This is a genomic window from Xanthobacter sediminis (assembly GCF_043195015.1).
Lineage (GTDB): Bacteria > Pseudomonadota > Alphaproteobacteria > Rhizobiales > Xanthobacteraceae > Xanthobacter.
This window is the reverse complement of sequence record NZ_JBAFWH010000011.1, coordinates 1-56222: the sequence shown is the minus strand read 5'-3', so window position 1 is coordinate 56222 and position 56222 is coordinate 1. Positions and strand designations below refer to the sequence as shown.

The 56222-nt window shown below is 68.5% G+C and carries 52 protein-coding genes and 1 tRNA gene; 15 read left to right on the top strand and 38 right to left on the bottom strand.

Annotated features, from left to right (window positions below):
• Positions 1 to 6 precede the first annotated feature (6 nt).
• Entirely contained in the window at positions 7 to 441 is a 435-nt protein-coding gene (locus tag V5F61_RS15205) for a response regulator (protein WP_393990039.1), read from the bottom strand.
• A gap of 230 nt (positions 442 to 671) precedes the next feature.
• On the bottom strand, positions 672 to 1241 hold the full coding sequence (gene efp / locus V5F61_RS15200; RefSeq protein ID WP_393990038.1) for an elongation factor P: 570 nt from the start codon (positions 1239 to 1241) through the stop codon (positions 672 to 674).
• Between the two features lie 104 nt (positions 1242 to 1345).
• On the opposite strand from efp, the gene epmA reads away from it, so the two are divergent.
• A complete protein-coding gene (gene epmA, locus V5F61_RS15195) occupies positions 1346 to 2443 on the top strand; it encodes an EF-P lysine aminoacylase EpmA (RefSeq protein WP_393990037.1) in 1098 nt (365 codons plus the stop codon).
• Between the two features lie 116 nt (positions 2444 to 2559).
• On the opposite strand, the gene V5F61_RS15190 is transcribed toward epmA, so the two are convergent.
• The 7 genes from V5F61_RS15190 to V5F61_RS15160 form a co-directional block, all read right to left on the bottom strand.
• Entirely contained in the window at positions 2560 to 2862 is a 303-nt protein-coding gene (locus V5F61_RS15190) for an STAS domain-containing protein (protein WP_393990036.1), read from the bottom strand.
• A complete protein-coding gene (locus tag V5F61_RS15185; RefSeq protein ID WP_393990035.1) occupies positions 2852 to 4480 on the bottom strand; it encodes a Na/Pi symporter in 1629 nt (542 codons plus the stop codon). The genes V5F61_RS15190 and V5F61_RS15185 overlap by 11 nt, the downstream gene beginning before the upstream one ends.
• Before the next feature lie 299 nt (positions 4481 to 4779).
• Entirely contained in the window at positions 4780 to 5229 is a 450-nt protein-coding gene (locus tag V5F61_RS15180) for an ATP-binding protein (RefSeq protein WP_393990034.1), read from the bottom strand.
• A 291-nt stretch (positions 5230 to 5520) separates the two neighbouring features.
• Positions 5521 to 6198, bottom strand: a complete 678-nt coding sequence (locus V5F61_RS15175; RefSeq protein ID WP_393990033.1) for a GNAT family protein — start codon at positions 6196 to 6198, stop codon at positions 5521 to 5523.
• A 2-nt stretch (positions 6199 to 6200) separates the two neighbouring features.
• Complete coding sequence (locus V5F61_RS15170; RefSeq protein ID WP_393990032.1) at positions 6201 to 7214, bottom strand: ABC transporter substrate-binding protein; 1014 nt, start codon at positions 7212 to 7214, stop codon at positions 6201 to 6203.
• Positions 7211 to 9193 (bottom strand): MFS transporter, encoded by a 1983-nt coding sequence (locus V5F61_RS15165; RefSeq protein WP_393990031.1) that lies wholly within the window; start codon positions 9191 to 9193, stop codon positions 7211 to 7213. The genes V5F61_RS15170 and V5F61_RS15165 overlap by 4 nt, the downstream gene beginning before the upstream one ends.
• Complete coding sequence (locus V5F61_RS15160) at positions 9190 to 9867, bottom strand: hypothetical protein (RefSeq protein ID WP_393990030.1); 678 nt, start codon at positions 9865 to 9867, stop codon at positions 9190 to 9192. The genes V5F61_RS15165 and V5F61_RS15160 overlap by 4 nt, the downstream gene beginning before the upstream one ends.
• 164 nt (positions 9868 to 10031) lie before the next feature.
• On the opposite strand from V5F61_RS15160, the gene V5F61_RS15155 reads away from it, so the two are divergent.
• Genes V5F61_RS15155 through V5F61_RS15145 form a run of 3 tightly spaced genes read left to right on the top strand, consistent with a single transcriptional unit; the run spans position 10032 to position 13706 of the window.
• Positions 10032 to 10778: a hypothetical protein gene (locus V5F61_RS15155; protein WP_393990029.1), complete on the top strand. Its 747-nt coding sequence runs from the start codon at positions 10032 to 10034 to the stop codon at positions 10776 to 10778.
• A complete protein-coding gene (locus tag V5F61_RS15150) occupies positions 10768 to 11652 on the top strand; it encodes a hypothetical protein (protein WP_393990028.1) in 885 nt (294 codons plus the stop codon). Before V5F61_RS15155 ends, V5F61_RS15150 begins: the two co-directional genes overlap by 11 nt.
• Positions 11652 to 13706, top strand: a complete 2055-nt coding sequence (locus V5F61_RS15145; RefSeq protein ID WP_393990027.1) for a SpoIIE family protein phosphatase — start codon at positions 11652 to 11654, stop codon at positions 13704 to 13706. Before V5F61_RS15150 ends, V5F61_RS15145 begins: the two co-directional genes overlap by 1 nt.
• 454 nt (positions 13707 to 14160) lie before the next feature.
• On the opposite strand, the gene V5F61_RS15140 is transcribed toward V5F61_RS15145, so the two are convergent.
• Positions 14161 to 15612, bottom strand: coding sequence for an FAD-binding oxidoreductase (locus tag V5F61_RS15140; protein ID WP_393990026.1), 1452 nt, complete (start codon positions 15610 to 15612; stop codon positions 14161 to 14163).
• 129 nt (positions 15613 to 15741) lie between these two features.
• Here V5F61_RS15140 and rimM point away from each other — a divergent pair, with 129 nt between their 5' ends.
• The gene (rimM, locus tag V5F61_RS15135) at positions 15742 to 16293 is read left to right on the top strand and encodes a ribosome maturation factor RimM (protein WP_393990025.1); all 552 of its coding nucleotides are present in this window, start codon (positions 15742 to 15744) and stop codon (positions 16291 to 16293) included.
• Between the two features lie 92 nt (positions 16294 to 16385).
• On the opposite strand, the gene ahcY is transcribed toward rimM, so the two are convergent.
• Positions 16386 to 17783 (bottom strand): adenosylhomocysteinase, encoded by a 1398-nt coding sequence (gene ahcY, locus V5F61_RS15130; RefSeq protein ID WP_393990024.1) that lies wholly within the window; start codon positions 17781 to 17783, stop codon positions 16386 to 16388.
• 572 nt (positions 17784 to 18355) lie between these two features.
• On the opposite strand from ahcY, the gene V5F61_RS15125 reads away from it, so the two are divergent.
• Both V5F61_RS15125 and V5F61_RS15120 read left to right on the top strand, forming a co-directional pair.
• A complete protein-coding gene (locus V5F61_RS15125; RefSeq protein ID WP_393990023.1) occupies positions 18356 to 18943 on the top strand; it encodes a CarD family transcriptional regulator in 588 nt (195 codons plus the stop codon).
• 245 nt (positions 18944 to 19188) lie between these two features.
• Positions 19189 to 19404 (top strand): hypothetical protein, encoded by a 216-nt coding sequence (locus tag V5F61_RS15120; RefSeq protein WP_393990022.1) that lies wholly within the window; start codon positions 19189 to 19191, stop codon positions 19402 to 19404.
• 83 nt (positions 19405 to 19487) lie between these two features.
• Here the strand turns inward: V5F61_RS15120 and V5F61_RS15115 are convergent, their stop codons facing one another.
• Positions 19488 to 21095, bottom strand: coding sequence for a gamma-glutamyltransferase family protein (locus tag V5F61_RS15115; RefSeq protein WP_393990021.1), 1608 nt, complete (start codon positions 21093 to 21095; stop codon positions 19488 to 19490).
• A 121-nt stretch (positions 21096 to 21216) separates the two neighbouring features.
• Between V5F61_RS15115 and V5F61_RS15110 the strand changes: the two genes are divergently transcribed.
• Positions 21217 to 21462, top strand: a complete 246-nt coding sequence (locus tag V5F61_RS15110) for a hypothetical protein (RefSeq protein WP_393990020.1) — start codon at positions 21217 to 21219, stop codon at positions 21460 to 21462.
• A gap of 9 nt (positions 21463 to 21471) precedes the next feature.
• On the opposite strand, the gene V5F61_RS15105 is transcribed toward V5F61_RS15110, so the two are convergent.
• The gene (locus V5F61_RS15105) at positions 21472 to 22116 is read right to left on the bottom strand and encodes a nitroreductase family protein (RefSeq protein WP_393990019.1); all 645 of its coding nucleotides are present in this window, start codon (positions 22114 to 22116) and stop codon (positions 21472 to 21474) included.
• A gap of 715 nt (positions 22117 to 22831) precedes the next feature.
• Here V5F61_RS15105 and V5F61_RS15100 point away from each other — a divergent pair.
• Positions 22832 to 23503 carry a cold-shock protein gene (locus tag V5F61_RS15100; protein WP_393990018.1) on the top strand — a complete coding sequence of 224 codons (672 nt, stop codon included), beginning with the start codon at positions 22832 to 22834 and terminating at the stop codon, positions 23501 to 23503.
• A gap of 436 nt (positions 23504 to 23939) precedes the next feature.
• Positions 23940 to 24131, top strand: coding sequence for a hypothetical protein (locus tag V5F61_RS15095; RefSeq protein WP_393990017.1), 192 nt, complete (start codon positions 23940 to 23942; stop codon positions 24129 to 24131).
• Between the two features lie 201 nt (positions 24132 to 24332).
• Here the strand turns inward: V5F61_RS15095 and V5F61_RS15090 are convergent, their stop codons facing one another.
• Positions 24333 to 26120, bottom strand: a complete 1788-nt coding sequence (locus V5F61_RS15090) for an ABC transporter ATP-binding protein (RefSeq protein ID WP_393990016.1) — start codon at positions 26118 to 26120, stop codon at positions 24333 to 24335.
• Between the two features lie 511 nt (positions 26121 to 26631).
• On the opposite strand from V5F61_RS15090, the gene V5F61_RS15085 reads away from it, so the two are divergent.
• Complete coding sequence (locus V5F61_RS15085; protein ID WP_393990015.1) at positions 26632 to 26892, top strand: zinc-finger domain-containing protein; 261 nt, start codon at positions 26632 to 26634, stop codon at positions 26890 to 26892.
• A 36-nt stretch (positions 26893 to 26928) separates the two neighbouring features.
• Positions 26929 to 28116 carry an FAD-dependent monooxygenase gene (locus tag V5F61_RS15080; protein ID WP_393990014.1) on the top strand — a complete coding sequence of 396 codons (1188 nt, stop codon included), beginning with the start codon at positions 26929 to 26931 and terminating at the stop codon, positions 28114 to 28116.
• A 138-nt stretch (positions 28117 to 28254) separates the two neighbouring features.
• On the opposite strand, the gene V5F61_RS15075 is transcribed toward V5F61_RS15080, so the two are convergent.
• Both V5F61_RS15075 and V5F61_RS15070 read right to left on the bottom strand, forming a co-directional pair.
• Positions 28255 to 28953, bottom strand: a complete 699-nt coding sequence (locus tag V5F61_RS15075) for a VIT1/CCC1 transporter family protein (protein WP_393990013.1) — start codon at positions 28951 to 28953, stop codon at positions 28255 to 28257.
• A gap of 181 nt (positions 28954 to 29134) precedes the next feature.
• A complete protein-coding gene (locus V5F61_RS15070) occupies positions 29135 to 30106 on the bottom strand; it encodes a glutathione S-transferase family protein (protein ID WP_393990012.1) in 972 nt (323 codons plus the stop codon).
• Between the two features lie 373 nt (positions 30107 to 30479).
• Between V5F61_RS15070 and V5F61_RS15065 the strand changes: the two genes are divergently transcribed.
• On the top strand, positions 30480 to 30974 hold the full coding sequence (locus tag V5F61_RS15065) for a GNAT family N-acetyltransferase (protein WP_393990011.1): 495 nt from the start codon (positions 30480 to 30482) through the stop codon (positions 30972 to 30974).
• 21 nt (positions 30975 to 30995) lie between these two features.
• Here the strand turns inward: V5F61_RS15065 and V5F61_RS15060 are convergent, their stop codons facing one another.
• From V5F61_RS15060 to V5F61_RS15045, 4 genes are all read right to left on the bottom strand, one after another.
• Positions 30996 to 31448: a hypothetical protein gene (locus V5F61_RS15060; protein ID WP_393990010.1), complete on the bottom strand. Its 453-nt coding sequence runs from the start codon at positions 31446 to 31448 to the stop codon at positions 30996 to 30998.
• A gap of 89 nt (positions 31449 to 31537) precedes the next feature.
• Positions 31538 to 32005, bottom strand: a complete 468-nt coding sequence (locus V5F61_RS15055) for an SRPBCC family protein (RefSeq protein WP_393990009.1) — start codon at positions 32003 to 32005, stop codon at positions 31538 to 31540.
• The gene (locus tag V5F61_RS15050; protein WP_393990008.1) at positions 32002 to 32493 is read right to left on the bottom strand and encodes a thioredoxin family protein; all 492 of its coding nucleotides are present in this window, start codon (positions 32491 to 32493) and stop codon (positions 32002 to 32004) included. The genes V5F61_RS15055 and V5F61_RS15050 overlap by 4 nt, the downstream gene beginning before the upstream one ends.
• The gene (locus V5F61_RS15045) at positions 32481 to 32960 is read right to left on the bottom strand and encodes a hypothetical protein (RefSeq protein ID WP_393990007.1); all 480 of its coding nucleotides are present in this window, start codon (positions 32958 to 32960) and stop codon (positions 32481 to 32483) included. Before V5F61_RS15045 ends, V5F61_RS15050 begins: the two co-directional genes overlap by 13 nt.
• 160 nt (positions 32961 to 33120) lie before the next feature.
• Here V5F61_RS15045 and V5F61_RS15040 point away from each other — a divergent pair, with 160 nt between their 5' ends.
• The gene (locus V5F61_RS15040) at positions 33121 to 33465 is read left to right on the top strand and encodes a hypothetical protein (protein ID WP_393990006.1); all 345 of its coding nucleotides are present in this window, start codon (positions 33121 to 33123) and stop codon (positions 33463 to 33465) included.
• A gap of 7 nt (positions 33466 to 33472) precedes the next feature.
• Here V5F61_RS15040 and V5F61_RS15035 read toward each other — a convergent pair whose 3' ends face one another.
• Complete coding sequence (locus V5F61_RS15035; protein ID WP_393990005.1) at positions 33473 to 33685, bottom strand: type II toxin-antitoxin system HicB family antitoxin; 213 nt, start codon at positions 33683 to 33685, stop codon at positions 33473 to 33475.
• Positions 33682 to 33924, bottom strand: coding sequence for a hypothetical protein (locus V5F61_RS15030; RefSeq protein WP_393990004.1), 243 nt, complete (start codon positions 33922 to 33924; stop codon positions 33682 to 33684). The genes V5F61_RS15035 and V5F61_RS15030 overlap by 4 nt, the downstream gene beginning before the upstream one ends.
• 276 nt (positions 33925 to 34200) lie before the next feature.
• Here V5F61_RS15030 and V5F61_RS15025 point away from each other — a divergent pair, with 276 nt between their 5' ends.
• Positions 34201 to 35631, top strand: coding sequence for an exopolysaccharide biosynthesis polyprenyl glycosylphosphotransferase (locus tag V5F61_RS15025; RefSeq protein WP_393990003.1), 1431 nt, complete (start codon positions 34201 to 34203; stop codon positions 35629 to 35631).
• 109 nt (positions 35632 to 35740) lie between these two features.
• Here the strand turns inward: V5F61_RS15025 and V5F61_RS15020 are convergent, their stop codons facing one another.
• The 16 genes from V5F61_RS15020 to V5F61_RS14945 form a co-directional block, all read right to left on the bottom strand.
• Positions 35741 to 36901, bottom strand: coding sequence for an AGE family epimerase/isomerase (locus V5F61_RS15020; protein WP_393990002.1), 1161 nt, complete (start codon positions 36899 to 36901; stop codon positions 35741 to 35743).
• Between the two features lie 10 nt (positions 36902 to 36911).
• Positions 36912 to 38141, bottom strand: coding sequence for an HAD-IIIA family hydrolase (locus V5F61_RS15015; RefSeq protein ID WP_393990001.1), 1230 nt, complete (start codon positions 38139 to 38141; stop codon positions 36912 to 36914).
• A 120-nt stretch (positions 38142 to 38261) separates the two neighbouring features.
• Complete coding sequence (locus V5F61_RS15010) at positions 38262 to 39311, bottom strand: GHMP family kinase ATP-binding protein (protein WP_393990000.1); 1050 nt, start codon at positions 39309 to 39311, stop codon at positions 38262 to 38264.
• 155 nt (positions 39312 to 39466) lie between these two features.
• Complete coding sequence (locus V5F61_RS15005; RefSeq protein WP_393989999.1) at positions 39467 to 40375, bottom strand: alpha/beta fold hydrolase; 909 nt, start codon at positions 40373 to 40375, stop codon at positions 39467 to 39469.
• Positions 40376 to 40393: 18 nt separating this feature from the next.
• Positions 40394 to 41296, bottom strand: coding sequence for a penicillin-insensitive murein endopeptidase (gene mepA, locus V5F61_RS15000; protein ID WP_393989998.1), 903 nt, complete (start codon positions 41294 to 41296; stop codon positions 40394 to 40396).
• Positions 41296 to 42333, bottom strand: a complete 1038-nt coding sequence (locus tag V5F61_RS14995) for a L,D-transpeptidase (protein WP_393989997.1) — start codon at positions 42331 to 42333, stop codon at positions 41296 to 41298. Before V5F61_RS14995 ends, mepA begins: the two co-directional genes overlap by 1 nt.
• 154 nt (positions 42334 to 42487) lie before the next feature.
• Positions 42488 to 46684, bottom strand: coding sequence for a DNA-directed RNA polymerase subunit beta' (gene rpoC, locus V5F61_RS14990; RefSeq protein WP_393989996.1), 4197 nt, complete (start codon positions 46682 to 46684; stop codon positions 42488 to 42490).
• A gap of 99 nt (positions 46685 to 46783) precedes the next feature.
• Positions 46784 to 50860 carry a DNA-directed RNA polymerase subunit beta gene (rpoB, locus tag V5F61_RS14985; RefSeq protein ID WP_393989995.1) on the bottom strand — a complete coding sequence of 1359 codons (4077 nt, stop codon included), beginning with the start codon at positions 50858 to 50860 and terminating at the stop codon, positions 46784 to 46786.
• A gap of 261 nt (positions 50861 to 51121) precedes the next feature.
• A complete protein-coding gene (gene rplL, locus V5F61_RS14980; protein WP_393989994.1) occupies positions 51122 to 51499 on the bottom strand; it encodes a 50S ribosomal protein L7/L12 in 378 nt (125 codons plus the stop codon).
• Between the two features lie 72 nt (positions 51500 to 51571).
• On the bottom strand, positions 51572 to 52090 hold the full coding sequence (gene rplJ, locus V5F61_RS14975) for a 50S ribosomal protein L10 (RefSeq protein WP_393989993.1): 519 nt from the start codon (positions 52088 to 52090) through the stop codon (positions 51572 to 51574).
• A 611-nt stretch (positions 52091 to 52701) separates the two neighbouring features.
• On the bottom strand, positions 52702 to 53400 hold the full coding sequence (gene rplA / locus V5F61_RS14970) for a 50S ribosomal protein L1 (protein WP_393989992.1): 699 nt from the start codon (positions 53398 to 53400) through the stop codon (positions 52702 to 52704).
• Between the two features lie 5 nt (positions 53401 to 53405).
• Positions 53406 to 53855, bottom strand: a complete 450-nt coding sequence (gene rplK, locus V5F61_RS14965) for a 50S ribosomal protein L11 (protein WP_393989991.1) — start codon at positions 53853 to 53855, stop codon at positions 53406 to 53408.
• A gap of 281 nt (positions 53856 to 54136) precedes the next feature.
• A complete protein-coding gene (locus tag V5F61_RS14960; RefSeq protein ID WP_393989990.1) occupies positions 54137 to 54355 on the bottom strand; it encodes a cysteine rich repeat-containing protein in 219 nt (72 codons plus the stop codon).
• A gap of 195 nt (positions 54356 to 54550) precedes the next feature.
• Positions 54551 to 55081, bottom strand: coding sequence for a transcription termination/antitermination protein NusG (gene nusG, locus V5F61_RS14955; protein ID WP_393989989.1), 531 nt, complete (start codon positions 55079 to 55081; stop codon positions 54551 to 54553).
• 18 nt (positions 55082 to 55099) lie between these two features.
• Positions 55100 to 55297 carry a preprotein translocase subunit SecE gene (secE, locus tag V5F61_RS14950; protein WP_237346505.1) on the bottom strand — a complete coding sequence of 66 codons (198 nt, stop codon included), beginning with the start codon at positions 55295 to 55297 and terminating at the stop codon, positions 55100 to 55102.
• Positions 55298 to 55566: 269 nt separating this feature from the next.
• Positions 55567 to 55643: transfer RNA gene (locus V5F61_RS14945), tRNA-Trp, on the bottom strand.
• Positions 55644 to 56222 lie beyond the last annotated feature (579 nt).

Sequence of the window (56222 nt, the reverse complement as noted above, 5' to 3'; positions counted from 1 at the left end):
TGCGCTTCAGGTGCGCTCCCGGAGCAGGGCGGGATGGCGCGCCACTCCGTCGCCGGAAGCGAGGCCGTCCCCGCCCGCACGACCGTTCACGATGGTGACGAGGGCGTCCGCAATCATGCGGCCGGTAAAGGGCTTGGCCACGCGCGGACGGTCTGCCAGGGCGCGCGGCACGGGCTCCCGTCCGGTGAAGGCGGAGCAGAACACGAAAGGCACGCCCCGGTCCGCCAGCATAGCCGCCGCGGGAAAGACGCTCTCGCTGCCGAGGCTCACATCCAGAAGGGCTGCATCAAGGCTTTCGCTGCCGGCTGCCGCCATGGCCGCCGAGAGGCTCGCCACGGGCCCCACCACATCGCACCCGAGGGTACGCAGCTCACCTTCCAGGCCCAGGGCGACCAGGAACTCGTCTTCCACGACGAGCACCCGCAATCCCGCGAGGTCCATGGTGTCACGCCTTTCGCCCGTGGGCCACGGCGCGTGAACGCCGCGGCGCCTTTCCCGGCCCTCCCCTCCGGCCGCCCCGGCACGAGGACGGGGCTGGACCGGCAGGCTTCGGCCGTTTTCCGCTCAACGGGCGGCGGGGGCGAAAGTTCCCTGGGTCTTTAGGCGTAAGGCTCCGACACGAAAGGCTTCGCCATCACGCAGCGGGCCGCGCGATGGCGAAAGCGGAACGATCAGTCCTTGGCGCGTTCCACGTAGGAGCCGTCAGCGGTCATCACGACCACGCGGGTGCCGGAGGAAACGTGCGGGGGGACCATGGTGCGCACGCCGTTGGAAAGCACGGCCGGCTTGTAGGAGGAAGAGGCGGTCTGGCCCTTCACGGTGGGCTCGGTGTCCACGATCTCCAGGGTGACGCGCGCCGGCAGCTCGATGGCGATGGGGTTGCCATTGTGGGTGGAAAGCATGCACTCCATGCCTTCCTGCAGATACACGGCAAGGTCGCCCATCACTTCCTTGGAGACCGTCACCTGATCGAAGGTCTCGGGATTCATGAAGGTATAGCCTTCCGAATCCTCGTAAAGGAAGGTGTGCGGGCGGTCTTCCACGAAGGCGCGCTCCACCTGCTCGGTGGTACGGTAACGCTCGGAGATCTTCACGCCATCGGAGATGCGGCGCATGTCGAGCTGCGTGACCGGCGTGCCCTTGCCGGGATGGATGTTCTCGGCGGTGAGCACCACATAGAGCTTGTCGTCGATATCGACCACATTGCCTTTGCGCAGGGAGCTGGCGATGACCTTGACCACGTCGCGTCTTCCTCGAACTTCTCGCGGCGGCACGCCGCTTATCTTCGTCGGCGCGCACCATACCCATCTTGACGCCGAGCGCCACCCTCGCGGAGGCGTTTCGGATGCCCAATCCGGCTTGTGAAGGACGTTTCCCCGTGAAACTGGTATCTGGCTCCGGCCAAAGCCCCTGGTGGGACCGGGAGGTCCACGCCGACCGCCGCCCCTTTCTCCTGGCCCGGGGCCGCATCACGGCGGCGGTGCGGGCCTGGTTCCTGGCGCGGGATTTCATGGAGGTGGAAACGCCCGTCCTCCAGGTCTCGCCCGGCAATGAGGCGCACCTGCACGCCTTCGCGACCGAGATCATCGCGCCGGACGGCGACCGCCGCACGCTCCACCTGCGCACCTCGCCCGAATTCGCCGCGAAGAAGCTGCTGGCGGCGGGCGAGCCGCGCATCTTCGAGCTGGCGCGCGTGTTTCGGAACCGGGAGCGGGGCATGGCCCACCATCCCGAGTTCACCATGCTGGAATGGTACCGGGCAGGCGCCTCCTACGCGGAGCTGATGGAGGATTGCACCGCGCTGCTGCAACTCGCCGCCCGTACGGGCGGCGTTGGCGCTTTCGCCTATCGCGGCGCGGCGTGCGATCCGTTCGCGGAGCCCGAGCGCCTCACCCTCACTGAGGCGTTCGCGCGCCATGCGGGCATCGACCTGCCCGCCACCCTGCCCGCCCCCGGGCTGCCCACGGACCCGGCGCCGCTCGCGGCGGCCGCCCGCTCCGCCGGCATCCGCGTGGCGGCGGACGACGGCTGGGCGGATATCTTCTCGAAAGTGCTGGTGGAGCGGGTGGAGCCCCACCTTGGCATGGGGCGCCCCACCTTCCTGTGCGACTACCCGCTGACCGAGGCCGCCCTGGCGCGCCCCAAGGCCGAAGACCCGCGCTTCGCCGAGCGGTTCGAGTTCTATGCCTGCGGGCTGGAGCTGGCCAACGCCTTCGGCGAACTCACCGACCCCGCCGAGCAGCGCCGGCGCTTCGCCCACGAGATGGAGCTCAAGAGCCGCCTCTACGGCGAGCGCTATCCCCTCGACGAGGACTTCCTGGCCGCGCTGGCGCAGATGCCCGATGCCGCCGGCTGCGCCCTGGGCTTCGACCGGCTGGCGATGCTGGCGACGGGCGCCCGGCGCATTGAGGACGTGCTGTGGGCGCCGGTGGCGGCGCCCTGAGGCCCGAGCGTTTTCGAGCGAAGCGGAAGCCGACTCGCGCACGAGGAAAACGCATCAATCCATGAGACCGGAGGGCTTCCCCGATCCATGAAACGGGAACCCCCTTCAGGGCGCGCTCAGGAAATCTCGAACAGGGTCGAGAAGCCGGAGATGTCGAACACCTCACGGATCTGCGGCTGAAGCGAGGTGAGCGCCAGCCGGCGCTTGGCATTGCGCATGGCCTTGCCCGCCACCAGCAGGGCGCGCAGGCCGGAGGAGGAGACATAGTCCACCCCGGCGAGATTGACGACGATGGCGCCGTCGCTCATGGAGACCACGTCCATCAGGCTGGTCTCGAATGGCTTGGCGTTCGGCGTGTCGAGCCGCCCCGCCACCTTCAGCAGGATTCCGCCGTCCACCTGCTCACGCTCAATGTGCATGGATGCCGTCCTGCTCCGCTGACATCGTCTCGTCACTGGCCTTATCGTCATTCGCGACCGGGCGCAACGCCACCGCAGTTCTGCGGATCAGCCAGATCGCGCGTTCGAACAGGCTGGTGGCCAGCAGCAGGCGGCGCGCATCCTCGCCCGTGCCGATGCTGGCCCCCACCAGGCTGCGGCGAATGCGCGTCAGCAGTTCGCTGCGGTCGGCGGTCAGCGTCGCGATGACCTCGTAATCGTCGGCGCCCTCTGCGTCCGCCAGGGACAGGACGATCACGCGCAGCGACTCGGAAAGGTTGAAGGCGAGCTGGGGCGGGGTGTCGTAGCTCTCCACCACCTCGGCAAAATCGTGCAGCGTGTCCTGCAGCACGCGGATCATTTCCATCAGCGCCTGCTGCTGGAGCGCGATGTCGAGGGTTTCGCGCTCCGGCGCCCGGCCGATGAGATCGGTCAGGAAGCCCTCGGTGGTGCGCGCGATGGAGGCCGCGCCGCGCCACAGGGCCAGCCGCTCGCCCGCGCCCGGCGCCTCCGCCACGTCGAGGTCCGGCAGCAGGGTGGGCAGAAGCTGGATCAGCCGCCGGATCTCCTTCTCCGAAAGGTCGAGCGCGGTGGCTGGCGCCTCCAGGGCGCGATCGTGGACATAGCGCGGGCGCGAGGCGCCGTCTTCCAGCGTGGGCGGACTGAAGCGAATGGCGATCGCCTCGGCGGCGGCGCGCCCGAAGGCCACCGGCACTGCGCCCGCGAGCTGAAGGGCGAGGAACAGCAGCGAAAGCGACAGCGCCGCCTTGCCCCCGCCAAGGGCGGCAAGGGTCGCCGCGGGATCTCCTCCCGCCAGGCCGGCGCCTAGCCACACCGCAAGCACCGCCACGCAGCCGATGAGCTTCACCAGGATGTGGGCATAGCAGAGCTGCCGCCCGGTGCCTTCCAGCCCCCCGGCGGCCACCAGGGTCGCGAGGCCGGAGCCCAGATTGGCGCCAAGCACCACGTAGAAGGCGGAATCGAGCCCCAGCACCGCCGACTGCAGCAGCGCCAGAACCAGAATGGTGGGCGTGGAGGAGGACTGGCTGAGGGCGGCCGCCGCCAGGCCGAGCGCGAAGCCCACCCAGGGCGTGAGGCCGCCATCGATGAAAGCGGCAAGAGCGGCGGGATCGATGGCGCGGGGCCCCTGCTTGATGAAGTCGAGCCCCAGCAGCGCCAGCGCCAGGCCCAGCGCCACGCCCATCCACTCGCGCCAGGCCGGGCGGCGATCAAGCCGGAGCTGGAAGCCGAACCCCACCAGCGCCAGGAGGTAAAATATAACCAAACGGAAATCGATGGCGGCAACGAACACCAGCGCCGCAGTGCCCACATTGGCGCCGGCCACCACCGGAATGGCATCCCGCGTGGTGAGCACGCCGCCGCGCACGAGATTGCCGCAGATGATGGCAACCGCGTTGCTGGACTGGGTGGCCGCGCCGGCAAGGCTGCCGGAGACGAGCCCGGTCAAGGGCGAGCGGGTGGCACGGCGCAGCAGATGCCGCACGCCGCGACCCGTGGCCTGCTGGAGATGGGACGAAAGCGACTTGAGGCCGACGAACAGCAGCCCGAGGCCGGCGAGGATTTCCGCCAAGATCAACATGAGCGCGTCATGGGCATGCCGGCCCGTGTCCCCCGTGCCCGTGCGGTGAGCCCACGCGCCAGCACGGCTTTCGGCGCGGGCGACCGCGGCCAATGGCGGCACGCGGCGCAGCGTTTCAGATGCAGAGGCGCTGTCATACCGGCGTCTCATGACATCTTTGCGACGCCACTCAAAACCACCCGGCACCAGTTTCCATAAGGGTTTAGGTGTGAGGCCACCTCACGCAAGGGGAAGCGCCCGCGCCACCCGACACGCTCATCCCCACCTCCTCGAAGGCAGCCCCCGCCGCGCGCAAGCGCCTATTGGACGGCCGGGGCCGCCACCATGGTCAGGCGGTTCTCGTTCCCCTCCCGGCGATAGACCAGGCTCTCGAGGAAATGGCGCATGAGCTGCACCCCATGGCCGCCGATCCTGGCATCCTCGATGGCGGCGACCGCCTCCGGCTCGGCGATGGTGGTGGGGTCGAAGGCGATGCCGTTGTCGATGAGCTCGACAGCCACCCGCCCGCCCGGCATCCGGTGGACCTCGACGCGGATGTCCGGATCGTGCGCCACTTGGTGGAAGCCGTAGGAGATGACGTTGGTCAGCGCCTCCTCTAGCGAAAGCTCAAGGCCGAAACGCATGGCCTGCGGCCAATCTTCCTTCTCGGCCATGGCGCCGAGCCAGGAGGTGACATCCGAAATGGAGGCGATGTCCGCGCCGACCCGCAGCGCAGAGATCAGGGTGTCGGTGGCGGGGGGCGTCATCATCACCGCAGCTCAGGTCGGGGCCGCGCTGGCGGCGCCCGCCGCAAAGCCCCCTCGCACGGCGGCGCCCCTGCGCGCAAAAGTGCGGAGGCCGATCGAGACGATGAGGGCGGTTTCCGGCGCCCGCGATGAGTTTTCCGTCTTCATTCCCGCGGAACTTTCGAACTGGGGCCACCGCGCGCCGGCCTAAACGGCGGCTCGCCTCTCGCTTCACCCGCGAAATGCAGTCTAAAGCATTTCCGCGTCCCGTTGAATTGCAAAAATGCTTCGGGGTTGCTGAGGCGTGTGCGGTCTTCAGGCGCCCGCGGGCAGCGGCCGCGCGAACATCACGCCCACGGTACCGCTGGGCAGGCGCGTGCGCGCATAGCCGCGCCAACCTTCGGCGAAAAGCGCCCTCTGCCGGTCGAAATCGAGCGGATCAGCGACCACCACCACCTCGGGGTCGTGGCGGGAGCCGTCGCGCAGCATCACGTAGCGGGCGTAGCCGCCGAAGAAGAGCTCGATGCCGACAATGGGAAAGCCGCCGGAGAGCAGGTTCGACCAGCTGCCCGGATTGACCGGCGCCGCCGTGGAGAACAGCACCATGTCACGTGGGGCGATGGCCACCCGCTCGGCGATGGTCATACGCTGCAGCCCATGGCCCCGGTAATCCGGATGCACGGAGGCCCCCGCGAGCCGCCCCACGGGGGTTCCGGCCGGCAGGTTCAGCAGCCGGTGCGGGCCGTCCTCGGGGGTGTGGTCGTGCTGGAGGATGCCGTAGGCGACGAGATCGGCCCCTTCGAACAGGCCGATGGTGCGCCCGCGCCCGGCGAGGATGCCCTCGAAATAGGCGCGACTTTCGGGCTTTACGATCTCCGGCCGGGCGACGGGACCGATGGAGAGGCGGTGCAGGGCCTCCATCGCGTCGAGGTCGTCGGGCCCGAGCTCGCGAGAGCGGACGGAGTGCATCGGTTGGGCAGCGCTGAGAGCCATGATCAGGTGATCACTTCCGCGTAGTTGAGCATCGCGATGGGCGGGTAGACGCCAAGCTGCCTGGCCACGGACATGTTGATGATGAGGGCAAAGCGCTTCAGCGTCTCGATGGGGATCTTCTGGGGCGGCACATGCTCCACCAGGATCTCGGCGGCCTTGGAGCCGGCGAGCTGGCCCACGGAATAATAGCGGCTGACGAGCCCCACCAGCCCCTGCCCCTCGCGCAGGAAGAACTCGGTGGCGCCGAAAGTGGGCAGCCGCGCGCTGACGGCGGCCGGCCCCACCCGGCGGAAGATGGAGGCGAGGAAGGTATCGGCCGGCAGGTAGAGCCAGTCCGCGCCCTTCTCCTTCAGCCCGCGCACGAAATCCTCGACCCCGTCGCCGGTGGCGCGGGTGCCCTGCATGGCGAGCGGCTGCTCCAGCACCTCGGCGCCGATGCCCTTGCAGAAGGCGCGCATCTCCTCGACGATGGCGAGCGAATTGCTCTCGTTGGGCGAATAGATCACGCCCACCTTCTGGAATGCGCGATAGCTCTGCATGGCGCGCATCTGCACGTCGGTGGGCACCACGTGCACGGCGCCGGTGACGTTCCGGCCGGAAGAGGAGAGCGAGGGCGCGATCTTCACCTGCACCGGCGCCGCCACCAGGGCGAACACCACCGGAATGTCGCGCACATAGGGGGCGTCCGCCGGCGCGTCGTAGGGTCCCACCACAGCCAGGGTGTTGGGCGTGCCGTAGGTATAGATGAGGTCCGGCTTGAAGCTGGGCAGCACCTCGTCGAGGATGGGCCGCACCCGCGCCGGATCGCGCTCCACGTCACGGGTGAGGAACTCCACCGCGATCTCGTTGGCCGCGAAATAATCGCGGAAGCCGCGCTCCACGTCGGTCTCGCCGCGGAAGGTCAGCATCAGGATGCGAAAGGCGCGCTCCTGCCGCTCGGCGCGCGCGGGGTGCCCGAGGAGCCCGGCGGCGCCCGCCCCGAGCCCGAGGGAGAGAAGGGTACGACGGTCCATCATACGGGACTCCCTTCCGAGGAGGCCGCGCGGGTGGCGCGGCGTGCGCCTGACGGGGCGAGGCGCTGCCCGGATAGCGCAAATACCAGCGCCCCCGCCACAACCACGGCGCCCATCAGCGCGGTTGTAAAGGAAAATCCGATCGCCGCCATCAGAATGCCGGCGCCCGCCGGCCCGGCCGCGTTGCCCGAGCGCTCCACCAGCCTGAACAGGCCCAGAACGCCGGCCGGGCTGAACCCGCCGCTGGCCGCCGTGTCCGCCACCAGCGCAGACTGGGAGGCGATGGAGAGCGCCTGCCCGAGCCCGAGCATCGCCAGCGCGAACACGATGAGCCCCACGGAGGGATGGAGCGGCATCACCAACGCCCCGAGCCCGGCGACCAGCCCGCCCGCCACCACGAAGGCGGCGCGCGCCTGCAGCCGGTCCGCCAGCGCCGCGAATACCGGCACCGCCACCACCATGAGCAGCGGATAGATCATCTGGAAGCGGCCGATGGCCGCCGCCGAATAGCCCTGCCGCTGCAGCTCCAGCGGCACCAGCAGCAGGCACAGGGCCGCGAACAGCAGCTTCGCCGGAAACGCGCAGCCCAGGAGCAGCGCCATCAGCCGCGGGGCGCGGGCGGCCTGCGCCAGGTCCGCGAGCCCCACCTTCACGTGCGCGGCACGGCGCGGCGCGCGCGGCACCACCAGCAACGCCACCGCGAGCGCCACCAGCGCCAGGACAGCGGAAGCGCCGAGCGCGGCCGAAGGCCCGAGCCGGTCGGCGATGACGCCGCCGATGGGCGGCCCGCACAGGCAGGCCACCATGATCGCGCGCACGAACACCGCCAGCGCCGCGCTGCGCCCGGCACCCTGGGAGTGGTCCACCACGTGTCCCTGGGCCGAGACAAACACCAGCGCATAGCCCACTCCGGAGACGATGCGCGCGGCGAGGAAGAGGACATAGTCCGTGCTCAGGGCTGAAAGAGCATAGCCCACAGCCGCCACAGCCGCGCCGAGCACGAAGCCGGAGCGGCGCCCGAGGCGCTCGGAGAGGCCCGCGAACGGAATCTGGCACAGGGCCACCACCGCCATGAAGGCGACGATGGGCAGGCTCGCGGCCGTATCGGGGCCGAGCCCGCCGCCGGCCGGCGCCAGCGACTGCGCCAGCCGCGGCAGGAAGGGACGGGTCAATTCCTCGGTGAGCATGAACAGGAACAAGGCGGGGCGGATGGCCCCGGCGAGCCCGTTCTCGCCGGCCTCCACATCGCCGATGCCGGTGCGGGCGGCAAGGGCGTCGAGGCGGGATGCCAGCGCCGCGTCGCCCCGGGCGCGGGCGCTCTCGCGGGCCGCCTCATGGGAGGCGCCGAGCCGGGCGACCTGCGCGTCCACCGGCGCCACCAGCCCCTCCGCCTCGGTTCCGGCGCCGCTGCGATAGAGCGCGAGCCGCCCTCGCGCGAGAGAGCGCACCCGCTGCTCCACCGCCGCCATGGCCTCGATGCCGCGGGTGCCCACCACCAGCGCCACCAACTCCAGCGCCACCAGCAGCGCCACCACGCCGATAAAGGCGACATCCACCAGTACAGCGGCCACCTGCGCCCACACCACCGAGGGATCGATGGTGATGGCGATCTCGCCCACGGCGGCCCCGTCGCGCATTACTGGAACGCGCACCACCGTCGGCGCGTCGAGCCCCGCGACTGCACCGGAGCGGGCGCCCCCGCCGCCAGCGAGCGACAGCTCAATCTCAGCGAACTCGGCGTTGGCGGCCCGGAGCTCGTCGAAATAGGGGCCGACCCCCACCAGGCGGTCGAGGGGGATGCCAGCGGCGTCCGCCCGCTCCACCAGGGCCGCGGCGGAGCGCCCCACGCTCTCAGCTTTCACCAGGATGGCGGGAACGATGGTGTGCTCGGCCGCCTTGTGTGCGCCCCAGGCGATGAGCCCCAGCGCCGCGCACAGGATGAGCGCGATGGCGACGGTGATCCCCGCGCGAAGCCCGATCATCGACCATCCTTTCCGAAACCGGCGCCCGCAGCCGGCGCGCCGTGCGCGGCCAGCGCATGCACCGCCTCGGCCTCGGCGAGGGCGGCGCGCGCCGCCGGCGGCCAGCAGGCTGGATCGCGGGCGCGGCGGGCGGCGCGCCGCAGGGCCGCCGCCAGCAGCAGCCCCACCGCGATGGTGGCGAGGCAGGCGCCGGCCAGCGCCGGCCAGGCGATTCGCCACAGGTCGCGCCGCAGCGCGTCCTCCCCCTGCGCGAGCACCTGGGGATCGTAACGCATGACCACCCGGCCGATGGATTCGTCAAGATCGTTGCGCACGGCGCGGCGCACCGCATGGGGCTGCGCCCCATCCGCGCGCGTACCCACGCGCGCCGCATCGCTGGAGAACACCACCGCCCCATGCTCGTCCACGAAATCGATGGAGGTGAGCGCCGGCTCGATGCGCGCCTCCCGCTCCAGCAGGGACGGCAGGGTCGCCTGCGCTGCTGGCGCGATGCCAAGGGACGCCGCCCGCTCCACCACCGCGGCCAACCGCTCCGCAGTGACGACGAATCGGGCCTCCACGGCGGAGCGGTATGCCTTCACCAGCGTGATAGACGAGAAGTAGGCGCCGAAGGCGATGCAGGAGGCTGCAATCAGGGCAAACACGCCAATGAGCCACAGCGCAGTGCGCGTCATGCGCGGATTCCTCCAAATGGAGTACAGGGTACCATGCCGGACTCCCAAGGAGATGGGAAGCATCCTGAGATTGCAGGTTTTTTTAGACCTTGGCCGGATTTTCTCTGGTTTGGTGACGCTCGTGCGTTTAACGTCCGGGCCATCGGTTCAGCAAAGTATATTCCATGACGTTCGTGAGCCGGCTGGCATTGGTCATGATATCGGCGGTGGTCGCTACGGTGGTGGCGGTCGCCGTCATTTGTTTTGCCGCGAGCGAGCGCGTCAATACCGAGATCGAGCGCGCGCGCGTGGCAAATTTGTTGACGAACCTGCGCACGGCGACCGAGGCCAACCTCTCCATCGGCCTCGCGCTCGACCAGATCTCTCCGCTCCAGGAGCGGATCGAGCGCGAGAAGGCAGGCGACGCCGCCGTCCTGGCCGTCGATATCTTCAACGCCGCCGGCCGCACCTTCTATTCCACGGATCGCAGCATGATCGGCGAGAACGTGCCCGCCGGCTGGGTGAGCCGCCTCCCGGAGAGCGGCATCTGGAGCACCGTCGAGCGCGGCGACACCGTGTTCGGAACCCATTTCGAGAATGATCTCGGCCTCGCCGGCGGCATATCCATCACCACCTCGGACCGCACGCGGATCGCGCGCAGCGAATCGCTGGGCCTGTCCCTGTCGGGCCTCGCCATCGGTTTCGCGGTGGCGGCCGGCGCGGCGGCCGGCGTTGCCGCACTCGCCATCGGTCATGTCATGTCACGTCCGTTCGAGCGCGCCGCGGGCATTCTTTCCGGCGACATCGCCGGCGCCACTGGCGCCACCGGCCTGCCCCGGCTCGCCCTGGACGCTCAGCAGAGCTGGAGTGATGCCGCCGCGCGCGTGGACCGGGGCCTCAGCCAGCTCGGAGCCCTCGACGATGCGACCTGATCCGGCGCGGGCGCGCCTCATCGCCAGCGTCGTCGCGTTCGTGGCGACCCTCGTCGTGGGCGGCATCGCCGCCGGCCTCCTCACCTCGGCCTTCAGGGCGCGGGTGGAGGACGGGGCGCGCCGCGATGCGCTGGTCATCGGCACGTCCGTCGCCCGCGCGCTCGCGCAGCAGTTCGAGAAGGCCGAGCGATTCGGCATCCCCCTGAAGCTGCTGCCGGGGGTCGAGGCGCATCTGACGGAGACGCTCGCCGGCACGCCCGGCATCACCCAGATCATCCTGCGCGGGCCCGACGGGCGGGAGATCCGCAGCGCCACCGGCGACGAGCCGGGCGTCGATTCCACGCACGCGCCGGTGATCGTGAACGGCACCCCGGTCGCCACCGTGGAGGTGGCCACCAATCCTGCGGCCCTCTCCAACGGCTTCACAGGCATCGGCATGCAGGCGGCGGTGGCGGCCTTCATCTTCGCCGCGCTCGCCGCGCTTGCGGCGGGAGTCACCGCCGGCCTCGCCCTCGACCGGGCCGAGGCACGCCTCGGCGCCGCCCTGCGCCGCGCCGCCGCCGGCGATTTCGAGCCCGAGCCCGGCGCCGGCCGCCAGCGCGGCGCCGTGGGCAGGGCCTTCCGCGCGCTGGCCCTCGGCAACCGGCAGACGCGCGACCGCCGCGCCGTGTTCGAGGCCTATGCGGAGGAGCTCCTGGCCGTGGATTTCGACGGCTCCCTGCGGCCGGACGTGGAGCGCCTGCGGCGCGAGGTGATCGGCGTGCCACCCGCACCGGGCGAACAGCCGGACCCGGGCCGCGGCAAGAGCAAGGAGCACACCGTCAAGGGCGGCCGAAGCGGGCTCGCCGCGCGCGGCGAGCAATGGGGCGACTGATGCTGCTACGCACCCGCATCACCCTCATCGTCGCCCTCGCCTTCATCGCGCTGATGGTCGGCCTCTGGGGCGCCACCCTGTTGCGCGACCGCGTGGCGGAGAACCGGGAGAACCAGGTCGCCATCGCCGGCCAGACCGTGCTGTGGCGGGAAATCGTCGCCTTCCAGACCTCCAACCTCTCGCGCATCCTGGAGCGGGTGGATTCGTCGGCGGCCTTCCGCATCGCGCTCGGCTTCGCGGACCATCCCGGTATCGCCGCCGCCCTCAAGGAGACGGGGGTGGACATCGCCGACCCGGAAACCGCCTTCGAGGTGGTGGGCGCGGACCACGAGCTTATCTTCAGCAGCGGCGGCTCCAAGCGCAACCGCAGCATCCTCGACGCCGGCAGCCTCGACCAGGCGCTGAAGAGCAAGGCCATCACCGGCCTGCGACAGGTGGGCGCGAGCCGCATCGTCGTGCTGTCCACCCGCACCGTGCTGCTGCCGAACAAGGGTCCCGCCGTGCTCGTGCTCGGTCGCGACGCCAGCATCGGCATGGATCGGTTCGCCCGCGGCATCGGCGCCTCCACCACCCTCGTCACCGTACGCGGGCGGGTGGTGGCGAGCACCGACATCCGCCTGTGGGAGCGAGCCAAGCTCGACATCGCCCCGCGCCAGGCCATGGCCGACCGCGCGGAGATCCAGGGCCACAGTTACAATGTCATCTCCATCCCGATGGAGGATGTGGGCGGCGGCACCATCGGCGCCCTGGTGAGCCTCATCGACACCACCGAAACCCTGAAGGAGACGGGCTTCATCCGCCACGCCGCCATTGCCGGTGCGGTCGCGGTGCTCCTGCTCGGCGTCATCGGGCTCAACCTCTTCCTGTGGTATAGCTTCCGCCCTCTGGAAGAGGCCATCGACGTACTGCAGGCGCTGGCGCGCGGCGACACCTCGGTAACGGTGGAGCACACCGGCTCCGACGAGATCGGCCGCATCGCCTCCGCCGTGCTGGCCCTGCGCGCCAACGTGCAGGCATTGGCGGAAGCGCGGCGCCAGCGCGAGCGGGTGCGCCGCCGCCAGGGCGCGGTGATCTCCAGCGAGCTGAAATCCCTGGCCGATTCCATCGACCCCACCGACCGCGAGGAGGTGCTCTCCCTGCTCGCCGACAACTCTCGGCAGGAGAAGGACGACGAGCTGAAGCGCGTGGCGCGGGTGCTGCACGATCTCTCCCGCCGCATCGTCGAGCAGCACACCCGCTTGTCCTCCATGGTGGTGGAACTACGCGAGGCCCTCATCACCAAGACCAAGCTCGCCGGCCTGCAGCAGGAGCTGGAGATCGCGCGGCAGGTGCAGCTCGCCATCCTGCCCAAGGAGTTCCCGGCCGACGCCCGCGTCGCCGTGCACGGGCAGATGACCCCCGCGCGCGAGGTGGGCGGCGACTTCTACGACTACTTCATGATCGACGATCGCACCCTCGGCTTCGTGGTGGCGGACGTTTCCGGCAAGGGCGTGCCGGCGGCCCTGTTCATGGCCATCTCCCGCACGCTGCTGCGCTCCACCGCCTTGTTCGAGCGCTCGCCGGCGGGCTGCATCCGCCGCCTGAACGACCTCCTGGCCGTGGAGAACGACCAGGTGCTGTTCGTTACCGTGCTCTACGGCGTGCTCGACCTCAACACCGGGCGCGTGACCTACGTGAACGCCGGGCACAACCTGCCCTATCAGGTCCATGGTAACGGCGCGGTGGCCAGCGTGCCCTCAACCGGGGGCATGGCGGTGGCGGTGCTGGAGGGCTTCGTCTACACCGAGCGCACCTTCCAGCTTGAGCCGGGAGACACCCTTTTCCTCTACACCGACGGGGTCACGGAAGCCTTCGACGTGGATGAGAACCCCTATGGGGAAAAGCGCCTGGAGACGCTGCTGGCGAGCGGCGCCAGCGAATGGTCCGTGCACGAGCTCTCCGAGCGAGTGCTGGCCTCCGTCCACGTGTTCGAGCGCGGGGCGCCGCAGGCCGACGACATCACCTGCCTGACACTGCGTTATTTCGGCGGCAAGGGCGCGTCGCACGGCGCCTGACCACCAGCCGGCTCACACGGGCATCCGCCGGAAGGCGGGCGCCGCCGCAGCAAGGACAGGAACGGGACAACGGCGATATCGCCAGCGGAGCGCGCCGCGCGCAGGCGCCCCTCCCGGTCACAGGCTCCTGTCGCGGATTAAGGCAGCAGCGCGTGAGCCGGCCGCCCGCGGCGCGAGGTTGGCGCGGTTTCGCGCGAAGCGGCAGGCGGTTCGCGGCAAGAAAAGGCGAGAGCTCAACGCTCTGGAGTATTTCCCCGGGGAGCCAGCGCGGACGGAAGACGCCCCAGACCGCGTGGCGCTTGAGCCAACCGCGGTCCAGGACCGGGCCGATGGCATCAGAAGCCCGCCGCCCTGCAGCGCAGCCATGTTCCGACATTCCAGGATGAGCGCCAGAGCTGGCCCCGCGCAGGCAGGGCCCGGCCATCGGCGCTCACCGCGGAAGAAACGCCCGCCCTCAGAGGCCGGGCACCACCTTGCCCGGATTCATGATGCCGAGCGGGTCCAGCGCCTTCTTCAGCGATGCCATCACCTCGATGGCCACCGGGTCCTTGTAGAGGGGCAGCTCGTCCCGCTTCAGGATGCCGATGCCGTGCTCGGCGGAGATGGAGCCGCCCATGCCCGCCACGAGATCATGGACGAGGCGGTTGAACGCCTCCCAGGTGTCGAGAAAGGCCTGCTTGTCCATGCCCGCGGGCTGGCTGATGTTGAAGTGGATGTTGCCGTCGCCCATGTGGCCGAACGGACAGGGGCGCAGGCCCGGCATGTGCTCCACGCACAGGCGGCTCGCCTCCTCGATGAAGCGCGGCACTAGCGACACCGGCACGGAAACGTCGTGCTTGATGGAGCCGCCCTCGAACTTCTGCGCCTCGGAGAGGGATTCACGCAGCTTCCACAGAGCCTGGGACTGCGCCTCACTGGAGGCGATCACCGCATCCTCGATCTCCCCGGCCTCGAACGCCTCTCCCAGAACGCCCTCGGCGAGGGCGGGAAGGTCGTCGTCGCGGCGGGTGGAGGTGAGTTCCGCCAGCACATAGAAAGCATGCGCCTCGGAGAACGGCCGCGCCGTGCCGGGCACGTGCTTCAGCACCGTCTCCAGCCCGAACTCGGAGAGGAACTCGAAGCCGGTGAGAGCATCTCCAGCCACGCTGCGCAGGCGGTTGAGCAAAGCGAGCGCGGCATGGGGATCGGCGAGGCCGACAAAGGTGGTGGTGCGCTGGCGCGGCGCCGGGAACAGCCGCAGCGAAGCCGCCGTGATGATCCCGAGCGTGCCTTCGGCGCCGATGAAGAGGTCCTTCAGGTCGTAGCCGGTATTGTCCTTGCGCAGGCGCGAGAGGCCGTTCCAGATGCGCCCGTCCGGCAGCACCACCTCCAGGCCGAACGCCAGCTCTCGCATGTTGCCGTAGCGCAGCACGGCCGTGCCGCCGGCATTGGTGGAAAGATTGCCGCCGATCTGGCAGGTGCCCTCGGACGCGATGGAGAGGGGGAACAGGCACCCCTTCTCCGCCGCCGCCTGCTGCACCTGGAACAGCGTGCAGCCCGCCTCCGCCACAACGGTAAGGTCGGTGGCGTCGAGGCTGCGGATGCGGTTCATACGCGAGAAGCCGATGAGGAGCGCGCCGAACGGCACCTGCCCGCCCACGAGGCCGGTGTTGCCGCCCTGGGGTACCAGCGCCACCCCGGCGGCCGCGCATTCCGTCACGATGAACGCCACCTCGGCGGTGTCCGCCGGCTTCAGCAGCGCAGGCGTCGCGCCATGGTAGAGGCCCCGACCCTCCACCAGCAGGGGCGCGAGCTCCGCGGGATCGGTGACGACGTTGCGCGCGCCGATGCGCGCGGCGATGCGCTCGAGCAGGGCCTGCAGGCGGCCGGCATCGAACAGGAGGGGGGCGGGAGCAGCGGTAGACATGGCGCGCAAGGTGCCCCACCCCTCGCCCCGCCGCAAGGGCGGATGACGCCGCGCCCGGCACTGGCGGGCTTTCATTTTGCCGCGTCTTGGGGAAGAAGAAGCGCCCGTGCCATCGCTCCGGAGACTGACGTGACAGAACGCATCCTCATCGCCCGCATTGGCGCTCCCCATGGGGTGAAGGGCGAGGTGCGCCTGTTCATCTTCGCCGAGGACCCGGAGGCGGTTCTCGACTACGCCCCCCTCACCGATGCCGAGGGGCGCCGCGCCTTCACCCTCACGGCCCTGCGTCCGGCGAAGGAGCACTTCGTGGCGCGCATCAAGGGCGTGGACGACCGCACCGCGGCCGAGGCCCTCACCAACGTGGACCTCTATGTGCCGCGCGACGTGCTGCCGGAGACCGAGGACGATGACACCTTCTACCACGCGGACCTTCTGGGTCTGCGCGTGGAGAACGAGGCCGGCGAGGCCATCGGCACCGTGGTGGCCCTGCACGACTTCGGCGCCGGCGACGTGCTGGAATATACCCCCGCGGCAGCCGCGCGCGGCCGCACGCTCATGGTGCCCTTCACCCGCCTCGCGGTGCCGGTGGTGGACGTGGCCGCCGGGCGCGTGGTGCTGGCCGCCGATTTCATCGACGCCGGCACCGAGCGGCCGGAGCCCGGCGAGGATACGCAGGGCTGAGCCCGCGCCCGCCCCGCCTGCCCGCGCCACCCTGAACCCAAACGAAAACGCCGGCCCGAGGGCCGGCGTTCGCATTCAGGACGACGTACCGCTCAGTAGCGGTACTGCTCGGGCTTGAAGGGGCCGGTCTGCGGCACGCCGATGTAGGCGGACTGCTGATCGGACAGCTTGGTGAGCTTGGCGCCGACCTTGTCGAGATGCAGCGAGGCCACCTTCTCGTCGAGGTGCTTGGGCAGGGTGAACACCTTCTTCTCATACTGCCCGGGCTTGGTGAACAGCTCGATCTGCGCCAGCGTCTGGTTGGTGAAGGAGGCGCTCATCACGAAGCTCGGGTGGCCGGTGGCGTTGCCGAGGTTCACCAGGCGGCCCTCGGAGAGCAGGATGATGCGCTTGCCGTCGGTGAACTCAACCTCGTCCACCTGCGGCTTCACATTGTGCCACTTGAAGTTCTTCAGGCCGGCGACCTGGATCTCGCTGTCGAAGTGGCCGATGTTGCAGACGATGGCGCGGTCCTTCATGGCGCGCATGTGGTCCACGGTGATGACGTCCACGTTGCCGGTCGCGGTCACGAAGATGTCGGCGCGGGGCGCGGCGTCTTCCATGGTCACCACTTCGTAGCCCTCCATCGCGGCCTGGAGCGCGCAGATGGGGTCGATCTCGGAGACCAGCACGCGGCAGCCCGCATTGCGCAGCGAGGCGGCCGAGCCCTTGCCCACGTCGCCGAAGCCGGCGACCATGGCGACCTTGCCGGCCATCATCACGTCGGTGCCGCGGCGGATGCCGTCCACCAGCGACTCACGGCAGCCATAAAGGTTGTCGAACTTCGACTTGGTGACGCTGTCGTTCACGTTGATGGCGGGCCACAGCAGGGTGCCCTTCTTCTGCATCTCGTAGAGACGGTGCACGCCGGTGGTGGTCTCTTCCGTCACGCCGCGGATGTTGGTGGCGAGCTGGGTGTACCAGCCGGGCTTGTGCTTCAGACGGCGCTTGATGGCCGCGAACAGCACTTCCTCTTCCTCGTTGGACGGAGTGTCGAGGAAAGCGGTGTCGCCGCTCTCCGCGCGCTTGCCGAGGTGGACGAGCACGGTGGCGTCGCCGCCGTCGTCCAGGATCATGTTGGGGGTGCCGCCGTCGGCCCACTCGAAGATGCGGTGGGTGTATTCCCAGTAGTCTTCCAGGCTCTCGCCCTTCACGGCGAACACCGGGGTGCCGGCCGCGGCGATGGCGGCGGCGGCGTGGTCCTGAGTGGAGTAGATGTTGCAGGAGGCCCAGCGGACATCGGCGCCGAGCGCCTTCAGCGTCTCGATGAGAACGCCGGTCTGGATGGTCATGTGCAGCGAACCGGCGATACGCGCGCCCTTCAGCGGCTGCGCGGGGCCGTATTCGGCGCGGGTGGCCATGAGGCCGGGCATCTCGATTTCGGCGATGTCCAGTTCCTTGCGGCCCCAGTCGGCAAGGTTGATGTCTTTCACGACGTAATCGTTGCTCATGGCTCACTCCGCGAGAAATCGCCTGCTCCGAACCGGGCGCGCAGCAAAAAGGGGCGCGGCATCGGGCTCGGCAGGCGGGCAATTAGCACGGCGCGCCGAAAGCGGCAATCAAGACATAAAGAAATGTTTATATCACCCGCGCAACGCGGCGGGGAATGACCTGCCCCACAGCCCTGTGCAAACGCGGGCTGGTCGCATTGACGACAGGCGCGCTTTGATTCTTACAAAAATTGTGATATATGGCACTTTACAGTCGATTGCTTCCATCAATGCTGCAAGCGCGCATACCATCGCGCAATCTCGGATTACCCCCAAACGGGCACCCAGGCTTTCGAGATCACAGGAGCTTCTGGAGCACTGAAGCGAGATCTGCGTGTCAACCGCCGGGCCACGAGCCCAGGGGGCGTGACGCGGCAGCTTGTTATGGCCTTCGACTGGCAAAACGGGTCGTCGGGCGTCCGGCCGCGACCCATGTCCACAGCGCAAGGCGCACCGCGCCCCGGTGACCGGACCGGGACGTCACGCGCGCCATCAGATCCGGCCTCCGGGGCGGATCGGGAGTGGTCAAGAGCATGTCGACCAAGAAGAACGCGCAGACCCGTCTCGGCTTCAAGACGGGTGAGCACATTGTCTACCCGTCGCATGGCGTCGGCCGAATCATGGCCATTGAGGAACAGGAAGTCGCCGGTTTCAAGCTCGAACTGTTCGTTATCTCCTTCGAAAAAGACAAGATGACGCTGCGGGTGCCTGTACCCAAGATTGCCAGCGTCGGCATGCGCAAGCTTTCCGAGACCAACATCGTCGAAAAATCGCTCGAAACCCTCCAGGGCCGCGCTCGCATCAAGCGCACCATGTGGAGCCGCCGGGCCCAGGAGTATGAGGCCAAGATCAATTCCGGCGATCTCGTCGCCATCTCCGAGGTGGTGCGCGACCTCTACCGCTCCGACACCCAGCCCGAGCAGTCCTACTCCGAGCGCCAGCTCTATGAGGCCGCGCTCGACCGCATGGCCCGTGAGCTCTCGGCAGTGCAGAACATCACCGAGACCGAGGCGGTGAAGCTCATCGAGCAGAACCTGCTGAAGGGCCCGCGCCGCGGCGCCGCCAAGGCCGCCGACGAGGCGGAAATGGACTCCGAGATGGACGCGGAAGAGGCGGCCTGAGCCCCTCTCCCTACGCCTTCGATCATGCTCAAGGCCCGGCTCTGCCGGGCCTTTTGCTTTTGCGGCGACATCGGCGGGTGCCGGCTGCCCTGCGCGCGCCGGGCCTGTTCGCGGGCGAGCCATTGCAGGCACCCGACCGCCACGCCGAAAGCCCGGCGGCACCGGGTTCCGGCCCCTCGCCCGGATGGGAACCGCGGCAACGGCGCGGCGTTCATCTTCACGGGGCTCAATTTGGAGGACCGCACATGGCAACGCGCGACCAGGACCAGCGCCCGCCGCAGCCCAACCCCGGCCAGAAGCCGCAGACCCCCGACGCCCAGCGCGGCAGCGAGCGCCAGCAGCAGCAGGCCCAGATGCCCGGCCAGAAGGGTGGCCAGCAGGGCGAGAACAAGGGCGGCCAGCAGCAGGGTGGCCAGCACAACCCGCAACGCAAGGACGACGAGCGGCACGGCCAGCGCTGACCTCTCGTCGGAGATGATGCGCAAGCGCATCCGGTGCCACTCCCGGCTTCGGCCGGGGGTGGCGGAAGCTAAAGACGCGCCGCTCAGGCGCCCGCCGCGCCGCCATCCGCCCGTGGATCATGGGCACCTTCGAGCCCGCCTCGCCCATGCAGAATCACCGCGCCCGCATGACCCATGGTGTTTGAGTAGGCCTCCGGCAGCACCACCAGATCGTGGCCCGCCGCCGTGAGACGTTCCACCAGCCCCTCCTCGAAACGGGATTCCAGCCTCAGCCGCGTTTCCGGCGCGCCCCAGGTGCGGCCCAGCAGCCACCGCGGCCGGGCGATCGCCTCCCCCAGCGGCACGCTGAACAGCACATGGCGCGTGAACACCGCCGACTGGGTCTGCGGCTGGCCCTCCCCGCCCATGGTGCCGAAGCCCATCACCCGCCCGTCGCGCAGCACCGCCAGCGCCGGATTGAGCGTGTGGAACGGCCGCCGGCCGGGCGCCAGCGCGTTGAGCGCCTTGGGATCGAGGGCGAAGCTCGCGCCCCGGTTCTGCATCAGCACCCCAGTGGACGGCAGCACGCAGCCCGAGCCGAATTCGAAATAGATGGACTGGATATAGGACACCACCAGCCCGGAGGCATCCGCCGCCCCGAGCCAGATGGTGTCGCCCGCCTGGGCCGGGCGCGGCCACGCCAGCGCGCGGCGCGGATCGATCCGGGCCGCGCGGGCATCGAGGTCATCAGACGAGAGCAGGCGACCGAGATCGGCGGTGACGCGCTCGGGGTCGCACACCACCTTGTCGCGCACCAGGAAGGCCTGCTTGGTGGCCTCCACCAGACCGTGGATGTGGCTGAAGGTTTCGGCGCCCTCGCACTTCAGGCGAGCAAACAGGCCGAGAATCAGGAGCGATGCGAGCCCCTGGGTGGGTGGCGGCGCATTGAAGACATCGCCCTGCGGCAAGCTCACCTTCAGCGGCTCCCGCGCCTGCGCCGCAAAGGCGGAAAGATCCTCCCGCCGCACCGGACTGCCGATGCGCTCCAGGTCCGCCGCCATCTCGCGGCCCACGTCGCCGCGATAGAAATCGTCGAGCCCGGCACGTGCAAGGTGCTCCAGCGTGTCGGCCAGCCGCTCCTGGCGCAGCAGAGCGCCTTCCGCCGGCGGCGCGCCCTGCGGCAGGAACACCGGCGTGAAGCCCGGCAGATCCCTCAGCTCGGCGGCCTTCTCGGCTGTGAGCCGGGCCTGCGAGGCCGTGACGGGGTTGCCCTCGCGGGCATGCCGGATGGCCGCCTCCAACAGGCGCGGCAGGTCCATGCGCCCGCCGTGGGCGCGCGCGGCATCCAGCGCCAGCCGCCAGCCGCCCACCGCGCCCGGCACCGTGAGCGCCGCCAGCGGGCCGCGCGCGGGCACGCTCTCGTGACCGAGATCCCGGTAATGGGCGATGGTGGCCTCGCGCCCCGCAGGGCCGCATGCTTCCAGATAGCGCACCCGGCCGGAGGGCTCGCGCACCAGCCAGAAGCCGTCGCCGCCCAGGTGGTTCATGTGCGGATAGACCACCGCGATGGCGGCGGCCGCGGCCACCGCAGCCTCGATGGCGTTGCCTCCCTCCGCCAGCACCTGCCGCCCGGCCTCCACCGCCAGCGCGTGGGGCGCCGCCACGATGCCGCGGCGGGCGTGGACACTTTCATATGCGCTGGCGGGCAGCATCGCGAACTCCGGGGCGGGACGTGGGCTGTGGGGCCGGGAGCCTTGACCGCGCCCTGCGGGCAGGTCAAGTTCCCGGCCAAAGGAAGGCTCCGGCATGCGCCGGGCCGTCGAGGAGAGATGAATGACGCGGCCCGCGGTCCCCGGATCGGTGAACTGGAGCAACATGCTGACGGTGGGCAGCGCGGCGATTCTCATCGCCACCCAGGCCATCGCCACCGCCGTCGCCGCCGGCTGGGCCCTCGCCGGCCTCTTCAACATGGGCGACCTCGGCGAATATGCGCTGATGGCGATCTTCGGCCTCGCCGGCGTCTATGCCTCGATCGCCTATTTCCGCAAGGCGACACGCAGCGAGCCCCTGCGCCACTGACCCGCGGCCTCACGGCGCAAGGCGCGTCACCACCTGCACGAGGGGCGGGCGCGGGCGGTCCGCCACCCGTTCGGCCGGACGGCCGATGTGGAAGAAGCCGGCCACCGTCTCCCCCTCCCCGACTCCGAGCAGCGCCGCCGCTTCCCGGTCGCGGCCCGGCCACTTCAGCAGCCACAGCGCGGAAAAACCCAGCGCCTCCGCCGCATGCATCAGGTTCATGCCCACGGCGCCCGCAGAAAGCACTTGGTTGAACACCGGAATCTTCGCTGCGGAATCGGGCCGGCTCACCAGCACAACGGTCAACGGAGCCCGCAGGAGGTAGTCGCGCCACATGTGCGCCTTCTCCGCCGGCAGGTCCGGCACCTGACGGGCATAGAGCGCGTCGAGCCGCGCGCCGGCCGCCGCACGGGCCTCCCCCTCCACAACTATGAAGCGCCAGGGCACGAGCCGTCCGTGGTCCGGCACGCGGGCGGCAATGGCGAGCATGCGATCCAGCGTCGCAGCATCGGGCCCCGGCCCCACCAGAGAGCGCAGCGGCAGAGAGCGCCTGTGCTCCAGCAGCCACAACGCTTCCGGTACCGACACGGTGGCAAGCGGCGTCCGGTCGTGGCTTGGCGACGGCTGGTGGTCATGGGGCTGTTGCTCTTTGTTCATAACGAACATCCTCCGATCCCGCCGCCACCTGGGTGGTGCGACCCGTCTTGCAAAAATGACACCCCGACTTCAACTTTTTGTGATCGCAACCAGGAGCCGGCAGTCGAGGCCTCCGCCCGTGGACCTGGCAGGCGCAGAATACCCTCTATGCAGCAAGATCGAGCGCCATCAATATACCGGGCGGCGGCCGTGCCACGCCTCCCCCGCCCGGCGGGCGCCCGCCGGGCGGGGCCCGGTGTCCACGCAACGCGAACCACGATGCTGCAACGCAACCGCAGGCGAAATCATTGACTTGCGGGCAAGTCCCGCTCGGGATGCCGCATTGCGGCGTGCGCTACCAGAGCGTGCGGTGCCATCCGCCGCCAGAGACACGCCCTAGTTGCTTCGCCGGCGCATTAAAATCGTGTGCGCCGCCGGGAACGCTGATCGCGCCGCCGTGCAAGAGTTCAACATTCATGTACCAAGTGGAACCAAATGTGTGTTAGTGTCATTGGTGGCTGGCAGAGCGCGTGCAGCGGAGTTGTTTGGACGCGAATTTGCCACCTTGTCCATTAGGCTACGAGGCAAGAAGCGGGTGGCTGGGTTGAGCGTCGTGCGAAGGCGGAGGTCAAATCCCCCAAGACGTGCAAGTTAATCTGCACAATAGACGCGTTTTAATTCAGCAGTGGTGGATGGCCTAAGCCCAAATTGGCGAATGACCTCAACGGAATTACACATGAGCCGTAACCGAGACTTCCGAGAGCCGCGCCGCCGTGGCTTTGACGACGACTTTGCGCCGCCGCGTGATCGCGGCTTCGGAGGGGACCGTCCGTTTTCATCGCCGAGCAGCTTCAGCGCCCCCGCTCCCTCCGGCCCGCCCATCGACGCCACGGTGAAGTGGTTCAACCCGGAAAAGGGTTTCGGCTTCGTGGAGCTGTCCGACGGGTCGGGTGACGTGTTCCTGCACGCCCGTGCCCTTGAGGCCGCCGGCCAGGAAAGCGTGCCTCCCGGCTCCAAGCTTTCCGTGCGCGTGGGCCAGGGCCAGAAGGGCCGGCAGGTGACCGAGGTGCTCGACGTCGACACCTCCACCGCCGAGGCCGCCCCGCCGCGCCGCAGCTTCGGCGCTGGTCCCGGTGCCGGCCCCGGCGCCGGTCCGCGCATGGGCGGCGGTGGCCCCCGTGCCGCCACCGGCCCCACCGAGGAGCGCGTGGGCACCGTGAAGTGGTATAACCCCGACAAGGGGTTCGGCTTCATCGCGGTGGAAGGCGGCGGCAAGGACGTGTTCGTCCACGTGACCGTCATCTCCCGCTCCGGCCTCACCGATCTGGCCGAAGGCCAGCGGGTGGTGGTGCAGGTGGGTCAGGGCCCGAAGGGTCCCGAGGCCCGCGGCATCGAACTGGCCGACTGATCTGAGATCCCGTGCTGTGCGCACCACCGGAAACGGTGGTGCGCACAGTCGTTTTCAGTTGCTGCGTGGCGGATTCGCAGGCTCGCGGCGCTCGTCTCTTCGTCATGAGCCCTGAGTTCTCCCCGGCTCACCCTGGTCGATCATGTTCCCGCAGCATGCTGCGACGCGACCGGACTCAAAGTTTGAGCCGCAGGCGTCGGCAGGGCGACTGCGCGCAGGAAGAATCCCCCTTTTCCGGTGACGCGGGGCTGGTCCGCGGCGGAAAAGCGTGCCACACCCAATTTCCGAAGCCGCAGCCGGGTTCAGGGCGCGCTCCAGGATGAAACGCTTGGGATCCGGCGCTTTTGAGACGGCCTCGACATCTCTCGCGGAGCCGCGCACGCGGCCGGATCCGTCATTTTCCCCACCGCGCATCTCGTTGGAGTAGCGAAAAAAAATGTCGCAAACGGTAGAGGCCGACCTTCTGAGCCTCCTCGAACGCCTCAAGACCGCCCAGCGCGACCTTCTGCTGACCGCAGCCAAGAGCCGCACGCTCCCCTCCGATGGCATGCTGCGCAAGATCTCGGAGCTTGAAGGCGCCATCGCCGCTGCCGAGGCGCTCATCCAGGAAGAGCACGACCGTCCCTAAGGGCACTGCAGGCCGTGCCGCCATCCGCAGTCTCGCGCCCCTGCGACACGGCATCGACGGGACCTCACCGGCCATGACCGGAATGCCAGCCGGCTCTGTATTTGTGTGAAGATCGCGACAGCCGGCGCCGACCGCCCTGAGCTCAATGCAGCGGGGCCTTGATGCTTCAAGCTCCTGCCTTTCGCGTACAGGCGTTCAGCCTCAGGCGGCGAGGTCCAGCGCCTGCCGCTCGAACAGGGCGCGGTAGAGCCCGCCCTCGCGGCGCACCAGGTCCTCGTGGCTGCCCTCCTCGGCGATGCGGCCGCGATCGAACACCAGCAGGCGGTCGAGAGCCCGCACCGTGGAAAGCCGGTGGGCGATGACGAGGGTGGTGCGCCCCTCCATCAGCCGCTCCATGGCCTCCTGGATCAGCGCCTCCGATTCGGAATCGAGGCTGGAGGTGGCCTCGTCCAGGATCAGGATGGGCGCGTCGGCCAGGAAGGCGCGGGCGATGGCCACCCGCTGGCGCTCGCCGCCGGAGAGCTTCACTCCGCGCTCGCCCACCAGCGTTGCATAGCCACGCGGCAGGCGTTCGATGAAATCCGCCGCATGGGCGAGCTTCGCCGCCCGCTCGATCTCTGCGAAGGAGGCGTCCGGCCGGCCGTAGGCGATGTTTTCCATGAGCGAGCGGTGGAACAGCACGGGCTCCTGCTGCACCACCGCGATCGCCCGCCGCAGCGAGGCCTGCGTGACCTCCCGCACATCCTGCCCATCCACCACGACACGCCCGCCGCTGACATCGTAGAGGCGCTGGATGAGCTTCACGAAGGTGGTCTTGCCGGAGCCGGAATGCCCCACCAGCCCCACCCGCTCGCCGCCTGCGATGGGGACCGACAGATCGCGATAGAGCGGCTTGGCATGGACGCCGTAGTGGAACGTGACATGCTCGAAGGCGATCCGCCCCTCCTCCACCCGCGCGGCCGGCGCGCCTGGCCGGTCGGCGATGGCGGCCTGCTGCCGGTCGAGCGCCACCAGCTCCTCCAGGTCGTTCAGCGAGCGCTGGAGGTTGTGCACGTGCATGCCGATATCGCGCAGGTAGGAATGCACCACGAAATAGGTGGTGAGCACATAGGCCACATCGCCGGGGCTCGCCTCGCCCCGCCACCACAGCACCAGCACCGCGCCGATGATAGCGGCGCGGAGCGCCAGCAGCATAACCAGCTGGAAGGTGCCAGCCCAGGTGCCGCGCATCCAGGTGCGCTGGGTGCGCCCCCGCCACTTGCCCAGCGCAAGGGTGAGCCGCGCCTCCTCCCGCGCCTCCGCGCCGAAGCCCTTCACCACCGGGTTGCAGCCCACCGCATCCGCCAGCACGCCGCCCACTCGCGTGTCCCATGCGTTGGAAAGCCGGGCGGAAGGTGCCACCATCCTGACCGACAGCACCAGCGTGAGCGCCACGAACACCGCCGCGCCCACGGCCACGATGAGCCCCATCACCGGCCAGTAGACCCCGAGCAGCGCCGCCGAACCGGCAAGCGCCACCACCGAGGGCAGCAGCGCGATGAGGATGGTGTCGTCCAGAAGATCGAGCGACCACATCCCCCGCGAGATCTTGCGCACGGTGGAGCCGACAAAGGTGTTGGCGTGCCAGTCGGACGAGAAGCGCTGCACCCGCGCGAAGGCCTCGGCGGCCATGTCCGCCATGCTGCCGAGGGTAAGCCGCACCAAGGTCTCGAACGAGAGGTGCCGCGCCACCAGCATGCCGGCGCCCAGCGCCAGCATGGCGAGGAAGGCCTCGACGGCGGCGGCACGGGCTGCCTCCCGCTCCGCCGCCGGAGCGGCCACCGCCTCCACCAGCCGGCCGGCGAACACCGGCACGAACACCTCGCACAGCACGGAAACGAGCACCGCCCCGGCCGTCCCGGCGATCAGCCACGGCCGGCGCCGCCAGTGGCGCCACAGGAAGGAAAGCACGGCGCCGGTGCCGGCAGCCTGGGAAGAAGAAAGCGACATGTCGTGATCCGGCGGCGCGCGGCGCCCGGCCGGTCCCTGGGAATGCAAAGGGGAAAATGGCGCGGGGGCGCCATGGCGTGAAGCGGGGGACGCGCGAAACCGGCCAGAGGCCCCGCCGGATATCGGCACGAGATGCGGCATCCAGCCGGCTTCGCCAGGGTGGAGCCTCTCGAACGGGGCCTTCCGCGAATCGCGCTCCGGCTGGCCAGCCAGCACGCAACCGGCCCCGCCGGCTCAGCCGGCCGAACCTCTCAGCAGGCGGCGCGGCGGCGCTGCAGCGGCGCGGGCACCGGGAAGGCGCAGTCGCGCATGACAAATCGCATGAATGGCGCCCTCCTCTGTCACGTTGGGGATGCCGCACCTTAGCCGCCCCCGCCGGCCCCGGCAACCGGCCGGCCGGTGCCTCCGGCGCTTGTGACGCGCCCCGCCCTCTTTCATCCCTGCGCGAGCGGGGATAAGGTCGCCGCGCTTTTTTGGAGCCTCTACAGGCAGAGCGACGACAGGCAGATCCATGGCGGACACCGGCATTCCTCACTTCTGCAACGACCTCGGACTCACGACGATCGAGGTCGGCAGCAAGGAGTTCATGTGCATCGGCGCGAAGCCGCCGTTCGACCACCCGCACATCTTCCTCGATCTGGGCGAGGATGCGGAGAAGGTCTGCCCCTACTGCTCCACGCTCTACCGCTACAATCCCGAACTCGCCCACGGCGCGGCGAAGCCCGAGGCCTGCGTCTGGCACGACTCGGACGAGACCTCCGCCGCCGCCTGATCCCTCCAGCCGGCCGCCGCGGCGGCCGGGACCGACATGCCCGACCCCATCCCCTTCCGCCCGAAGCCGCAGCTTGCGGCGCGCTCCGCCGTCATCGTCGGCGGCGGCATCGGCGGCCTTGCCTGCGCGATCGCCCTGCGCCGCGCCGGGGTCACCGTGCAGGTGGTGGAGCGGGCGAAGCGCCTGCGCGAGGTGGGCGCCGGGCTGCAGCTCACCCCCAACGCCACCCGCATCCTGCGCGATTTCGGCCTGCTGGACCGCCTCAAGGCGAGCGCCGTGGCGCCGAACGCCCTGGATGTGCGGGACGGTCGCACCGGCGCCACCCTCACCCGCACCGAATATGCCCCCGCAGCGGCCCGCTACGGCGCGCCCTTCCTGGTGGTGCACCGAGCCGACCTGCAGGGCCTGCTGGCGGAGGCCGCCGTCGAGGCGGGGGCCGCCGTCGCGCTCGGCGCGGACCTCACAGCGGTGGAGCCGGCCTTCGGCGGCGTGCGGGCGGTGGTGAACCAAGGCGGCGATCTCATCGCCCATGGCGCAGACATCCTGGTGGGGGCGGACGGCGTGCGCTCGGCGGTGCGCGCCCATCTCGGCGCCTCGGCCCCGCCCGTGTTCGCGCGGCGCGTCGCCTATCGCACCACGGTGAACCTGCCCGACGGCTACCCCAATGAGGTGCGCCTCTATCTCGGCCGCGACGCCCATCTGGTGGTCTATCCGGTCAAGGGCGGGGAAACGCTGAACCTCGTCGCCATCGTCAAGGAAACGAAGCCCGTCGCGCGCTGGAACGCGCCCGGCGAAGACGCGGCCGTACACCTCGCCTTCGCCGACTGGAACACGGACGTGCGCCGCCTGCTGGAGAGCGCGCCCCACTTCCTGTGCTGGGGCCTCTACGACATCGATCCCCTGCCGCGCTGGAGCGCCGGCCGGGTGACCCTGCTGGGCGATGCCGCCCACGCCATGCTGCCCTTCCTCGCCCAGGGCGCGGCGCAGGCCATCGAGGATGCAGCTGCCCTCGCTGGCGCCATCACCCGCCACCGCGATGCCGCCGGCGCCCTCAAGGCCTATGAGGGCGAGCGCATGGCCCGCACCGCGCGCATCCAGCGGGAAGCGCGCCGCAATGGCCTCATCTACCACCTCTCCGGCCCGCCGCGCTTCGCCCGAGACCTGGTGCTGCGCCGGCAGGGCGCGGCGTTGCTCGACCGCTACGGCTGGATCTACGGCGCCTGAGGAAGGAGCCCGCCATGCGGCGGGTACCCGGGAAACGATCGCGCACACGCTGCGACCTGACGGCCCGCGCCCCAGCGCGAGCCGCCGTCTTGCCACATGCGAAGAAGGCAGCGCCCTTCCGCCCGGCCACCGATGCCCTCAGACGACACCGCCCACCAGATGGCCGACGCCGGCCGTGACGGCCAGCGCGAGCGCACCCCAGAAGGCGACGCGCAGGGTGGGCTTCAGCACCGGCGCGCCACCCGCCTTCGCGCCCATGGCCCCCAGCACCGCCAGCAGCAGCAGCGAAACCACGGAGATCGCGATCACCTGCGCCCCCGCGGGCGTGAGCGCCGCGACGATGATGGGCACGATGGCACCGGCCGTGAAGGTGCCGGCCGAGGTGAGCGCCGCCTCGATGGGCCGTGCCACCACCACCTCGGAAATGCCCAGCTCGTCGCGGGCGTGGGCGCCCAGGGCATCCTTGGCCATGAGCTGCTCGGCCACCTGGGCGGCGAGCTTCGGCTCCACGCCGCGCGCCTCGTAGATGGCGGCGAGCTCGCGCTGCTCGTGATCGGGCATGGTGGCCAGCTCGCGCTTTTCCTGCGCGAGTTCCGCCGCCTCGGTGTCGGCCTGGGAGCTGACCGAAACATATTCGCCCGCCGCCATGGAGAGCGCGCCGGCCACGATGCCGGCAGTGCCGGCCACCAGCACGTCTTCCGAGGAGGTCGCCGCGGCGGCGACACCCACCATGAGGGACGAGATGGAGATGATGCCGTCATTGGCGCCGAGCACGGCGGCCCGGAGCCAGCCGATGCGATCGACGAGATGGCGCTCTGTATGCCTGGGTGGGTTCAAGATCAGTCCTCACTGAGGGATGCACGCCACGCGCCACGGCGCGCCGGCACCCCAGCGGCACGCCCGGACGGCGCGCGGAAACGCCGGCGCCCGTGCCCGAAGGCCCCTCCGCGCCAGCGCCGCACCAGCCCCGCGCGCCCTTCCTGCGCGGGACGCATGACGGCTTCAAGACGCCCGCACCTCAGCTCCGCGCGAACCGTTCGCGATCATGCGGCGCATCGAGATCCTGGAGCGGGCCCAGGGGCACGATGCCGGTGGGGTTGATGGCCTTGTGGCTCTCGTAATAGTGCCGCTTGATGTGGGTGAAATCCACCGTCGGCCGGATCTTGGGGTGTTGGTAGAGCGCCTTCAGGTAATTGAAGAGACTCGGGTAATCCGCGATGCGGCGGATGTTGCACTTGAAGTGGCCCACATAGACCGCATCGAACCGCACCAGCGTGGTGAAGAGGCGGATATCGGCCTCCGTCATCACGTCGCCCACCAGATAAGGATGGCGCGAGAGGTGGGCCTCGAGCACATCGAGCCGGCGGAACAGCACGCCCACCGCCTCTTCGTATGCGGCCTGGGTGGTGGCGAAGCCGGCCTTGTACACGCCGTTGTTCACCTCGTCGTAGACCACCTGGTTCACGGCATCGATCTCGGCGCGCAGCGGCTCGGGGCAGTAGTCGGCGGTCACGTCCGTGAAGGCGGCGAAAGCGGTGTTGAACATGCGGATGATCTCCGCCGATTCGTTGCTCACGATGGTGCCACGCACCTTGTCCCACAGCACCGGCACGGTCACCCGCCCGCTGTAGAGGGGGTCGGCGGCGGTGTAGATTTCATGGAGGCGGGTCTTGCCGAGCAGCGGATCGGGGGTCTCGAAGGTCCAGCCCTCCGATCCCATGTAGGGGTCCACCACACTCACCGAAATGACCTCTTCCAGGCCCTTCAGCGCCCGCATCACGAGGGTGCGGTGCGCCCATGGGCAGGCGAGCGACACGTAGAGGTGATAGCGCCCGGCGGCGGCCGGGAAGCCGCCCTCGCCGCTCGGCCCTGGCGCGCCGTCGGCGGTGACGAAGTTGCGGAAGCGCGAGGCCTGCCGCTCGAAGCGGCCGCCGGTGCGCGATGTGTCGTACCACTGGTCGTGCCAGACGCCGTCGATGAGAAGGCCCATGGGTGTCTCCTGTGCGTGGCCGTGCCCCTCCCCCGCGGGCGCGGCGGCGAAGGTGCCCCTCACATGGCGTCTCGCACGCGCGGCGGCCATAAGCGGGGCGGCAAACGCCGTTTGCGTGGCGGCATCGCTTTGCCGGCTCACCCCCCTGGACCACGGCGAGGGAGCGTGCTATCGCCCGCCGCGTTGAGGAAGGAACCCGTCGAGATGACCGCCCTGGTCCAAGGCCCGGCCCGCTGCCAGCAGCGACGACGAATGAACGCGGCGCGCCCCCGCGTCCGCTTCGCCCTGCCCGCCTGACGCTCCTTCGGCGACGCCCCGCGCGCCGGGGTCCGGGCGGAATGACCGCTCCTGCCCGAAAGCGCCCAAGGCCATCATGACCGAACTTCCCCTCACCATCGCCCTTGAGACCTCCCACGACGACGCGGCCGTGGAGCGGCTGCACGAGCGCACCTTCGGCCCCGGCCGGTTCTCGCGCACGGCCTTCCGCATCCGCGAGCAGAAAGGGCATGAGCGCGCCCTCTCCTTCACCGCGCGGGTGGGCACCATGCTGGTGGGCTCGGTGCGGCTCACGCAGGTGCGCATCGGCACCACTCCGGCGCTGCTGCTGGGCCCGCTCTCTGTGGAGCCGCCGTTCCAGTCGGTCGGCATCGGCGGACGCCTGATGGAGGACGCGCTGGAGGCGGCCCGCGCCGCCGGCCACCGGCTTGTGGTGCTGGTGGGCGACGAACCCTATTATGCCAAGTTCGGCTTCAAGCGCGTGCCGCCGGGCACCGTGACCCTGCCCGGCCCCGTGGACCCCGCGCGGCTGCTGGTGGCGGAACTCGCGGAGGGCGCCTTCGCCGGCGTTTCCGGCATGGTGAACGCCTGAGGCAGAACACGCCTGAGCCCCTCAGGCGATAAGCCCCAGCAGGCAGGCCAGCAGCACGGCGGCAAGGCCGAAATCGGAGACCATGGCGATGGTCTCCTTGCCGCCACGCGCTTTCTGCAGGGCATGCTGGATGCCCGCAAGGCCCAGGAACACCGCCCCCGCCAGCGCCGCCGGCACCAGGAACGACGGCCACGGCAACGAGAGCAGCGCCAGCAGCGCGATGGCGGCATTGGCGAAGCCAAGCTCCCGCACCACGATATGGGCGCGTGGGTCGTCAATGTGGAGGATGCGCGCGGTGAACTCCGGCTGCGTCATCTGCTTCACTGCCGCGAGCATGATGCGCACGCCGACGCCCCAGAAGGTGAACCACTTGGCCGCGAGCACCAGCGGCGCACCGCCATGCAGCGCCAGCTCCGCGCCGATGGAGAGAAGCGGCAGCACCGCCATGGTCGCCAGGATCACGCCGAGATACATGCCCCACCCCAGAATACGCCGGCAGAGCCCACCGCCGGACTGGGAGGCTACAGGGCTCGCGGGAGCGTGCAACCCCCTCCACCATGCCCTCAGGCGCCATGCTCCAGAAGGTCGGGCAGCCGCCGGGCGAGACTGCGCAGCACGCTTTCGGCGCCCTTGGACATGATGTCGAACACCTGGTCCGCCGCCGCATCGGCCGCGAAGCCCTCGTGCGTGAAGGTGAGGCGGGTGCCGTCCGCAGTGGGAGAGAGGGTCCAGGTCACCGTGGTGTCGATGTAGCGGCCGAAGCCCTTCAGCTCCTCATGGCCGCCGCGCCAGGAGAAGCGCAGCAGCTTTTCCGGTTCCACCTCCAGCACCTGGCACCGGAACTCGCCGTCCCAGCGCTCCACCGGCCGGCTCCATATGGTGAACTTGTGCCCCGGCGCGGGCTGGATGTCATTCGGGAAGAACCAGACCGCGAGCCATTCGGAATCGGTCATGGCCCGCCACACGACGTCCGGGGGAAATACGAGGTCGGCTTCCTTGCGAATGGCGCGGGTCTCGACGGAAGTGGTCACGGGGCAGCTCCGGTCTGGAGGGAAAGGGCTGTGGCGCCGGTGTCCTCCTGCGCCTCGGAAAGGGCGCCGTAGAGCCAGCGCCGCAGGTCCGAAGCGGCGAGCACTCCGGTGACGCGCGCCACCTCCCTCCGGCCATGCACGAGGCTCAGGGTCGGCACGGTGCGGATGCGGAAGTGCGCGGCGAGGTCGCTCTCGGCGTCGGTGTCCACGGTGGCGAACCGCACATGGGGCTCGAACTCGGCGGCGAGGGCCTCGAACACCGGCGCGAGGGCGCGGCAGGGGCCGCACCAGTCGGCCCGGAAATCGATGAGCAGGGGCAGGCCGCGCTCGGCGGTGTGGGCATCGAACCGGCCCGCCGTGAGCTCCAGCGGCCGGCCGGTGAAGAGAGCCCCGCCGCAGGCGCCGCAGCGGGCAGTGCGCAGCTCCACGCCCGCCGCCGGGGGAATGCGCGCGTCGCAATGGGGGCAGGCAATGCTCAAAGCACGCATGGAGACTCTCCTTCTGCAGCGGGCGCGGGCGGCGACACGCCGTCGAGGCGACACGCGAAGCGTGCGCGAAAGGCCGTCCAGCCGGCGGCATCGGGAAAATCCACCTTCGCCCACCATTCCGCTGTTTCTGTGCCGTCCGCCCAGTGGCGCTGCTCCGCGCACCAGCGCAGCTGAGGCCAGCGCGGGTTGCGCCCGACCCGCCCGGCATCGTCGCGCAGGGCGGGACGGCCGATGGCCTCGGAGAGGCCAGCCATCACCTCCGGCCGGAAGGTGAGCGCGAAGGCGATGCCGTGCCGGTTCAGCCGGTGCGGCGCGCGCAGCAGGTATTGCTCCAGGAGGGCGAAGCCGGGCGGACCATCCGGCGCGCGGAACTCACGCATCACCAGCAATCGAAAGCCGGACGGCCCTAACTCCGCGGGCACGGCGTGCACGGCGGTGGGCGTACCATGGAGCCGGGCGGCAGCCATCAGCCGGTCCTCCGGAAAGGGCCCGTCGCCCCGGCGCGCGCCCGTGCCAGGCCTCCGGCCGAACGACGGAAGGACGGAAGGCGGCAAGCGCCGATGTCGGTCGCGGGCTCCATGGCACCGAACGTGCAAGAATGCTGCCGCACCGCATGAGCGAGGCCCCGTGACCAGAACCGACTATATTCCCGAGCTGAGCGAGGTGCGCATGGTGCGCCGCGCGCCGGAGCATCCCCTCCCCTTCGCCGACGACGACCGCGCCTATGTGCGCGGTTGCCTTTCGGACCTCGAAACGGCTTTCGGCTTCACCGCTTTTCCGGGGCTCTCCTTCGATCAGGTCCCGGCCCGCACGCTGATCTCGCACTTCATCACGTGGTGGCGCACGCTGGAGCCGCTCACCCCCGCCCAGGCGGAAGCCCACGCCCGGCTCCCGGCCGCCATCCGCCTGATCGACACCGTTTCCATCTGGCTGGAAGAGCAGGCGCAGCGCCGCCCGCCCGTCGGGCGCTGAGGGGGCCTCACCCCGCCGAAGGATCCGGCGGCGCGCGGTCGGCGGCCTTGAGGGCGTCGAGGCAGGCGAAGAGGGCTTCCCGCCCGTCGGCGAGCGCCTCCTCTGGCGTATCCCCGACACCGATGCAGCCGGGAATGTCGGGAAAGCGCACAATGAAGCCGCTGCCCTCCTCGGGGGCGAGGGGCTCCAGCGTGTGGGGATAGGCGGCGAGATCGCTCATTGGTCGAGCCCGTCCATGCGGTCGATCATGGCGACGAAGGCGCGCACGTGCGCCGGCCGGATCTTCCGCCGCAGGGGCACCGCCACGCAATCGGGCACGCAGGGATGGGTGAACACCACATGGGTGCCCGTGACCTTTCGAAACTTCAGCGCGTACTGGGACGCAGTGATCTCGAAATCCGCCGGGCGCCAGTCGCCGCCGGGATTGGAGCGCAATGCTTCGAGGCGCTTGTTGTACATGGCAAAAAATCCATCGCACGAAAAAGGAGGCAGAGCTGGAAAGGCTCCAGCTTACGCCCCTTCCCGTCCGCAGCAAGCCGCGTGCGCGCATCCCCTTGCCCGGCCTTCGGGCCATCCGTGCAAACTGTTGGAATAAGACACAATTCGTGAGGCGTTCAGCGTTAATCAAAGCCTAAGGTCGGTGGCCACCTACCCTTGACGGTCAAGCTGCGATTAAGGAGAAGTTGAGACCAAAGCTCCATCGCCTCGACGATTGGGCTGGCGGGAATGCGCAGAATGACTCGTTGGACCCACGGCCTCATCAATCGCCTCGTCATCCTCTGCGATATCTTCATGTCGCTGCTGGCGGCGCTGGTCGCGCATGTTCACTGGAACTTCTTGTCCTGGAGCCAGATCGGCATCCTCTGGATCATCGGCATTCTCAGCTTCGTGCAGATACTACAATTCGGCCGGGCCTACAGGGTTGAACATTACTCGCGCGTGCGGCGACAACTGGGGCACATCATCGTGGGCTGTGTCCCCGCCGGAACGGTGGTGGCCGTCTGCTACTATGCGATGATCCCCGCGGACGCGACCAACCTGAAGGCCCTCGTGGGGTGGTGCGTCGTCACTGTCATCGCCCTTTTGTTCGGCCGGCTAGTGCCGGTGCGCCTGGGCATGATCCTGGTGAAGCGCAACGCCGTGCTGCGGCGCAACGTGGCGGTGCTCGGCGAGCGCGCCCGCGCCCGCGATCTTGTGGACCGGTATGACGGCGAGGAAGGCCAGAGCGGCCTCGTCTCCTTCGTCGGCATCTTCACCGATGACGCCGAGCCCGCCGGCGACGCGAACACCGCCCTCTCGCCGGTGACCGGCAAGCGCTATCCGCAGGAGCGGAGCGGCATCGCCGCCCTTCTCGACTATGCCCGCGACGCGCGGGTGGACATGGTGGTCATCACCAAGCCGTGGTCCGACCCTGCTGCCATCTCCGCCCTGGTAGGCGAGCTGCACCAGATCGCCACCGACGTGGTGGTGGAACTCGACCCCCACTCCTTCTCGCTCAACTATGCCCACCTCACCATGCTGGCCGGCGAGCCCGCGCTGCAGGTGCAGCAGCAGCCTTTCAAGGGCTCGCTCGGCCTGCTGAAAGCGGTGGAAGATTACGTGGTCGCCGCCATCGGCCTCATCCTCACCTCGCCGATCCTCCTGGCGGCGGCCATCGCCATCAAGCTGGAATCGCCGGGCCCGGTGCTGTTCAAGCAGCCGCGCGTGGGGCGCAACAACAAGGTGTTCGAGGTCTTCAAGCTGCGCACCATGACCGTGGATCTCTCGGACGACGGCTCCGCCGGCACGCGGCGCGACAGCCCGCGCATCACCCGCGTCGGCCGCTTCCTGCGCTCCACCTCCATCGATGAGCTGCCGCAGCTCCTCAACGTGCTGAAGGGCGACATGTCGGTGGTGGGCCCGCGGCCCCACGTGCCCAACATGCTGATCTCGCCCAACGTGGTGTACGAGGCGATCCAGCACTACGTGGCACGCTACCGGGTGAAGCCGGGCATCACCGGCTGGGCGCAGATCAACGGCTCGCGCGGGCCTGTGCTCTCGGTGGAGAAGGCCGAGCGGCGCCTCGCCCTCGACCTCTACTACATCGAGAACTGGTCCATCTGGCTCGACCTGCGCATCATGGTGCTCACCGTCACCAAGGGCATGGCCGGCCCCTCCGTATTCTGATGCAGAAGGCCCGCGGGCTTCGCTCGCGGGCCCTTGGCCAATTTCGCGCAGCGTTCGAGCCGGTCCTTGCCCGGTTCCGGCCGAGGACCGGAACCGAGGGCGGAAGCCCTCAGCACCGGCCCTCGACGGTGTCGATGAGCTCCGCCAGGGCACAGGTGATATGGTAGAGCGAGGAGCCGGGTGCCGGCATCTCCACCCAGGTGCCGTCGGGGTTCGAGACATCCTGCCACGTGCCGGGCACGGGCATGTCGAGATAGAGCTTCAACCCGGCATAGGCGCGCCGGGCCTCCTCCGCTTCCTCCGCGGTGCCGAGCCGTCGCAGCCGCGCCAGCGCCACCTTCAGGCGCTCGGTCTGCGGCCACAGGCGCGCGGTGGCCTTGTGCACCACGCCAGCGGTGGTTACCTCGTTGATGGTCACCCCCCGCGCCGGGTCGATGCCGTAGGCGCGGCCGAAGGCGGTCAGCCGGTCGGAAACGACATCGCCCGGCCAGCCCCATGGCACCAGCCCCTCGAACAGCCAGGCCCACTCGAAGCAATGGCCCGGCTCCACGATGGTGCCCTCCAGGCCGGGAGCCGGCTGGAGGTCCTCGGTGAAATACTCGATCAGCGCGCCGGTAGTGGCGTCGATGAAGTGGTCGCGGCACAGCCGCGCCATGCCTTCCGCACGGGCCTTCCACTCCGCGCGGCCGCTCACCGCGTAGAGCGCTGAGAAGGCCTCGAAGAAATGCATGTGCGGGTTCTGGTGACGGAACGAGCGGGGAATGTCCCGCTCCACGAACCCGCCCGCCGGATGGGCATGGTCCTTTTCCAGCACCGAGACCAGTGCCTCCGCGGCGTCCAGCAGCTCCGGCCGCCCCAGGGCCCGCGAGGTGTGGCCCAGGCAGAACAGCATGAAGGCCTGGTCGTAGAGGTCCGCGCGCGCGTCATGCATGGCGCCGTCGGTGGTGAAGGAGTGTATGAAGAGGCCATCCGCCCGCCGCCCGTGGGCCAGCAGGTAGTCCACCGTCGCACCGGAAAGGGCACGCCAGTCCCCCGCCCAGCCGAGCCGCCCCATCTCGCAGAAGGAATAGGCATGGCGGGCCTGCACGAAGAGGCGGCGCGGCGCATCGTCCGCCAGCCCGGCCCGCGTCAGGCGCTCCGCGAACAGCCCTTTCGCCAGCCGCCCACGGCTGGACCAGAGGGGAGCGGCGATGTCGAGCAGCCAGTGGCGGGCGTCGTCGGAAATGTCCTTGAGGCCCAGGACGGCGGGCGAAACGGCGAGGCCGGTCATCACGGGTTCCTCAGCGATCGGCGGCAAGGCGGGAGGCCGCGGGGCGAAGCCCTTCTACGAAGGCCAGCAGGTCGCCGCCGGTGAAGAGGTGCCCCTCGATGCCCGCGCCGGTGGCGGCCTGGAGGTCAGATTCCTTGTCGCCGATGAGCAGGCTCGCCGTCACGTCCACCGGCCAGTGGGCCATGAGGTCGAGGAGCATGCCGGGCTCGGGCTTGCGCCAGGCGTGGGCGTCGGCATAGCGCGCCACGGTGCCGTCCGGGTGGTAGGGGCAATAGCGCCAGTCGTCGATGGAAGCCCCGGTGGCGCGCAGTTCGTCGGTCATCCAGGCGTGGAGCGCGGCGACGTCCTCCTCCGGATAGAAGCCGCGGGCGACGCCGGCCTGGTTGGTCACCACGAAGGTGTAGAAGCCGAGGTCGTTGAAGCGCTTCACCGCCGCCTTGGCGCCGGGCACCCAGGTGATGTCGGCCGCCTTGTGGGGATAGCCCGTGTCCACGTTCAGCACGCCGTCGCGGTCGAAGAACACGGCCGGGCGCCGCCGCCGCGCGGGCACCGAGACCTGCGCGTCGGCATAGGTCTCGGGAATGCCGATGTCGATAAAGAAGCCGTCATAGGCGATGCCGGTCACCTTGCCTTCGGCCACGAGGCGCGGCAGCAGGTCCGCCTCCATCGAGGAGGGGCAGGCCAGCGCCTCCAGCGCCCGCCGGCGCACCACATAGACGCCGCCGTTGATAAGCGCCCGGTCCAGGCCCGCGCCGCGCGGGCGGAAGGCGGTGATGCGCCCGCCTTCGAGCACGATCGTCTCGTAGCGGTCGGGTCGCTCCACGAGGCGCAGCGCCATGCCGACGTCGCTGCCGTGAGCGAGCGTCCCGGCGGCGAGGTCGAGCCAGTTGAAGTCGAACCAGGTATCGCCGTTGAGGAGCAGGAAGGTCTCGTCCAGCAGCGACAGGGCGTTCACCAGCGCGCCGCCGGTGCCGAGGGGCGTCGTCTCGACCGAGATTTCGACCGTGACATCGAAGCGGCCACGGACATCCGTACGCTCGATATAGTCGCCCACCACGCCCGCGCGGTGCCCGGCGAGCAACAGGAACTTGGTGAAGCCGCGCCGCCGCGCCTCGGCGATGAGCACCTCCACGAACGGGATGTCGCCCACCGGCAGCAGCGGCTTCGGCGTGTCGGCGGTGAGCGCCCCCAGGCGCGTGCCGAGCCCACCGAGCAGAATGACGCATTGCTTCACGACCACCAGTCGATCCCCCTCTGGGGCGCCCTCGCGCGGCTGGGACCCTCTCCCCCCCCGGCGAAGACGCGTCAATCGTTCCACTTCGTCGGCGCCCGCGCGCCGCCCCGGCCGGTCGGCCGCGCCTCAGGTGCAGATCGGCCAGCCCTCGGCGCCGTCGAAGGTGAATTTCACCGAGCCCGCGCGGCCGCCGGCCGCGTTTAGCACCGACTTGAGATGGTAGGCATTCTCGGGATCGGTGAGGAACATCATGAAGCCGCCGCCGCCGGCGCCCGAAACCTTGCCCGCCCAGGCCCCGGCGCCCATGGCCGCGTCATAGAGCCGTTCCACCGCCTCGGTGGCGACGCCGGCCGCGGTGGCCTTCTTGGCGGCCCACGAGCGGCCGAGGATCTCGGCCGTGCCGCGGATGTCGCCCTGGAGCAGGGCGAGCTTCATGTCGATGGCGTCCTGCTTCAGCTTGTGCATGTTCTCGATGGTTTTGCCATCGAGCTGCTTCAGCCCCGCCACCTGCTGCTTGATGATGTTCTCGGACTGCCGCGACTGGCCGGTGAAGCTGATGACGAGGGAGGCCTCGAACTCGTTCAGATATTCACGGCGGATGCGCAGCGGATTGACGATGGCCCGGTCGTCGGGGAGGAACTCGATGAAATTGAGCCCGCCGAACGCGGCCGAGTACTGGTCCTGCCGCCCGCCCGCGAGACCGATGTGCACGCGCTCGATCTCGAAGGCGAGGCGCGCCACCTCATAGGGGCCGAGCGGCAGCCGCAGCGCCGAGCGGAACGCCTCGATGAGCGCCACCACCAGCGCCGAGGATGCCCCGAGGCCCGAGCCCGCCGGCACGTCGATGGTGGTGGAGATGGTGAGCGGCAGCGCCACGCCGTCGCAATAGGTCCGCATCATGTGGGAATAGACTGCGCGATGCAGCACCAGCCCCTCGTGAAGGGAGTGGTCGAGGCGCGGCTCCAGCACCTCCTCCGTCTCCATGTCGCGGGCGCGCAGCACCACGGCGCCGATGCGATTGGTGCGGATGTGGGCGTAGGCGAAGCGGTCGATAGTGGCATTCAGGACGTTGCCGCCGAACTCGTCGCAATAGGGAGAGAGATCCGTGCCACCGCCGGCGAGGCCGAGACGAAGGGGAGCACGGGCGCGGACGTTCAGCGCATCGCCGATGGCCATAGGTGGGGGTCCTTCCTGGAACTTCTGAAACGTGGGATGCGGTGTTCGCAGCAAGGCGTCAATAGAACGAAAATACCGTTCCGTAAGATTGCAATGGACACGAGCCTCCGCATTGAGCGCCAGCAACTTCGCGCCCTTGTCCTCCGGGCTCGTCGTCACGCATCCCCGAGCAGGAACGGCAGCACGGCGTCGAGGGTGGGCTTTGGGGCCTCCTCACACACGAAATGGCCGCCCGGCACGGCCACCCCCGCGATGTCGGGCGCGAGCGCGCGCCACGCATCGAGCGGGCTCGCCCCCCGGCTCGGGATGCCGGCCTCGCCCCACACCAGGAATGTGGGGCACGAAAGCGTGCGCCCGGCGGCGAGGTCCGCCTCGTCATGGGCGAGATCGAAGGTGGCACCCGCCCGGTAGTCCGCGCACATGGCGGCGATGCGATCCGGCGAGGAGAAGGCGGCGCGATAATAGGCCAGCGCCCGCGCGTCGAAGGCGGAGAGATCCTTCGCCGCGGTCCAGCTCGCCATGGTCCACTCCAGGTAGAAGGCGGGGTGGGCGGCGATGAGCTTTTCCGGCAGCGGGCTGGGCTGCGCCAGGAAGGCCCAGTGGTACACCTGCAGCGCCCGCGCCCGGTCCATCCGGTGCCACATGAGGTAGGTGGGGATGATGTCGAGCAGCACCAGCCGGTCGAGCCGGCCGGGATTGTCGAGCCCCAGCCGGTAGCCCACCCGCGCGCCCCGGTCGTGGCCCATCAGGCTGAAGTGGGAGAAGCCCTGGCGCTCCATCAGCTCCACCATGGCGGCGGCCATGGCGCGCTTGGTGTAGGGAAGCTGGTCGCCATCCGCCTCGGGGGCCGCGCTCCAGCCGTAGCCGGGCAGGTCGGGGATGACGAGGGTGAAGCTCTCCGCCAACTTGTGCGCCACCTGATGCCACATCACATGGCTCTCGGGAAAGCCGTGGAGCAGCAGCAGCGGCGGGCCCCCGCCCCCCTGCCGGAGGAAGATGCGGCCCGCCTTCGTGTCCACGTGATGGGATTCGAAGCCCGGGAAGAGGTCGGCAAGATCCGTCATGGGTATCCTCCGCTTCGCTTACTTGCCGCCCAGCACCGTAGCGCAGGCGGGGGGCAGGTCTGCAAGGGTCATGGGAGGCTTCGGCTTCGCCGGCTCCTTGTCAGGCTTGGGGTGCAGCACCTCGTCCGAGAACCACCAGTCGAGCTCGGCGCCGCAGCCGTCGCCGGAGGGGGGAGGCTCCTGCCCCTTGCACTCGGCACTGCCCTTGGGGCACCCCAAGCGCACATGCATGTGATAGTCATGGCCCCAATAGGGCCGCACCTTCGCCAGCCAGGACCGGTCGCCGGCGGCATCGCGGCACAGGGCCTTCTTGATGGCCGCATTCACGAACACGCGCTCCACCTCGGGGTCCGAGGCCGCGGCGCGCACCACCTTCCAGTGGTCCGGCCGCCAGCTTGCGGGGTCGATGTCGCGCCGGTCCTTGCGCACCATCATGGTGGCCGAGAGGCTCTCGCGCTCCTCGCGGGAGAGGATGCGGCCTGGGCTGGGCGTCAGCCAGATGTCGGCATCGAGCCCGACCTGATGGGAGGCGTGGCCGGTGAGCATGGGTCCACCACGCGGCTGCGACATGTCTCCCACCAGGATGCCCCGCCAGGACGACGCTTCCGTGACCTTCCGGGCGAACCGCTCCAGGAAGGCGACGAGTTCGGGATGTCCATAATTCCTGTTGCGCGACAGGCGCATGACCTGCCACAGGGGGCCGTTCGCCTCCGGCCCCGTGATCGGCAGCGCCTCGGCCCCGGCAAGGCAGCCCTTGGAATAGAAGCCGATGGCCTCCGGCTGGAATTCCGACGCCGGTGCACGCGCGCGGCCGAACAGCTCCTTTGCCGGCATGCCCGGCGCCTGCTGAGCCCACGCACCGCTGCACGCCGCCAAAGCCGAAAACACCGCCAGCGCCCGCGTGAAACATGCCCGGCGCATCAGCTCACCGCCTTGTGGGAGAGCACGACGAAGCCGCCATCACTCCGCGTATCCGGATGGGCCGGCAGGTCCGTGATGAACAGCGTGGCGCCCGGCTTCGCCAATGCCGCCACCCGCCGCCTGATGGAGAGATCCAGCGTGACGCGCGCCAGTGCCTGCCGCACATCGCCCGCGTGGGCCGTTGCGCCCTCATAAGAAATGGCACTCCAGCGGGGCGTGCCGTGTGCCCCCTGCGTGCCGGCGAGCACGTAAACCACATTTCCCAGCGGCGCCGCGGGATCCTTCACCGTGATGGGCCCCTGCAGCACCGCCTGCGCCCCCTGCAGCACCGTCAACGTCCTGTCGGCCGCGCTCGCCACCATGGACACGGCGGCCCCCCAGGCCGCGGCGTCCTCCGGCGCGCCGGCGCCAGTGGCATCCACCGCCAGCTCCTGTTCCAGGCCCTCGCTCATGACGAGGCCGGGGTGAAGCACCTCCTGCGGCGCGCTGTGGCTGTCGGCAATGATGACCGGCGTGCCCATGTGCGTGATCGCGAACAGGAGCTTCGCGAAGGCCAGGGGCAGATGCACGCACCCGTGCGAGGAGGGATAGCCCGGCAGCCCGCCCGCGTGCAGCGCCACCCCGGACCACGTGAGGCGCTCCATGTAGGGCATGGCCGCATCGTTGTAGAGGGTGGAATGGTGGTCGGCGTCCTTGCCCAGAATGGTGAAGACGCCGGTGGGCGTGTCGTGCCCCTCCCGCCCCGTGGACACCGTGGACACGCCGATGCGCACGCCGTTGCGATACACATGTGCCCGCTGGTCCGAGAGATCCACCACGATCGCCACGAACCCTTCGGGCGCGCGCTCCGGGTACCAGACGAACTCGCCCGGCCGCAGGGCGGCGATGGCGGCAACATCCGGGTCGCCCGCGGCCACTGCCGGGCCGAGCAGGCCGAAGGCGGCGCCACAGGCGAGGGCGGCACCGATCTTCAGGACCCGCCGGCGCCCGAGGTGGTGCGGCGCGAAGCGCAGGGGTTCTTTGGTGGCGGATGTCATGGCCAGCTCCGCAGGCGAATCACTCCGCAGATTATGAGCACCGGTGCTTAATCACCGATATTCGCACGCCCGCGGTGCGGCGACATCGCCCCCTCCAACAGCAAAAGGGCCGCCCGAAGGCGGCCCTTTCGTCCAATCACCCTCGCGGCGCCGCTCACTCGGCCGGAGGCACAGCCTCGGCCGGGCCTTCCACCAGGGCGGCGGGCGCCTCGGTCTGCTCGTCGCGGGTGGCCACGATGAGGTCGTCGCGGGAGTTCGCCACGGCCCGCAGCTTGTTCATCTGCGCGCCGGTGCCGGCCGGGATCAGGCGGCCGACGATGACGTTCTCCTTCAGGCCCTCCAGCGGGTCCACCTTGCCATTGACCGCCGCCTCGGTGAGGACGCGGGTGGTCTCTTGGAAGGAGGCAGCCGAGAAGAAGGAGCGGGTCTGCAGGCTGGCCTTGGTGATGCCGAGCAGCACCGGATGGCCGGTCGCCTGCTTCTTGCCCTCTTCGGCCGCCTTTTCGTTGGCCTCGATGAACTCGATGCGGTCGACCTGCTCGCCGTCCAGGAACTCGGTCTCGCCGGCGTCGTCGATCTCCACCTTCTGCAGCATGTTCCGGACGATCACCTCAATGTGCTTGTCATTGATGGTCACGCCCTGGAGCCGGTAGACCTCCTGGATCTCGTTGACGAGGAAGGCCGCAAGCTCTTCCACGCCCTTGATCGCCAGGATGTCGTGCGGCGCCGGGTTGCCGTCGACGATGAAATCGCCCTTCTCCACCACGTCGCCGTCCTGGAGATGGATGTGCTTGCCCTTGGGGATCAGGTATTCCACCGCATCCCCGCCGTCGGACGGCTCAATGGAGAGGCGACGCTTGTTCTTGTAGTCGCGGCCGAAGCGGATGGTGCCCGAGATCTCGGCGATGATCGCCGCATCCTTCGGACGCCGCGCCTCGAACAGCTCCGCCACGCGCGGCAGGCCGCCCGTGATGTCGCGCGTCTTGGCGCTTTCCATGGGCACGCGGGCCACCGCGTCGCCAGCCTTGATGTGCTGGTTCGGGTCCACCGAGATGATGGCCTCCACCGGCAGGGCGTAGCGGGCGTCACCGCCGCGCGCCAGCTTCGACACCTTGCCGTCCGGCCCCTTGATGAGGATGGCCGGGCGCAGCTCCGGCCCGCGGCCGGCGCGGCTGTCGGTCACCACGCGCTTGGCGATGCCGGTCGATTCGTCGACCGTCTCGTTCATGGACGAGCCTTCCACCAGGTCCTCGAAGGCCACCGTGCCGTCCACCTCGGTGAGGATCGGACGGGTGTAGGGGTCCCACTCGGCGATGCGCTGGCCGCGCTTGATGGTGTCGCCCTCGTCCACCTTGAGGCGGGCGCCGTACTGGACGCGGTTGACCGCGCGCTCGGTGCCGTCGTGGTCGACGATCACCACGGCGAGGTTACGGCCCATGACCACGAGGTCGCCGTCCGAGTTCCGCGCCACGTTGCGATTGCGGATACGGACCTGACCCTCGAAGTTCGATTCCACGAAGGAGGAGTCCGCGAGGGTCGCGGCGCCGCCGATGTGGAACGTGCGCATGGTGAGCTGGGTGCCCGGCTCGCCGATCGACTGGGCGGCGATGACGCCAACCGCTTCGCCCATGTTCACGGGCGTGCCGCGGGCGAGGTCGCGCCCGTAGCAGGTGCCGCACACGCCATTGCGCGTCTCGCAGGTGAGCACCGAGCGGATCTTGATCTCCTGGATGCCCGCCTTGTTGATGCGCTCGATGTGCGGCTCCTCGATCATCGAGCCCCTGGGCACGATGATCTCGCCCGTCGCCGGCTCCACCAGATCCTCCGCCGTGGTGCGGCCCAGCACGCGCGAGGCGAGCGAGGCCACCACCTGGCCCGCATCGAGGATGGCGCGCATGTGGATTCCCTTGTCCGAGCCGCAATCGCGCTCGGTGATGATGGAATCCTGCGCCACGTCCACGAGACGGCGGGTGAGGTAACCCGAGTTCGCGGTCTTCAAGGCAGTGTCGGCCAGGCCCTTACGGGCGCCGTGGGTGGAGTTGAAGTACTCCATCACGGTCAGGCCTTCCTTGAAGTTCGAGATGATCGGAGTCTCGATGATCTCGCCGGAGGGCTTGGCCATCAGGCCGCGCATGGCGGCGAGCTGGCGCATCTGCGTGGGCGAACCGCGCGCGCCGGAGTGGCTCATCATATAAATGGAGTTGATGGGCTTCTCGCGGCCGGTCTCCGGGTCCTTCTTCACCGCGGAGATTTCCTTCATCATCTCCTCGGCGATGCGGTCCGTGCACTTGCCCCAGCAATCGACGACCTTGTTGTACTTCTCACCCTGGGTGATGAGGCCGTCGTTGTACTGCTGCTCGTATTCCTTGGTGAGGGCGCGGGCGTCTTCCACCAGCTCCCACTTCTTCTTCGGCACCACCATGTCGTCCTTGCCGAACGAGATGCCGGCGCGGAAGGCGTTGTAGAAGCCGAGCGACATGATCTTGTCGCAGAAGATCACGCTCTCCTTCTGACCGCAGTGGCGATACACCGCGTCGATCATGTTGGAGATTTCCTTCTTCGTCATCAGCTTGTTGACGACGTCGAAGGGCACCTTCGCGTGCTTCGGCAGTAGCTCGCCGATCTTCATGCGACCGGGGGTGGTCTCATAGATCTTGGAATACCGCTTTCCATCGGCGTCGACGCCGATGTAGCGACCCTTGATCTTGGTCGCGAGCGTGATCGCCTTGGCGTTCAGCGCATGGTCGATCTCGTTCATGTTCGCGAACAGCATGCCCTCGCCGGGCTCATTCTCGCGCATGATCGAGAGATAATAGAGCCCAAGCACGATGTCCTGCGAGGGCACGATGATGGGCGCGCCGTTCGCCGGGTGCAGGATGTTGTTCGTCGACATCATGAGCACGCGCGCTTCCAGCTGGGCTTCCAGCGAGAGCGGCACGTGCACGGCCATCTGGTCACCGTCGAAGTCGGCGTTGAACGCCGAGCAGACGAGCGGGTGAAGCTGGATGGCCTTGCCCTCGATCAGCACCGGTTCGAACGCCTGGATGCCCAGGCGGTGGAGCGTCGGCGCGCGGTTCAGCATCACCGGATGCTCGCGGATGACCTCGTCGAGGATATCCCAAACCTCGGGCCGCTCCTTCTCCACCAGCTTCTTGGCCTGCTTCACCGTGGCCGAATGGCCCTTCGCGTCGAGGCGCGAGTAGATGAAGGGCTTGAACAGCTCCAGCGCCATCTTCTTGGGCAGGCCGCACTGGTGGAGCTTCAGCTCCGGGCCCACCACGATCACCGAGCGGCCGGAATAGTCCACACGCTTGCCGAGCAGGTTCTGGCGGAACCGGCCCTGCTTGCCCTTCAGCATGTCCGCGAGCGACTTCAGCGGCCGCTTGTTGGCGCCCGTGATGACGCGACCGCGCCGGCCGTTGTCGAACAGCGCGTCCACCGCTTCCTGAAGCATGCGCTTCTCGTTGCGGATGATGATGTCCGGCGCCCGCAGTTCGATCAGCCGCTTCAGGCGGTTGTTGCGGTTGATGACGCGCCGGTAGAGGTCGTTCAGATCCGACGTCGCGAAGCGACCGCCGTCGAGCGGCACCAGCGGACGCAGGTCCGGCGGGATAACCGGAACATGCGTCAGGATCATCCACTCCGGCTTGTTGCCGGACTGCTGGAAGGCCTCGACGATCTTCAGGCGCTTCGCGAGCTTCTTGGGCTTCAGCTCCGTGGTCGCCTGGGAGATCTCGACACGCAGGTCCGCCGCGATCTTCTCGAGGTCCATGGAGCGCAGAAGCTCGCGAATGGCCTCGGCGCCGATCATCGCCGTGAAATTGGTCTCGCCGAATTCGTCCTGCGCGCGCAGGTACTCTTCCTCCGAGAGGAGCTGACGGTACTTGAGCTTGGTCGTGCCGGGCTCGATCACGACGAAATACTCGAAGTACAGGATGCGCTCCAGGTCCTTGAGCGTCATGTCAAGCAGCAGGCCGATGCGGCTCGGGAGCGACTTCAGGAACCAGATGTGCGCCACCGGAGCTGCGAGCTCGATGTGGCCCATGCGCTCGCGCCGCACCCGCGAGAGCGTGACTTCCACGCCGCACTTCTCGCAGATGATGCCCTTGTACTTCATGCGCTTGTACTTGCCGCACAGGCACTCGTAGTCCTTGATGGGACCGAAGATGCGCGCGCAGAACAAGCCGTCACGCTCGGGCTTGAACGTGCGGTAGTTGATGGTCTCCGGCTTCTTGATCTCGCCGTAGGACCAGGACTTGATCTTCTCCGGGCTCGCGATCGAAATGCGGATCTGATTGAAGCTCGGGGCCGGAACGGTCGGGTTGAAGACGTTCAGGACTTCCTGGTTCATGTGCTGCTCCCATACGGGGTGGGCGGCTATTCCGTTACGCCGCCCCGGCACATCGGCTGGGGCGGCAGTCCGCTCTGGGCGGAAAGGGTCGCGAGGCCCTTAGCTGTTCTCGAGGTCCACATTGAGGCCGAGCGAGCGCATTTCCTTCACGAGCACGTTGAAGCTCTCGGGAATGCCGCTCTCGAACGTGTCCTCGCCGCGCACGATGGCCTCGTAGACCTTGGTGCGACCGGCCACGTCGTCCGACTTCACGGTCAGCATCTCCTGCAGCGTATAGGCGGCGCCATAGGCTTCGAGCGCCCACACCTCCATCTCGCCGAAGCGCTGGCCGCCAAACTGCGCCTTACCGCCCAGGGGCTGCTGGGTGACCAGCGAGTAGGGGCCGATGGAGCGCGCGTGGATCTTGTCATCCACGAGGTGGTGCAGCTTCAGCATGTAGATGTAGCCCACCGTCACCTTGCGGTCGAAGGGCTCGCCGGTGCGGCCATCGTACAGCGTCGACTGGCCCGACGGGTCGAGACCCGCCATTTCCAGCTGGTGTTCGATGTCGTCCTCGTGGGCGCCATCGAACACCGGGGTCGCGATCGGTACGCCCTTGCGCAGGTTCTCGCCCAGCTCGGGGAGCTCCTCGTCCTTGAGCTGGTCGATCTCGCCCTTGCCGTAGATGGTTTCCAGACGCCCGCGCAGGGGCTTCAGGTCGCTCTGGGCGTAGTAGGCGTCTACCGCGGCCGCCACCTGCTTGCCGAGGCCCGCGCAGGCCCAGCCCAGGTGCGTCTCCAGGATCTGCCCGACGTTCATGCGCGAGGGCACGCCCAGCGGGTTCAGCACGATGTCCACGTTGGTGCCGTCCTCCAGGAACGGCATGTCCTCGATGGGCACGATGCGCGAGACGACGCCCTTGTTGCCGTGACGGCCGGCCATCTTGTCGCCGGGCTGGATCTTGCGCTTCACCGCGACGAAGACCTTCACCATCTTCATCACGCCGGGCGGCAGCTCGTCGCCGCGCTGCAGCTTCTCGACCTTGTCGAGGAAGCGCTGTTCCAGGCGCTTCTTCGACTCGTCATACTGGGCGCGGATGGCCTCCAGCTCGCTCATGATGGCGTCATCCGCCACCGCGAACAGCCACCACTGCGAGCGCGGGAACTCCTGCAGGATCTCGCGCGTCACCACGCTGTCCTTCTTGAAGCCCTTGGGGCCGGCGATGGCGGTCTTGCCGTCGAGGATCTCGGTCAGGCGGCCGTAGACGTTGCGGTCAAGGATCGCCTGCTCGTCGTCTCGGTCCTTGGCGAGCCGCTCGATCTCCTCGCGCTCAATGGCCAGGGCGCGCTCGTCCTTGTCGACGCCATGCCGATTGAACACGCGCACTTCGACGATGGTGCCCTTCGTGCCGGGAGGCAGCCGCAGGGAGGTGTCGCGCACATCCGCCGCCTTCTCGCCGAAGATGGCGCGCAGCAGCTTTTCTTCCGGCGTCATCGGGCTTTCGCCCTTGGGCGTGATCTTGCCCACCAGGATGTCGCCGGCATTCACCTCGGCACCGATATAGACGATGCCGGCTTCGTCGAGATTCTTCAGCGCCTCTTCCGAGACGTTGGGAATGTCGCGGGTGATTTCCTCCGGCCCGAGCTTGGTATCGCGGGCCATGCACTCGAATTCCTCAAGATGGATCGAGGTGAACACGTCGTCCTTGACGATGTTCTCCGAGAGCAGGATGGAGTCTTCGTAATTGTAGCCGTTCCACGGCATGAACGCGACCAGCACGTTCCGGCCGAGCGCGAGATCGCCCAGCTCCGTCGACGGGCCGTCGGCGATGATGTCGCCCTTGCGCACCGCGTCACCCACGCGCACCAGCGGACGCTGGTTGATGCAGGTAGACTGGTTGGAGCGCTGGAACTTCATCAGCCGGTAGATATCCACGCCGGACTTGGAAGGATCGGGCTCCTCCGTGGCGCGGATCACGATACGGGTGGCGTCCACCTGGTCCACCACGCCGGTGCGGCGGGCGGCGATGGCGGCACCGGAATCCCGCGCCACCACAGCCTCCATGCCCGTGCCCACCAGCGGCGCCTGCGAGCGCACCAGCGGCACCGCCTGGCGCTGCATGTTGGAACCCATGAGCGCGCGGTTCGCGTCATCGTTCTCAAGGAACGGAATGAGCGCCGCGGCCACCGAGACGAGCTGCTTCGGCGACACGTCCATGAAGTCCACGCGGTCGGGCGAGACCATCAGCACATCGCCCGCATGGCGGCAGATGACGAGGTCCTCAGTGAACCGCCCGTCCTTGTCGAGGGGCACATTCGCCTGCGCGACGTAATACTTCCCCTCCTCCATGGCCGACAGGTAGACAACCTCGTCGGCAACCTTCGCATCCACCACACGGCGATACGGAGCCTCGATGAAGCCGTACTTGTTCACGCGGGCGAAAGTGGCCAGCGAGTTGATGAGGCCGATGTTCGGGCCTTCCGGCGTCTCGATGGGGCAGATGCGGCCGTAGTGCGTCGGGTGCACGTCGCGCACCTCGAAGCCCGCGCGCTCGCGGGTCAGACCGCCCGGGCCCAGGGCCGAGAGACGCCGCTTGTGCGTGATCTCGGACAGCGGGTTGGTCTGGTCCATGAACTGCGAGAGCTGGGACGAGCCGAAGAACTCGCGCACCGCCGCCGCCACCGGCTTGGCGTTGATGAGATCTTGCGGCATCACGGTGTCGATGTCGACGGACGACATGCGCTCCTTGATGGCGCGCTCCATGCGCAGCAGGCCGACCCGGTACTGGTTCTCCATAAGCTCGCCCACCGAGCGCACGCGGCGGTTGCCCAGGTGGTCGATGTCGTCGATCTCGCCCTTGCCGTCACGCAGTTCCACCAGCGTCTTGATGACCGCGAGAATGTCTTCGCGGCGCAGCACGCGCACGGTGTCCGGGCAGTCGAGGTCGAGGCGCATGTTCATCTTCACGCGGCCCACGGCGGAGAGGTCGTACCGCTCCGCGTCGAAGAACAGCGAGTGGAACATGGCCTGCGCCGAATCGAGGGTCGGCGGCTCGCCCGGACGCATCACACGATAGATGTCGAAGAGCGCGTCCTCGCGGGTCACGTTCTTGTCGGCATTGAGCGTATTGCGGATGTAGGCACCGGTGTTGACATGGTCGATGTCGAGCACCGGGATCTCGCCGTAGCCGAGCTCGTCGAGCTGCTTGAGGCTCTTTTCGGTCAGCTCGTCGCCGGCCTCGGCATGGATCTCGCCGGTGTTGGCGTCCACGAGGTCCTCGGCCACGTACTGGCCCACCATCTCCTCATCGGAGATCTTGAGGGCCTTGAGGCCCTTCTCGGCAAGCTGACGGGCCGCGCGCACGGTCAGCTTCTTGCCGGCCTCCAGCACCACCTCGCCGGTGTCGGCGTCCACGAGGTCGGAGACGGCCTTGTAGCCCTTCATGCGCTTGGGATCGAACGGCATGCGCCAGCCGTCCTTGTCCCGCGAGAACATGATCTTGTCGTAGAAGGTGTCGAGAATCTCCTCGGCATCGAGACCCAGCGCGTAGAGCAGGCTCGTCACCGGAATCTTGCGGCGCCGGTCGATGCGCGCATAGACGATGTCCTTGGCGTCGAACTCGATATCGAGCCAGGACCCGCGATAGGGAATGATGCGCGCCGCGAACAGGAGCTTGCCCGAGGAATGGGTCTTGCCCTTGTCGTGGTCGAAGAACACGCCCGGCGAACGATGCATCTGCGAGACGATGACGCGCTCGGTGCCGTTCACGATGAACGTGCCGTTCATGGTCATGAGCGGAATGTCGCCGGTATAGACGTCCTGCTCCTTGATGTCCTTCACCGACTTGGCGCCGGTATCCGGATCCACATCGAACACGATGAGGCGCAGCGTGACCTTCAGCGGGGCGGCAAAGGTCATGCCCCGCTGGCGGCACTCGTCCACGTCATACTTCGGCGGCTCGAACTCGTAGCGCACGAACTCCAGCATGGCCGCGCCGGCAAAGTCGGAGATGGGGAACACCGACTTGAACACCGCCTGCAGGCCGTCATCGTCGCGCCCGCCCTTGGGTTCCTCGATCTGCAGGAACTGGTCGTAGGACGCCTTCTGAACCTCAATGAGGTTCGGCATCTCGGCCACTTCCTTGATTTTCCCGAAGAACTTGCGGATCCGCTTACGACCGGTGAACGTTTGCGCCATCTCGATCCTCGTCCGTCCAGGTCCCCTTCGGGCCGGCTCCCCCTTGTTCAGAAGGCTCGCCATGCCGGCACCGGAACCACTTCGCCATCAAACTGAAAGACTCTGGCGGCTGTAGCGCCGCCCTCTTTCAGCACCATGACGGCTCTCCCGGCCGCAACGCGCCTCGCTGCGGCCGGGAGAACCGTCGTCCCTCACCCGGCGAACCGGGCCCATCGGGAGAATGGCGCCCCGAGCCAAGCCCAGGGCGCCGATTTCACAGGCTCACTTGAGCTCAACCTTGGCGCCAGCCTTCTCGAGCTGGGCCTTGAGCTTCTCGGCCTCGTCCTTGGCCACGCCTTCCTTGACGGGCTTCGGAGCGCCTTCCACCAGATCCTTGGCCTCCTTCAGGCCCAGGCCGGTGATGGCGCGCACTTCCTTGATGACTTCGATCTTCTTGTCGCCGGCCGAAGCCAGGACAACGGTGAACTCGGTCTGCTCCTCGACAGCCGGAGCGGCCGCGCCAGCACCCGGAGCGGCGGCCACGGCCACGGCGGCGGCGGCGGACACGCCCCACTTCTCCTCGAGGAGCTTGGCCAGCTCGGCGGCCTCGAGCACGGTGAGGGCGGAGAGCTCGTCAACGAGCTTGGTCAGATCAGCCATTTGAGTCTTCCTTGAGATAGGTTCGATTTCGAGATTTGCGAGATCAGGCCGCCACGAGTGGCGGCCTCGTCCTCACGCAGCTTCGTCCTGCTTGGCATAGGCCCCGAACACGCGGGCAAGCTTCGCCGCCGGCGCGTTGGTGAGCTGCGCCAGCTTGGTCGCCGGGGCCTGAATGAGGCCGACGAGCTTGGCACGCAGTTCGTCCAGGGACGGCATGGTGGCGAGCGCCTTCACACCGTCTGCATTAAGGGCCGTAGTGCCCATCGCGCCGCCAAGGATCACGAACTTGTCGTTGGCCTTGGCAAACTCGACGGCAACCTTCGGCGCCGCCACCGGATCGCTCGAATAAGCGATCAGGGTGGGCCCCTTCAGAAGGGGCGCCACATGGGCGACGTCGGAGCCTTCCAGAGCGATCTTGGCGAGGCGGTTCTTGGCCACCTTCACGGTCGCACCCTCGGCCTTCATCTGTCGACGCAGCTTCGACATCTGGGCCACGGTGAGACCGGAATAGTGGGCGACCACGACGACGGAAGTGGTCTTGAACACTTCCGTGAGCGCCGTGACGAGCTCTTGTTTTTCCGCTCGATCCACGTCTGGCTCTCTTTAAGCCTGTGGCGGAACGTCACCTTTCGGAAACATTCCACCGGTTGCGCCTTGCCGCACACCCGCAGCCGGACCCGTCAAAAACGGCATGCCGACCGCGACGCGCGGCGCTCATGCCCTGTCCCCTCGGACCCGCCGAACCAAAGGTCCGGGACGGAACACAAGGCGCTGGTTCGAACCGATCTCCACAACCATCGACAAACCGACGGCCGATCTGAAATTCCGGTCTTCCCCGTCTATGCTGGCCCCACATGGCCCGCGCGCAGCGCAGAACCCGCTGGAATTAAGCCTCCACAGCCATGGCGAGGAGGCACCCGCAGTCTCGGACAGGACTTGCCGCCACCCCTCCGCCATACTCCGTTAAGATTTGGCATCGAGATAGACGACAGGGCCGGGCGGGCGAACCCTCCCAGCCCTTTCGCCCAGTCAAGGGCGAAAGCTTCTATTCCACATTCCCACACAGCACGCCACGCGGGAAACAGTCCATATAATGCGCAAGAGAGCATTTGTCACGCCCCTTCGCGCACTTTGCCTTCAGGGGAACGCGAGGTCGCGACGACCCGCGCCGCGACCTCGCCTTCACAGCGGCAAGCGAGCACTCAGGCGCTGACGACGGTCGCCGGCTCCACCTTGATGCCCGGGCCCATTGTCGAGGACACGGCGACGCGCTGCACATAGGTGCCCTTCGCGCCCGCCGGCTTCGCCTTCACGACCGCGTCGACAAAGGCGCGAATGTTTTCGGCGAGCTTATCTGCGGGGAAGGAGGCCTTGCCCACGCCAGCGTGAATGATGCCGGCCTTCTCGACGCGGAACTCCACGGCACCACCCTTGGCGGCGGCCACAGCGCCCTTCACGTCCATGGTCACCGTGCCGACCTTCGGGTTCGGCATCAGGCCACGCGGGCCCAGCACCTTGCCGAGCCGCCCGACCAGCGGCATGAGATCGGGAGTGGCGATGCAGCGATCGAACTCGATCTTGCCGCCCTGGATGGTCTCCAGCAGGTCCTCGGCGCCCACGATATCGGCGCCGGCGGCCTTGGCCTCGTCGGCCTTGGCGCCGCGGGCGAACACCGCGACACGCACCGTACGGCCCGAGCCGTTCGGCAGGTTGCACACGCCGCGCACCATCTGGTCCGCATGGCGGGGATCAACGCCGAGATTCATCGCGACCTCGATGGTCTCGTCGAACTTGGCGGTGGCCCGCTCCTTCAGGAGCGCCAGCGCCTCGTCGAGGCCATAGAGCTTGACGCGATCGATGCCCTCATGGGCGGCGCGGATGCGCTTGCCTTCCTTCGCCATGGCGCTCACTCCTGAACCTGGAGGCCCATGGACCGGGCCGAGCCTTCGATCATCTGAACAGCCGCCTCGACGGAATCACAGTTCAGATCCTTCATCTTCTTCTCGGCGATCTCGGCCATCTGGGCACGGGTGATCTTGCCGACAAAGCCGCCCTTGCCGGGCGTCTTGGAGCCGGAGCCGGGCTTCTTCTTGGTGTCGAGGCCGGCGGCCTTCTTCAGGAAGTAGGAGACCGGCGGGGTCTTCAGCTCGAAGGTGAAGGAACGATCCTGGTAGGCGGTGATGACCACCGGAATCGGCATGCCCTTTTCCATCTGGCCGGTCTGCGCGTTGAACGCCTTGCAGAACTCCATGATGTTGAGGCCGCGCTGACCGAGCGCGGGACCGATGGGCGGGGCCGGATTGGCGCTGCCGGCAGGCACCTGCAGCTTGACGTAGCCTGCAATTTTCTTCGCCATTTAAGAACTCCCCGGCACTCCCGGCAGCCGGCCGGAAACGCCAATGCACGCCCGAGCGATGAAACCATCGCGGGCGGTGCGGGCTGAGGATCGCGGTAGCGGCACGTATGCTCCGGCTGGCGAACCGGACGCGCCTCCCGCGCATGAACGCGCCTCGTCCGAAGCACGGATGTCACTTACATGAAATAGACTGGCGGGGGAAGCCCCAACCTCGGGACCGCCGCCCGCCCTTTTAGCCAAGGAGCGCGCAGAGCGAAGCGCCCCCACACGCTGGTGCCGGCTCAGCCCTTGAGCTCCTTCAGCGCCTTGGCGCAACCAACAGAGATCTGCTCGCCATGCGCCTTCAGGCACTTCAGGAGGCGCCCCTCGCCGGGGGGAACGGCCGCACACAGGCGCTCGATATCGGGCTTGCAGTACTTGATGAGCTGCTCCTGCGCGTTGCCGGACGAGGCGAGCAGCACGCTACCGGCGACAGCCAGAGCCACACCAAACATTCTCATACCGAACCCTCCGTGCGGCGGCTGCGGGAAGGATCAAATGCCGCCAGCACGGGCTCTACGGCGCGGCAAGCGGGCTCACCATGACGATAATTGGGCGCAACGCTTCGCGGCCAAAACCCGGCAGGCACACTGCAAAGAAAAGGGCGCGGCCAAGCCGCGCCCCATGCAACCCGACTACCGCGCGCCAGCGCGCCGTCAGACCTTCTCAACCTGGTTGAACTCCAGCTCCACCGGCGTTGCCCGGCCGAAGATAGAAACGGCCACTTTGAGGCGCGAGCGGGTGTCGTCCACCTCTTCCACGATGCCGTTGAAGCTGGCGAAGGGCCCGTCGGACACCTTCACCGTCTCGCCCACCTCGAACGAGATCGATGGCTTCGGCCGCTCAATGCCCTCCTGCACCTGCTGCAGGATGCGCATGGCCTCACCTTCGGAAATGGGCATGGGCTTGTTGTCGGCCCCGAGGAAGCCGGTCACCTTCGGCGTGTTCTTGATGAGATGGAAAGCCTCGTCGGTGAGGTCCATCTTCACCAGCACATAGCCGGGGAAGAACTTGCGCTCGGCATCGACCTTCCGGCCGCGCCGCACCTCCACCACCTTCTCAGTGGGCACCAGAATCTGCTCGAACAGGTCGGTGAGGCCGCGCTGCTCCGCCTGCTCACGAATCGAATCGGCGACCTTCTTTTCGAAATTGGAATATGCGTGGACGATGTACCAGCGTTTCGCCATGGAAGCCTCCCCGCCGCCTCAGTGCCCGATGGTGAGCAGGGTGGACACGCCGAACCGGATGATCTGGTCGGCGACGAAGAAGAAGATGGCGGCAAGGAACACCATCACGAACACCATGGCGGTGGTGATCAGCGTCTCGCGCCGGGTCGGCCAGGTCACCTTCGCCGTTTCGGCGCGGACCTGCTGAAAGAACTCGACAGGACTGTTCTTCGCCATGCGTGACACGGCAGCTCTTTGGGGAAGCCCCGGTGGCCGCCACCTCTCCTTGTTCGAAGGCGCCCCGCGCCCGATTGCGCCCGGCCCCGTCGGAAACTCAAATAGCCCGTCTCCCACCAGTCCGGAAGGGCGCGGGCGCTAAACCAAGCCGGGTAGATGTGGGATATTCCCGGCGCGGGCGAAAGCGCCCCTGCGCGCCGACCCCACCCCGAACCGCCGTCTTTGACCCCGCCTGCCCGCCGGCCGCAGATCAACTGCGATCCGAAGGGTGGCAGGAGTGGAGGGACTCGAACCCCCAACCCCCGGTTTTGGAGACCGGTGCTCTAACCAGTTGAGCTACACTCCTAGGCCCTGCCTCGAACGGCGCAGCCGCATCGACCTACGCCTGAGGGCGCGCGGCATTCGAGGGTAAAGCCCGCCGCGCCGGGAAGCGATCCAGCGCATCGGTGGCGTGTGTTTAGAGACATGCGACGCGCGTGTAAAGGGGGGGCATGGCCGCACGGGACGCGCTATCCCCAGATCCACCAGAACCTTGCTCCGGGTCAGGGCACCCTCCCGGACGGGGCGGCGGAGGCATCCGGTGCCGGGGCGCCACGCGCGCAATCGCGATTTGCTCCCGTTCCAGGCGCGTTCTCGAACACGCAGCGGGTGTCCGGCGGATTGCCGCACACCCGATCGAGATTCTTGAAGCCGACGCAGCGGCCATCCGGCCCGCGATAGCCCGGCCCGCCCTTGCAGCCGCATCCGGTACAGGGCGGACGATCGGGGCAAGGCTCCGCTGCGAGGGCCATCGGCGCCTCACTCGCGAGCAGGAGAATGGCCCCAAGCCACGCCCAAAGGAAAAGGGCGACGCCATGGCGCCGCCCTTCCCTGTTCCGTGCGGAGAACGCGAGGCTCACCGCGCGTCGATCACTCGATGATGGAA

Coding starts and splice junctions, on each gene's coding strand:
- rpoC (WP_393989996.1), bottom strand. CDS start 46,684: ATGAACCAGGAAGTCCTGAACGTCTTCAACCCGACCGTTCCGGCCCCG.
- V5F61_RS15050 (WP_393990008.1), bottom strand. CDS start 32,493: ATGCGTGCTTTGAGCATTGCCTGCCCCCATTGCGACGCGCGCATTCCC.
- V5F61_RS15065 (WP_393990011.1), top strand. CDS start 30,480: ATGACCGAACTTCCCCTCACCATCGCCCTTGAGACCTCCCACGACGAC.
- V5F61_RS15180 (WP_393990034.1), bottom strand. CDS start 5,229: ATGATGACGCCCCCCGCCACCGACACCCTGATCTCTGCGCTGCGGGTC.
- secE (WP_237346505.1), bottom strand. CDS start 55,297: ATGGCGAAGAACAGTCCTGTCGAGTTCTTTCAGCAGGTCCGCGCCGAA.
- V5F61_RS15175 (WP_393990033.1), bottom strand. CDS start 6,198: ATGGCTCTCAGCGCTGCCCAACCGATGCACTCCGTCCGCTCTCGCGAG.
- V5F61_RS15080 (WP_393990014.1), top strand. CDS start 26,929: ATGCCCGACCCCATCCCCTTCCGCCCGAAGCCGCAGCTTGCGGCGCGC.
- V5F61_RS15170 (WP_393990032.1), bottom strand. CDS start 7,214: ATGATGGACCGTCGTACCCTTCTCTCCCTCGGGCTCGGGGCGGGCGCC.
- V5F61_RS15025 (WP_393990003.1), top strand. CDS start 34,201: ATGACTCGTTGGACCCACGGCCTCATCAATCGCCTCGTCATCCTCTGC.
- V5F61_RS15160 (WP_393990030.1), bottom strand. CDS start 9,867: ATGACGCGCACTGCGCTGTGGCTCATTGGCGTGTTTGCCCTGATTGCA.
- epmA (WP_393990037.1), top strand. CDS start 1,346: ATGCCCAATCCGGCTTGTGAAGGACGTTTCCCCGTGAAACTGGTATCT.
- V5F61_RS15100 (WP_393990018.1), top strand. CDS start 22,832: ATGAGCCGTAACCGAGACTTCCGAGAGCCGCGCCGCCGTGGCTTTGAC.
- V5F61_RS15155 (WP_393990029.1), top strand. CDS start 10,032: ATGACGTTCGTGAGCCGGCTGGCATTGGTCATGATATCGGCGGTGGTC.
- V5F61_RS15085 (WP_393990015.1), top strand. CDS start 26,632: ATGGCGGACACCGGCATTCCTCACTTCTGCAACGACCTCGGACTCACG.
- V5F61_RS14960 (WP_393989990.1), bottom strand. CDS start 54,355: ATGAGAATGTTTGGTGTGGCTCTGGCTGTCGCCGGTAGCGTGCTGCTC.
- V5F61_RS15115 (WP_393990021.1), bottom strand. CDS start 21,095: ATGCTGCCCGCCAGCGCATATGAAAGTGTCCACGCCCGCCGCGGCATC.
- V5F61_RS14995 (WP_393989997.1), bottom strand. CDS start 42,333: ATGACATCCGCCACCAAAGAACCCCTGCGCTTCGCGCCGCACCACCTC.
- V5F61_RS15060 (WP_393990010.1), bottom strand. CDS start 31,448: ATGTATCTCGGCGTGATCCTGGCGACCATGGCGGTGCTGCCGCTTCTC.
- rplL (WP_393989994.1), bottom strand. CDS start 51,499: ATGGCTGATCTGACCAAGCTCGTTGACGAGCTCTCCGCCCTCACCGTG.
- V5F61_RS15090 (WP_393990016.1), bottom strand. CDS start 26,120: ATGTCGCTTTCTTCTTCCCAGGCTGCCGGCACCGGCGCCGTGCTTTCC.
- V5F61_RS15140 (WP_393990026.1), bottom strand. CDS start 15,612: ATGTCTACCGCTGCTCCCGCCCCCCTCCTGTTCGATGCCGGCCGCCTG.
- V5F61_RS15150 (WP_393990028.1), top strand. CDS start 10,768: ATGCGACCTGATCCGGCGCGGGCGCGCCTCATCGCCAGCGTCGTCGCG.
- V5F61_RS15125 (WP_393990023.1), top strand. CDS start 18,356: ATGTCGACCAAGAAGAACGCGCAGACCCGTCTCGGCTTCAAGACGGGT.
- V5F61_RS15185 (WP_393990035.1), bottom strand. CDS start 4,480: ATGTTGATCTTGGCGGAAATCCTCGCCGGCCTCGGGCTGCTGTTCGTC.
- V5F61_RS15190 (WP_393990036.1), bottom strand. CDS start 2,862: ATGCACATTGAGCGTGAGCAGGTGGACGGCGGAATCCTGCTGAAGGTG.
- V5F61_RS15030 (WP_393990004.1), bottom strand. CDS start 33,924: ATGTACAACAAGCGCCTCGAAGCATTGCGCTCCAATCCCGGCGGCGAC.
- V5F61_RS15105 (WP_393990019.1), bottom strand. CDS start 22,116: ATGAACAAAGAGCAACAGCCCCATGACCACCAGCCGTCGCCAAGCCAC.
- nusG (WP_393989989.1), bottom strand. CDS start 55,081: ATGGCGAAACGCTGGTACATCGTCCACGCATATTCCAATTTCGAAAAG.
- rplK (WP_393989991.1), bottom strand. CDS start 53,855: ATGGCGAAGAAAATTGCAGGCTACGTCAAGCTGCAGGTGCCTGCCGGC.
- V5F61_RS15205 (WP_393990039.1), bottom strand. CDS start 441: ATGGACCTCGCGGGATTGCGGGTGCTCGTCGTGGAAGACGAGTTCCTG.
- mepA (WP_393989998.1), bottom strand. CDS start 41,296: ATGCGCCGGGCATGTTTCACGCGGGCGCTGGCGGTGTTTTCGGCTTTG.
- V5F61_RS15095 (WP_393990017.1), top strand. CDS start 23,940: ATGTCGCAAACGGTAGAGGCCGACCTTCTGAGCCTCCTCGAACGCCTC.
- rplA (WP_393989992.1), bottom strand. CDS start 53,400: ATGGCGAAGGAAGGCAAGCGCATCCGCGCCGCCCATGAGGGCATCGAT.
- V5F61_RS15165 (WP_393990031.1), bottom strand. CDS start 9,193: ATGATCGGGCTTCGCGCGGGGATCACCGTCGCCATCGCGCTCATCCTG.
- V5F61_RS15020 (WP_393990002.1), bottom strand. CDS start 36,901: ATGACCGGCCTCGCCGTTTCGCCCGCCGTCCTGGGCCTCAAGGACATT.
- rpoB (WP_393989995.1), bottom strand. CDS start 50,860: ATGGCGCAAACGTTCACCGGTCGTAAGCGGATCCGCAAGTTCTTCGGG.
- V5F61_RS15110 (WP_393990020.1), top strand. CDS start 21,217: ATGACGCGGCCCGCGGTCCCCGGATCGGTGAACTGGAGCAACATGCTG.
- ahcY (WP_393990024.1), bottom strand. CDS start 17,783: ATGAGCAACGATTACGTCGTGAAAGACATCAACCTTGCCGACTGGGGC.
- V5F61_RS15120 (WP_393990022.1), top strand. CDS start 19,189: ATGGCAACGCGCGACCAGGACCAGCGCCCGCCGCAGCCCAACCCCGGC.
- V5F61_RS15010 (WP_393990000.1), bottom strand. CDS start 39,311: ATGGCCATCGGCGATGCGCTGAACGTCCGCGCCCGTGCTCCCCTTCGT.
- V5F61_RS15035 (WP_393990005.1), bottom strand. CDS start 33,685: ATGAGCGATCTCGCCGCCTATCCCCACACGCTGGAGCCCCTCGCCCCC.
- V5F61_RS15145 (WP_393990027.1), top strand. CDS start 11,652: ATGCTGCTACGCACCCGCATCACCCTCATCGTCGCCCTCGCCTTCATC.
- V5F61_RS15005 (WP_393989999.1), bottom strand. CDS start 40,375: ATGACGGATCTTGCCGACCTCTTCCCGGGCTTCGAATCCCATCACGTG.
- V5F61_RS15070 (WP_393990012.1), bottom strand. CDS start 30,106: ATGGGCCTTCTCATCGACGGCGTCTGGCACGACCAGTGGTACGACACA.
- V5F61_RS15045 (WP_393990007.1), bottom strand. CDS start 32,960: ATGGCTGCCGCCCGGCTCCATGGTACGCCCACCGCCGTGCACGCCGTG.